This window comes from Halomonas sp. DP5Y7-2 (genome assembly GCF_019802025.1).
Classification (GTDB): Bacteria; Pseudomonadota; Gammaproteobacteria; order Pseudomonadales; family Halomonadaceae; genus Halomonas; species Halomonas litopenaei_A.
Map to the genome: position 1 here is coordinate 115,344 of NZ_JAHVHY010000011.1, position 42,142 is coordinate 157,485.

Annotated in this window: 24 protein-coding genes (1 of these 24 running past the window's edge); 11 read left to right on the forward strand and 13 right to left on the reverse strand. The window is 62.0% G+C overall.

What is annotated here, in order from left to right; genetic code table 11:
- On the forward strand, positions 1–925 hold the 3' portion of the coding sequence (locus KUW18_RS19190) for an AMP-binding protein (protein WP_222562153.1). It extends 785 nt beyond the left edge of the window; 925 of the gene's 1,710 nt are visible here — the last part of the coding sequence; its start codon lies beyond the left edge, outside the window; it ends in the stop codon at positions 923–925.
- A 173-nt stretch (positions 926–1,098) separates the two neighbouring features.
- On the opposite strand, the gene KUW18_RS19195 is transcribed toward KUW18_RS19190, so the two are convergent.
- Both KUW18_RS19195 and nagZ read right to left on the reverse strand, forming a co-directional pair.
- Positions 1,099–1,677, reverse strand: a complete 579-nt coding sequence (locus KUW18_RS19195; protein WP_206938164.1) for a hypoxanthine-guanine phosphoribosyltransferase — start codon at positions 1,675–1,677, stop codon at positions 1,099–1,101.
- A 22-nt stretch (positions 1,678–1,699) separates the two neighbouring features.
- Positions 1,700–2,713, reverse strand: a complete 1,014-nt coding sequence (gene nagZ / locus KUW18_RS19200; protein ID WP_206938162.1) for a beta-N-acetylhexosaminidase — start codon at positions 2,711–2,713, stop codon at positions 1,700–1,702.
- Positions 2,714–2,894: 181 nt separating this feature from the next.
- On the opposite strand from nagZ, the gene KUW18_RS19205 reads away from it, so the two are divergent.
- The 4 genes from KUW18_RS19205 to KUW18_RS19220 all read left to right on the forward strand — a co-directional run bounded on the left by KUW18_RS19205 (position 2,895) and on the right by KUW18_RS19220 (position 5,690).
- On the forward strand, positions 2,895–3,734 hold the full coding sequence (locus KUW18_RS19205; protein WP_222562154.1) for a prepilin peptidase: 840 nt from the start codon (positions 2,895–2,897) through the stop codon (positions 3,732–3,734).
- Between the two features lie 48 nt (positions 3,735–3,782).
- Positions 3,783–4,385, forward strand: coding sequence for a dephospho-CoA kinase (gene coaE / locus KUW18_RS19210; protein WP_222562155.1), 603 nt, complete (start codon positions 3,783–3,785; stop codon positions 4,383–4,385).
- A 179-nt stretch (positions 4,386–4,564) separates the two neighbouring features.
- A complete protein-coding gene (gene yacG / locus KUW18_RS19215) occupies positions 4,565–4,801 on the forward strand; it encodes a DNA gyrase inhibitor YacG (RefSeq protein WP_222163161.1) in 237 nt (78 codons plus the stop codon).
- A gap of 4 nt (positions 4,802–4,805) precedes the next feature.
- Positions 4,806–5,690 carry a DNA replication terminus site-binding protein gene (locus tag KUW18_RS19220; RefSeq protein ID WP_222562156.1) on the forward strand — a complete coding sequence of 295 codons (885 nt, stop codon included), beginning with the start codon at positions 4,806–4,808 and terminating at the stop codon, positions 5,688–5,690.
- 298 nt (positions 5,691–5,988) lie between these two features.
- Here KUW18_RS19220 and KUW18_RS19225 read toward each other — a convergent pair whose 3' ends face one another.
- Positions 5,989–6,285 carry a hypothetical protein gene (locus KUW18_RS19225; RefSeq protein ID WP_222484629.1) on the reverse strand — a complete coding sequence of 99 codons (297 nt, stop codon included), beginning with the start codon at positions 6,283–6,285 and terminating at the stop codon, positions 5,989–5,991.
- Positions 6,286–6,644: 359 nt separating this feature from the next.
- Here KUW18_RS19225 and KUW18_RS19230 point away from each other — a divergent pair, with 359 nt between their 5' ends.
- Entirely contained in the window at positions 6,645–7,451 is an 807-nt protein-coding gene (locus tag KUW18_RS19230; RefSeq protein WP_206938142.1) for a helix-turn-helix transcriptional regulator, read from the forward strand.
- An 837-nt stretch (positions 7,452–8,288) separates the two neighbouring features.
- Here KUW18_RS19230 and KUW18_RS19235 read toward each other — a convergent pair.
- From KUW18_RS19235 to KUW18_RS19270, 8 genes are all read right to left on the reverse strand, one after another.
- Entirely contained in the window at positions 8,289–8,666 is a 378-nt protein-coding gene (locus tag KUW18_RS19235) for a histone-like nucleoid-structuring protein, MvaT/MvaU family (RefSeq protein WP_222239353.1), read from the reverse strand.
- A 1,272-nt stretch (positions 8,667–9,938) separates the two neighbouring features.
- Positions 9,939–11,615 carry a 30S ribosomal protein S1 gene (gene rpsA, locus KUW18_RS19240; protein ID WP_206938138.1) on the reverse strand — a complete coding sequence of 559 codons (1,677 nt, stop codon included), beginning with the start codon at positions 11,613–11,615 and terminating at the stop codon, positions 9,939–9,941.
- Positions 11,616–11,800: 185 nt separating this feature from the next.
- A complete protein-coding gene (cmk, locus tag KUW18_RS19245) occupies positions 11,801–12,493 on the reverse strand; it encodes a (d)CMP kinase (RefSeq protein WP_206938136.1) in 693 nt (230 codons plus the stop codon).
- Positions 12,490–14,787: a bifunctional prephenate dehydrogenase/3-phosphoshikimate 1-carboxyvinyltransferase gene (locus tag KUW18_RS19250; protein WP_206938134.1), complete on the reverse strand. Its 2,298-nt coding sequence runs from the start codon at positions 14,785–14,787 to the stop codon at positions 12,490–12,492. Before KUW18_RS19250 ends, cmk begins: the two co-directional genes overlap by 4 nt.
- Positions 14,788–14,789: 2 nt before the next feature.
- On the reverse strand, positions 14,790–15,884 hold the full coding sequence (gene pheA, locus KUW18_RS19255; protein WP_222239352.1) for a prephenate dehydratase: 1,095 nt from the start codon (positions 15,882–15,884) through the stop codon (positions 14,790–14,792).
- A gap of 106 nt (positions 15,885–15,990) precedes the next feature.
- Complete coding sequence (serC, locus tag KUW18_RS19260; protein ID WP_222562168.1) at positions 15,991–17,094, reverse strand: 3-phosphoserine/phosphohydroxythreonine transaminase; 1,104 nt, start codon at positions 17,092–17,094, stop codon at positions 15,991–15,993.
- 100 nt (positions 17,095–17,194) lie between these two features.
- Positions 17,195–19,951, reverse strand: a complete 2,757-nt coding sequence (gene gyrA, locus KUW18_RS19265) for a DNA gyrase subunit A (protein ID WP_222562157.1) — start codon at positions 19,949–19,951, stop codon at positions 17,195–17,197.
- Positions 19,952–20,132: 181 nt separating this feature from the next.
- Entirely contained in the window at positions 20,133–20,555 is a 423-nt protein-coding gene (locus tag KUW18_RS19270; protein ID WP_206938128.1) for an acyl-CoA thioesterase, read from the reverse strand.
- 316 nt (positions 20,556–20,871) lie between these two features.
- On the opposite strand from KUW18_RS19270, the gene KUW18_RS19275 reads away from it, so the two are divergent.
- From KUW18_RS19275 to KUW18_RS19295, 5 genes are read left to right on the forward strand one after another with little or no spacing between them, the layout of a single operon-like run.
- The gene (locus KUW18_RS19275) at positions 20,872–21,822 is read left to right on the forward strand and encodes a recombination-associated protein RdgC (RefSeq protein ID WP_206938126.1); all 951 of its coding nucleotides are present in this window, start codon (positions 20,872–20,874) and stop codon (positions 21,820–21,822) included.
- Positions 21,819–22,988, forward strand: a complete 1,170-nt coding sequence (locus KUW18_RS19280) for a 1-acyl-sn-glycerol-3-phosphate acyltransferase (protein WP_222562158.1) — start codon at positions 21,819–21,821, stop codon at positions 22,986–22,988. Before KUW18_RS19275 ends, KUW18_RS19280 begins: the two co-directional genes overlap by 4 nt.
- Positions 22,985–24,154, forward strand: coding sequence for a cation diffusion facilitator family transporter (locus KUW18_RS19285; RefSeq protein ID WP_315900694.1), 1,170 nt, complete (start codon positions 22,985–22,987; stop codon positions 24,152–24,154). Before KUW18_RS19280 ends, KUW18_RS19285 begins: the two co-directional genes overlap by 4 nt.
- A 19-nt stretch (positions 24,155–24,173) precedes the next feature.
- Positions 24,174–24,887, forward strand: a complete 714-nt coding sequence (locus KUW18_RS19290; RefSeq protein WP_222562159.1) for a transglutaminase-like cysteine peptidase — start codon at positions 24,174–24,176, stop codon at positions 24,885–24,887.
- Between the two features lie 45 nt (positions 24,888–24,932).
- Positions 24,933–26,861: a LapD/MoxY N-terminal periplasmic domain-containing protein gene (locus tag KUW18_RS19295; protein WP_222163153.1), complete on the forward strand. Its 1,929-nt coding sequence runs from the start codon at positions 24,933–24,935 to the stop codon at positions 26,859–26,861.
- Between the two features lie 150 nt (positions 26,862–27,011).
- On the opposite strand, the gene KUW18_RS19300 is transcribed toward KUW18_RS19295, so the two are convergent.
- Together KUW18_RS19300 and KUW18_RS19305 are read right to left on the reverse strand one after the other, a co-directional pair.
- The gene (locus tag KUW18_RS19300) at positions 27,012–27,344 is read right to left on the reverse strand and encodes a tryptophan synthase subunit beta like protein (protein ID WP_206938103.1); all 333 of its coding nucleotides are present in this window, start codon (positions 27,342–27,344) and stop codon (positions 27,012–27,014) included.
- A 182-nt stretch (positions 27,345–27,526) separates the two neighbouring features.
- Positions 27,527–42,139, reverse strand: a complete 14,613-nt coding sequence (locus KUW18_RS19305) for a VCBS domain-containing protein (protein WP_315900695.1) — start codon at positions 42,137–42,139, stop codon at positions 27,527–27,529.
- Positions 42,140–42,142 lie beyond the last annotated feature (3 nt).

Below are 42,142 nucleotides of genomic sequence, written 5' to 3' on the forward strand. Positions count from 1 at the left end.
GCTGTACCACTGCTTCGGGATGGTCATGGGTAACCTGGGCTGCGTGACACATGGTGCCACCATGATCTACCCCGCCGACGGCTTTGACCCGGAGACCACTCTGGCGGCGGTGTCCGAGGAGAAGGCGACGACACTGTACGGCGTGCCCACCATGTTCATTGCGGAGCTTGAGCATCCCGACTTCAAGCGCTATGACCTGTCGTCACTGCGCACCGGCATCATGGCGGGTTCCATCTGCCCCATCGAAGTCATGCGCCGCGTCATCGATCAGATGAACATGCAGGACGTCACCATCTGCTATGGCATGACCGAAACCAGCCCCGTCAGCCTGCAGACCACCACTGACGCCCCGCTGGACAAGCGCGTGACCACCGTGGGCACCATTCATCCTCACCTTGAAGTCAAGCTGGTGCATCCTGACAGCGGGGCCGTCGTGCCCAGGGGTGAACCTGGCGAACTGTGTACGCGCGGCTACAGCGTGATGCTCGGCTACTGGAACAATGAAGAGGCAACAGCTTCGGCCATTGATGCGGCAGGCTGGATGCATACCGGCGACCTGGCGACCATGGATGACGAGGGCTATGTCTCGATCGTCGGACGCATCAAGGACATGATCATTCGTGGCGGCGAGAACATCTACCCGCGCGAAATCGAGGACTTTCTGTATACCCACCCCGCCATTTCGGACGTGCAGGTGATCGGCGTGCCGGATCGCAAGTACGGTGAAGAGGTCATGGCCTGGGTCAAGCTGAGCGAGGGCGAGCAGCTCGATGAAGACGCTCTCAAGGCATTCTGCAAAGGCAAGATTGCCCACTACAAGGTGCCCCGCTACGTAAAGTTCGTCGACGAGTTCCCGATGACCGTCACCGGCAAGATTCAGAAGTTCAAGATGCGCAAGGAAGCCACCGACGAACTAGGGTTATAAGTCCCCGGGCTCGTGGGCCACTCCCTGAAACTCAAGCACTGACACTCAAGCACTGAAACTCAAGCGCTGACACTCAATCGCTCAGCCCCACCCGCAAAAAAGGCGTCCCCATCAATGGGACGCCTTTTGCCTGGCCAGGCAGACGCGGCTGGCCTGGATATCTGCAGGCGGGACTACATGCCCTTGGGAGCAAAAATCCCCGGCGCGTTGCGCCAGTAACCCTTGAAGTCCATGCCGAAGCCGAACACGTAGCGGTCGGCCACTTCGAGACTGCAGTAATCTGCCTTGAGGCCCGGCACCGCCTTGCGATCGTGGCTTTTGTCCACCAGCACGGCCGTAGACACGCTCTTGGCCCCTGCCTCACGGCAATAGTCCAGGATGGCCGCCAGGGTCGCGCCCTCGTCGAGAATGTCATCGACAATCACCACATCACGGCCGGCCATGGGGATCTCTGGCGACACTCGCCAGAACAGCTCTCCGCCGCGGGTCTTGCCGCGATAACGCGTGGCGTGCAGGTAGTCCACCTCCAGCGGGAACCCGAGCCGGGGCAACAGATGTCCCGTGGTGATCAAGCCACCGTTCATCACGCAGTAAAACACCGGCAGCTTGTCACCCAGGTCCCGGGTGATCTCTTCCGCCATGCGGTCCAACGCACGCTCTACCTCATCATGACTGATCAGGCAGTCGGCGGTGTCCATTACCTCACGCATGTCATCACGTGAGGCGCTATGGGCAGGATCAAGTTTCGGCATATCAGTCAGCTCGTTTCATTCATCAATCGGAAGTCATCGCCGCCAGGCGCGCGTGGACACGGCGCCAGCGCGACAAGGCAGACAGGGCATCAAGGTCGGGGCGGGCTCGGGCATAGCGAAGACGCGAGGCCCTGCGCGGCGCCTGATCGACACAGGCATCAAGCACCGCCGTGGCAGCTGGACGGTCATTGCATACCAGCACCATGTCGCAACCGGCCTCCAGAGCAGCCTTGGCTCGCTCAGCGGGGCCACCGGCGACCTGCGCCCCTGCCATGGTCAAGTCATCGGAGAAGATGGTGCCCTTGAAGCCCAGAGTCTCCCTCAGCATTCCCAACCAGGAGGGCGAAAAGCCCGCCGGACGAGGGTCGAACGCCGGATAGACCACGTGAGCCGGCATCATGCCATCCAGCTTGCCGGCCAGGCGCTCGAAGGGCACCAGGTCGTGCTGACGCAGCTGATCGAGACTCCGCTCGTCCCGGGCGACCTCGTGATGGGTATCCGCCTTGACCCCACCATGCCCTGGAAAATGCTTGCCGACGGCCGCCATGCCCGCCTCGTGCAGCCCCTCGATAAAGGCACCACCGAGCCGCGCCACCACCTCGGGATCTGCATCGAAGCTGCGGTCACCAATCACCGACGAGAGGCCGACATCGACATCCAGCACCGGAGCAAAGCTGAGATCCAGCCCACAGGCCGCCATCTCCATGCCAAGCAACCAGCCTGCATCCTGGCAGAGGCGCAAGGTCACCTCGGGCGCGCTGCGGTATTCCTGACCCAGCCGGGACATGGGCGGCAAGCGCGTCACCCCTTCCTTGAGTCGCTGCACGCGACCACCCTCTTGGTCGATCCCCAGCAGAAGGCCGGGACGCAGCTCTCGGATCGACCGGCACAGCGCCCTGACTTGATCGGCATCATGGGTGTTGCGGCCAAACAGGATGACTCCGCCAAGGGCGGGATGCAGAAGCAGTTCGCGCTCTTCGGCCGACAGCTCGAGGCCATCGAGATCCAGCATCACAGGTCCGAATGTCTGGGTCATGTCGCTTACCTGGTCGGAAAAAAGGGAACGATTCTAGACCAATGGGCTACGTCGTGACACCCCGACAGCGCAATGCCAGGCACGACCACAGACAACCCATGGCAGCGACGATAGAATAGCACCCGCGGACCTCAGGGTCCGTTCTCTCGATTTGCCTGCTGCTGGAGCCGCACTGCTGCCTATGGATGTCATCACCACCATCATCGTCATCACCCTGGGACTTTGCCTGGGCAGCTTCCTGAACGTCGTCATCGTCCGCCTGCCCGTCATGCTGATGCAGCAGTGGCGCACCGAGGCACGTGCCGCTCTGGAGCTTGAGGATGACATCGAGGCTCCCATCTCGCTGGCCCGCCCCGGCTCATGCTGTCCCCGCTGCGGACACCCCATCGCATGGCACGACAATCTGCCCCTGGTGGGCTGGATCAAGCGCCGCGGTCGATGCGCTGAATGCAAGGGACGTATCAGCGTCCAGTATCCGCTGGTCGAACTGGCCAGCGCCATTCTGGCGCTGACCTGCCTTAAGCTGTTCGGACTGCAATGGAGCGCGCTATGGATCTTTGCGGCTTGCCTGACCCTGCTGGCACTGGCGGTCATTGATCTGCGCACCCAGTTACTGCCGGACGCACTGACCCTTCCGCTACTATGGGCAGGTTTGCTCTACCAGCTACTATTCAGCCCCGCGCATCTGGCAGACGCGGTCATCGCGGTGGTGGCAGGCTATGGCGTGCTGTGGGCCGTGGGTGCGATCTTCTACGCCATCACCCAGCGTGAAGGCATGGGGCGTGGCGACATCAAGCTGCTCGCCGCCCTCGGTGCCTGGCTGGGCTGGCAGCTGCTGCCCCTGGTCGTTCTTGTCGCCGCGGTAGTGGGCGTGATTTCGGGCTTGCTGGTACAGTGGCAAAGACCACATCTCAAAGGACAGGCGCTGCCCTTCGGGCCCTCCCTGGTCATCGCTGGCGGCCTGGCCTTACTGGCGGGCGAAGAAATGCTGTTGACGTACAAGGCCATGCTTGGCGCATGATGCGACCCATGAGGGTCGTCACAAAGGCAACAATGGAGTAATGGCGGCATGATCATTGGATTGACGGGCGGTATCGCCTCAGGAAAATCGACTGTCGCAAGACTGTTCGGCGAGCTTGGTGTCAGGTGGGTCGACGCCGATGACATTGCGCGTGAAGTGGTGGCCCCCGGTGAACCGGCCTTGAAGGCCATCGTCGATCGCTACGGTGACACCATCCTCAACCGTGAAGGTCGTCTCGACCGCAGCGCACTGCGTGACATCGTCTTCGCCAACGAAAAGGAACGTCGCTGGCTCGAAGCCACCACCCACCCACGGATCAGAGAACGGCTGACCACACGTCTGGCCCTACTGCAACAGCAGGACAGCCCCTACGTGCTGCTGGTTTCTCCGCTGTTGTTTGAGTCCGGTCAAGCCGACATGGTCCAGCGCAAGCTTGTGGTCGATGTGGCCGAGGACGTCCAGATGGAACGCGCCATGGCCCGCGACAAGATCGATGCTGACCAGGCCAAGGCTATCCTGGGTTCACAAATGCCGCGAGAAAAGCGCCTCTCTCTCGCCGATGACGTCCTCGTCAACGAAGGGGATCTCAGCGCACTAGTCGACGCGGTCAAAGCGCTGGATGAACGCTATCGTGCCATGGCGGTTAGCTGATACAACTGATGCTCAGCGAATAGCACTGGTGAATAGCACTGGCGAATAGCACTGGCGAATAGCACTGGCGAATAGCCATTCGCAGGTCCAGACTCACGCCCCAACCGCGTTCCGAGACACATGGCGAGCACCGCTAGAGACGGTGCCAAGCCCCACCACCTGACACAAGGAGACCCAACATGTCCCACACGGCATCCCAGGGGCCACTCAAGGTCGCTTGCCCCCAGTGCCGCAAAGAGGTGCTTTGGACCAGCGACAACGAGTTTCGGCCTTTTTGCAGCAAACGCTGCCGGCTGCTCGACCTGGGCGCCTGGGCCGACGGCAGCCATCGTATTGCGGGAGAGCCCGCGATGGACGAAACCAGTATTGACGAATGGGTTGCGCGGGCTGAACGCGACCTGTACCAGCAGGACTGAGCCAATGCCACGCGATGGGCACGACACGTCAGCCTCAGCGCCGTCCTATCAATGGCTCGCGGCACTCGATCAGGCCTTTGATCGCCTGGTAGACAGGGCGCATCAGGTCGCCGATGCCTGGGCGGCGTCCGGGCTCGGCGGATGGGCATTTGGCAGGGATAAGGTGGATCCTGAGTGGCTTCGCCAGTCCTTGCTCGACCTTTGGTATGTCGACGGCCAGGATGGCCGAGTCACCCAAAGCCACGTTGGACTGGTCTGCTGCGACGACGCCACCTACGCCGCTGCGCAACGATTGAATGAGGCCAAGAGAGATTTGTCCCACCAACTGGCAGAGATTCGTCAGCACTCGCCGCAGTTGATGGCAGAGATCAAGGCTCGGCTGCCCCAGCGACATCCCGACCTCAACCAGCATCTAGGCGGTGCGGGCCTTGCCCGTCTTCACCTCAAACAGGCATGGCGCCACGTCCCCGTGGCCGAGGCCTCCGTGGATCGCGTGCGGTTGGCATGGTACAGCAGCGGCAGGTCGATCAAGCGGATCAGTGTGGCCGATGCGGAACAGAAACTGCTGGCACTCGACAGCGAGGCAGCCCATATCCGCATACAACTGAAGCGTTTAGCGGGTATTCCGTCAAGCGAGATGCTGGCACAGGTGCAACGCCAGGCGCCGCTGATGCGCGCCAATCTCTTCTATCACGAGCCACTGACTGACGGCCGCATGCGGCGAGCCATGAATGTCGCCCTACCGCTTTTCCTGCCGCAGCAGCACCTTCCACGACACAACCTGCCTCCCCTTGCCCCGCCACTGGAGCGTCAGCGCGCTCGACGCAGCGACGAGCGCCTCGAAGACACACCTTTTCTGCCGAGTCTAAGAGCCTACCGCTACCGTTGATCGCACCAGCACTCCGTGCCGCCCTCAACTCGCCAGCGAAGCCGGCCTGGGCGCCAACAGCGCGATATACGCCGTGCCCGCAAGGAAAGAGGCTCTCCTAGCGACGTCAGTGCGACTTATGCGTGCGATATCACTGACATTCTTTTGCGGAATATCCAACGAGGAGTCGTCGCCCAAAACGACTGCAGAAACAGCACAGTCAAGCCATCATGTCACAAACTGTAATCACTCGCGTCACTACCGAGACGCAACAGGCGAAAGATGACCTGACCACTGCCGCCTCCGGCAGGCACCGCTATCAGGCCACGCGCCCCATGGATTGCAGCAGCGTGACGAGTTCGGTGACGGTTTCCGGACTCTGAGCGTATTCCTGAATCAACGCATGCAAGCGACGCTCGAAGTCTTCTTCACGCTGCCGGCGCTCCTCTTCCTCAACGCTGTCAATGGTGCGCACAGGCGGTCCGGTGGGAATCTCGGCGGCCTTGCTCGGGTTGTCCAGGCTGCGAAGCGCTTCCGCGAAGGCATCATCCAACTCACGAAAGCGGCGCAGTTTTTCGCGTTCGTCCATAGGCTTGGGGGAACTCTGAGATTTCATTTGTTACCAGTCGTTAACATCAACAGGGATAAGCCGAATCGAGCATGCTGGCAAACCAGCGTATCAAAAAAGGACCAAGAAATCGCGATTTCTTCCTCTATAACAGCATCTTAACTGCTCAAATGGCACAGGATTTTTGTGCACAAACAATCAAAACGGCACATTGCACTTGCCAACCAAAGTGGCTAGACTGCATAACTACGTAACAGGATGTATCTTAACGCAACAAACTTTCATCATTATATTTCGGGACAGATGGATGTCCCGGTAACAATGACCACGGGACAGACGCTCGGATTCGTCCTCCGAGGACCCAGCAAGGGGTCAGGTCCATCGCGATGGTTCAGGGAGGCATGACCATGTTCAACGAGATGATGCGCGCCGAAATCTGGCTCCAGGAGACCTTGGACAGCCAGCTCAGTATTGAAGACCTCGCCACCCGTATGGGGTACTCCTCATCTCAGGTGCGCAGGCGCTTCCGCCAGTCATTTGGCATCTCGCCCAGCGCCTATCGCGACATGCTGCGACTGGAAAAAGCCGCCAGGCTCCTGATCCACACGCCACACGGCGTCCATGATATCGCCAGGCGCTGCGGATATCGCAACCACTCGGCGTTTACTCGCGCCTTCCAGCGCCGCTATCGCGTCGCCCCCCGCGAATATCGTCAGAATCAGCGCCTGGAACTCTACCGCCAGCGCCACAACCTGCCTCACTTCTCGGTCAAGATGGCAGACCTGCCTCTGCGCCGCGCCGCGGTCACCCGTCTGTATCAGCCGCCGGAAATCATCGAGAACCTGGATAACTGGCAACGCAATGCAGAAGGCGCCTACGATCTGCCGGCACGCCTCACCAACGCAGCGCCAATCGCCATCCTGCATGACCATCCGCTGGCCAGTGAATCCCCGCGTATCGACCTTGGAGTCCATGTCGACGAGGAACATGCCCACCGCCTGGCGCTACCGCTGCCCTTCCGACTCGTCATGTTGCCGGCGCAGCGTCATGCCTGCATCACCCTTGAGGACAGTTCACACCTCACCAGTGCAATGCTGTTCATGGCCTGCAGAGGACTGTCTGAACACGGGGTCTACCTCAGCGGTGAGGCACCGCAACTGGTCAAAGGCAAGTATGGGCTGGAACTGAGATTGCCGCTACTCGAGGAAGACTGACCTTCCGCGAACCAACATTCATGCCTTCCCTTGAAGTGGCCACCTCGGTGGCCACTTTTTTCTGCAGTCATCATACCAGAATTTCACGCCGTCGCTGCCACCGTCAGCCACCACTGAGGGCTGTACACTGCCTTTACCACACGCGGCTACTCACAAGGGGCTACCCACAAGGGGCTACCCACAAGCAGACAGCGGGGAATACGAGGCGCTTGCAGCAATCTACGCCACTCTACAACCCGAGCCACTGCCCCAACAATAGCCTTGGCGCTAGCCAGGACGACTGCCCAGATAACGACCTTCAGGACATCCAAGGCGACTGTCCCCTCTGTATCAGTTGCACCCCTGACCTTTCCCCCAGGCAACGGACAGCAGGCATCGTGCTACGGCGATCAGGCTGACCTGCTGCACGGCCACGCCTATATGCTGTCAGCGCAATGTCACGCCATGACATATAGCGATACATCTAAGAACACAATGGACACAGCCTTGGCTGCCCTGGCGGGACGCCACAGAGGCCACATCTCGGGGAGAACCACCCTCTATACCACCCTCGTCATCAGACTCTACAAGAGCCCTGCGGGATGAGAGAGAGAACACCCGGGTGCCGGCGACAGCATCAACAAAGAGACGCTGGTGGGCTACGCACCCTGACGGTGGCGAGGCGATATCGAGTAAACGCCAAAAGGACACACCAAGCCTCGCCCTACCGGCGCTAAAACGACATCGCCCGAGCAGGATGACGGTGACATTTCACCGTTCCCTACCCGGGCGAGCGATCATGACGGGAGCTACGCTACATCAAATGCCGTATCACCGCTCCGTCACAAAGCGCTGGCGTTAGCCTTCAACACGAACCAGCCAGGATTCGACGGTATCGTTGCCGTGCTCTTCCTTCCAGGCTTTCAGTGTCTTGTGGTTACCACCACGAGTTTCCACCACTTCGCCGGTATTCGGGTTCTTGTAGATCTTCAGCTTGCGCTTGCGGCGACCACCAGCGGCGGGTGCAGCAGCCTTGCCAGCGGCAGCGGGCTTCGGCTGAAGGATAGCGATAACGTCAGAGGCACTCTTATCGAACTCTTTCATCAGTTCTTCGAGCTTTCCCTTGAACTCGAGCTCTGACTTGAGACGATCGTCATTCTGCAGTTGATCGAGTCGCTGCTGGAGCTGCTGCAGCTGCTGCTCCATCTGCATGTAGTCATTCAACAATGAAGACATTGGCGTAAACCTGTAGTAGTTGCTTTCGGATGCCGCGGTATTATCACTCTTGCATCTCTGTGTGACAACCATCTTTAACAACGCACACTAGGTCGAGACACCACAATGATAGATACACTACGGCAATGTAGGGGCAAGATCGGACAATAATTAACCTAACCCCCATCGCTAACGCTGTCCAGCCCCGCCTTCTGTCCCACTATCTGGCAAGCGGAATGGAATACTTGGCTTGAGCGAACATATGACAACGTGAACAAAAAAAGGAAATAGCCATTAAAGATTTTACTAATATAATTGAGGCATATTTGGCAACGGTGCGTGGAACAATATGTCGCCATATCGATACAGGCGCGACATTCAACACCCTTGTCTCACAAAGTAAACAGTATTAACTGTTTTCCTGACGTCATCGCCCTCGCCACACGACAACAGCAGCGCCCTACCGCAGTGGGCCTACTATGGGCTCCCTCCATATCTATGCATGCACAGACACACGGCACTGGAGCACCCAGCTGACAAAGGCTCTCTACGGCTCTGGATGATCTATTACCAGGCAGTCTCTACTGCTCAGAACGATCTATCGCCAGGCGCTCTCTATTGCGAGGCACCGTCTATTGCCAGCCGCTCGCTATTTTCGGGTACGCTCGGCATCTAGATGCCACGAAGAGCGCGCCTCCATGTTTCGGCGAACAAGATCTGGTGAAGCATGCACCAGCAAGGCGTGGCCGGTATCACAGAGATGGCTCTCTCATTCTCCCTGACAACCTCTTTCAGCATATTGTTGTGTGACCGCTATGCCCTGCCCTCTCGGTTTGCATGGGGGTTTGCATAGGGTTTTCGCGGAGGACACCCATTCAAAGGAGATAGCGCTTTTATAAAGCGCTATCTTTCCCTGAAGGGTCTTTTTTCATGACGGTCTTCTCGCCATGAAGGTTGTCTTGCTATGAAGGTTGTCTTGCTATGAGAGGCGTCTTTGCAGGAAGGGCGTCTCTCCCGGCCGAGGCGTCGCCAATCTGACATATATTTACAACTAGCAAGATCGGCTTGACGCCTTGGAACCCACGTCCAGTATCACTCCGTCTATTCGCTTCGCCGTGCCGGGGTTGCTAAGTACCCACCCAATGTCTCCGTCGGTGCACTTGGTATTGTGCCGTCACCTTATATGCGACGCCCCAAGCGAGCGTTGCACATAAAAATGATGAGACGAAAAAAAGCGCCTCCCGAAGGAGGCGCCTTGAACCTTGTCGTGCTCGACGTGAGTCGAGGGGCGACTTAGTCCTGACCCATCTGCTGCTTGATGAGGTCGCCGATGGTGGTCGGGCCACCGGTCTCGACTTCCTGCTCGCGCAGCTTGGTCATGTTGCGACGCGTGTCGTCCTGATCCTTGGCCTTGACGGACAGGGCGATCTGGCGGTTCTTGCGATCGACGCCGACGATGCGGGCCTCGACGCTGTCGCCTTCGTTCAGCACGTTGCGTGCATCTTCGACGCGGTCAGCGCTGATTTCAGAGGCTTTCAGCACGGCGATGACGTCGGTAGCCAGCTCGACGTGAGCTTCCTTGGCATCAACTTCAACAACGCGACCAGTGACCACAGTGCCCTTGTCGTTCACAGACAGGAACTCGGCAACCGGATCGGTATCGAGCTGCTTGATACCCAGGGAGATGCGCTCACGCTCCGGATCGATAGACAGAATGACGGCTTCCGCTTCGTCGCCCTTCTTGAAGGAGCGCACGGCTTCTTCGCCAGTCTCGGTCCAGGAGATGTCGGACAGGTGAACCAGGCCGTCGATGCCACCGTCCAGACCGATGAAGATACCGAAGTCGGTGATGGACTTGATGGTACCCGCAACGCGGTCGCCCTTGTTGAACTGGGCGTTGAAGGTTTCCCACGGGTTGGCAGTGCACTGCTTGATACCCAGGGAAATACGACGACGCTCTTCGTCGATGTCCAGCACCATGACGTCGACATCGTCACCGACCTGAACCACTTTGGACGGATGGATGTTCTTGTTGGTCCAGTCCATTTCAGAGACGTGAACCAGACCTTCGACACCCTCTTCCAGCTCGGCGAAGCAGCCGTAGTCGGTGAGGTTGGTGACGCGAGCGTGCACCTTGGTGCCTTCCGGGTAACGATCCTTGATGTTGACCCAGGGATCTTCGCCCAGCTGCTTGAGACCCAGAGAAACGCGGTTGCGCTCACGGTCAAACTTGAGCACCTTGACGCTGATCTCGTCGCCAACAGCAACGATTTCGCTCGGATGCTTGATACGCTTCCACGCCATGTCGGTGATGTGGAGCAGGCCGTCAACGCCGCCCAGATCAACGAAGGCACCGTAGTCGGTCAGGTTCTTGACGATACCGATGATCTGCTGACCTTCCTGCAGGGTCGCCAGCAGAGCTTCACGCTCGGCACTGTTCTCGGCTTCGAGCACGGCGCGGCGAGAAACGACAACGTTGTTGCGCTTCGGATCGAGCTTGATGACCTTGAAGTCCAGCTCTTTGTTTTCCAGGTGCGTGGTGTCGCGCACCGGACGAACGTCGACCAGGGAGCCCGGCAGGAAGGCACGGATGGAGTCGACGTCGACAGTGAAGCCGCCCTTGACCTTGCCGTTGATCACGCCCTTGACGATCTCTTCCTTCTCGAAGGCAGCTTCCAGCACCTTCCACGCTTCGGCGCGCTTGGCCTTCTCGCGGGACAGGCGGGTTTCACCGAAGCCGTCTTCCACGGCTTCGAGGGCCACGTGGACCTCGTCACCAACGGCAATGGTCAGCTCGCCGCTGTCGTCGCGGAATTGCGCGGCAGGGATCTGACCTTCGGACTTCAGGCCGGCATTGACGGTGACCCAGTCACCTTCGATGTCGACGACAGTAGCCGCGACGATCGCGCCCGGCTCCATGTTGATGTCCTGGAGAGACTGTTCAAACAGTTCAGCAAAGCTTTCGCTCATGATGTTCCTACGTGATCAACGTTGAGTGCGGCAGGGCCGCTTCTCCGCACCACCAGCAAGTGCGGGCCATATTCAAAAACCCCCGGGGATGTTGACACTGGTTAGACCTGAACGAGTTTTCCGTTTCATGCACTCGAGCACGTCGTGACATCTTGCCGGGGACGCCGCAAGGGAGTTCAGAAGTCTCAGCACAGACCCTTTCGGGACAAGAGCTGGGTCAGCCGATCCACCACTTCCGGTATGCTCAGGCTTGTCGTGTCCAGCTCGATGGCATCATCGGCCGGCACCAGCGGGGCGACACTGCGATTCGTATCGCGGTCGTCTCGCGCCTGAATCTCCTTCAAAAGACTCGATAGACTAGCATCGACGCCTGCCTCCCGCAACTGGAGATGGCGCCGTCGCGCCCTCTCCTCTGCGCTTGCGGTGAGGAAAATCTTCAGTGGCGCAGCGGTGAACACCACAGTGCCCATGTCGCGACCATCGGCCACCAGCCCAGGGGCCTTGCGGAAGTCCCGCTGACGCTTGAGCAGCGCCTGGCGCACCGCAGGCAGAGCGGCTACCAGAGAGGCACTGTTACCGACCTGCTCGGTGCGAATTTCCCGGGTCACATCCACGCCTTCCAGCTCAACGATGACCTCACCATCCGTCGCCCGAAACACCACATCGAGCTGACGCGCCAGCCGCTCCAGCTGACCCTCATCATCCAGCGCAATACCCCGCTGAAGGGCTGACAGGGCCGTCAGGCGATACAGACAGCCGCTGTCCAGCAGATGCCAGCCCAGCCGCTCGGCGATCAGGCGGCTGATCGTACCCTTGCCCGCCCCACCAGGACCATCAATGGTCAATACCGGGACGTCAGCGTGTTCGATCTGGCTCATGCCCCCTCCTCACGCGCCTCTTCACGCAGCTCATCGAGCTGAAGACCGACACCGCGGGCAAGCTCCACGAAGCCGGGGAATGACGTCGCCACGTTGGCGCAGTCGTTGACCTCGATCGGCGCACTGGCCCGCAGCGCCGCGATGGTGAACGCCATGGCGATGCGGTGATCTTCGTGACTCTCCACAGTGCCGCCAGCGTAATTGGCGCCGTCGCCGCCCTTGCCGACGATGTCGATGCCATCATCGTAGAGGGTATTCTCGATACCCAGCGCGCTCATGCCGTCGGCCATGGACTGCAGGCGGTCAGACTCCTTGACGCGCAGCTCCTCAGCCCCACGCAGGCGCGTGACGCCCTGGGCATTGGCGGCCGCGATGAACAGCGCAGGAAACTCGTCGATGGCCAGCGGCACCTGGTCCACCGGAATATCGATGCCGGTGAGAGGCCGATAGCGGATATGCAGATCAGCGACCGGCTCACCGCCCACCTCACGCTGATTGTCGAGGCGCAGGTCCGCCCCCATGGCCAGCAGGATGTTGATCACGCCAATCCGGGTCGGGTTGATACCGACATGTTCCAGCACAAGGTCAGAGCCCGGCGTGATGGCTGCCGCTACCAGAAAGAAGGTCGCCGAAGAGATATCGGACGGCACGTCGATGGGGCCCGCAGTCAGGTGACCGCCTCCCTGCAGCCAGCAGGTGTCGCCGTCTCGCTGCACGTCGTAGCCAAAGCCGTTGAGCATGCGCTCGGTATGATCACGGGTCGGCGCAGGCTCACGCACACGGGTTTCGCCTTCGGCAAACATCCCCGCCAAGAGCAGGCACGACTTGACCTGGGCGCTGGCCATGGGCATGTCGTAATGGATTCCCTTGAGCGCCTGACCACCCTTGATCTTGAGCGGCGGACGACCGCCCTCGGCGGTATCGATGACGGCCCCCATCTGACGCAGAGGGTCTGCCACACGCCCCATCGGACGACGTGTCAGCGAGGTATCGCCGGTCAACTCGGTATCAAATGCCTGGCCGGCCAAAAGACCCGCAAACAGGCGCATGGCGGTGCCGGCATTGCCCACGTAGAGAGGGCCCGCCGGCTTCTTCAGGCCGTGCATGCCGACGCCATGAATGGTGACTCGCCCATGATGAGGCCCTTCGATGGCCACGCCCATCTCGCGGAAAGCCTGCAAGGTGGCAAGGCTGTCCTCGCCCTCGAGGAAACCGGACACCTCGGTCACCCCTTCAGACAGGGCACCCAGCATGATGGAACGATGTGACACCGACTTGTCACCAGGCACGCGAATGCGACCGGTAACGCTACCACCGGGGGCTACCCGATAGCGCAGCATGGCTGTTTCTTGCATCTGATATTCCGCCTGATAACTGGTCTGGTTGAGCAAGGTATCAAAATAGTGGCGCGCGTGGCTGGCCCGATCGAAGGTCCCCAGCAGATGGTCCCCATCACCGCGCTCCACCGCCTCACGTAACTGTGCGAGTCCGGCCTCGAAGTCATCCAGCGCCTCAAGCACGGCGCCGCGATTGGCCTGAAAGACATCTCGCCACATCACAGGGTCGCTGCCGGCGATCCGGGTAAAATCGCGAAAGCCACCGGCGGCGTAGCGAAAGATCTCGAGGCGCTCGTCCTGGCGTGCCAGCGTGTCGACCAGGGAGAACGCCAGCAGGTGGGGCAGATGGCTGGTGCGAGCAAGCACCTGGTCGTGACGCGCGATGTCCATCTCCAGCACCTCGGCCCCGGTGAGCTGCCACAGGCTGCGAACCCGCATCAGCGCCTCGTGGTCGGTATCGGCCATGGGCGTCAGGATCACCTTATGGGCCTGATACAGATCCGGGTTGGCCGCCGCCACGCCGCTCTTCTCCGAACCCGCAATCGGGTGTCCCAGGACGAAGCGCGGCGGCAACTCGCCAAATGCCGCCACCGCGGCCTCGGCGATGGCGCCCTTGGTGCTGCCTACGTCGGTGATCACCAGGTCGTCCGCGGCCCGATGCCGCAGCGCCTGCAGCTCCGCCATAACCTTGCCCATGGCCATCACCGGCACCGCCAGGATCACCAGGGTCGCCCCGTCGATCACCGATTCGAGAGATGGGCCTCCCGCATCAATCAGGCCCATCTTTACGCCAAGCGCGACCTCCCGCTCGTCGCAATCACACGCCAACAGGGTACTGCCGTCAGCCTGACCGACGCCTGCCTGGCGCAGGGCGGCGGCCAGGGAGCCGCCAATCAATCCAAGACCTACGATGACGATACGCGATGAAGATGGCAAAGGTGAACCACTACTCCCCATGCCTACAGAACCCCCTGGGGGTAGGACCCCAGCACCTTCACCTCGGACACGCGCAGGCGCACTTCCTCCAGTAGCGCCGACACCCTCGGCTCTTCCACATGTCCGCTGAAATCGATGAAGAACACATAGTTCCAGGCGCCAGTGCGGGAGGGACGCGTCTCCAGGCGAGTCAGATCGATCTGGTGGCGATGGAAAGGTTCCAGCAGGTCGTGCAATGCCCCGGGCTGGTTGCGGGTCGCCACCACCAGCGATGTCTTGTCGACACCGGACATCGGCACATCCTGATTGCCGATGATCAAGAAGCGCGTGGAGTTATCCGGGCGATCCTCGATCTTCTCGGCGACGTGCGTCAGGCCGTAAAGCTTGGCGGCCATGTCTCCCGCAATGGCCGCACTATGCCACTCGCTCTTGACCAGGCGAGCGGCCTCGGCATTCGATGACACCGGCACGCGCTCGGCGTGAGGATAGTGGGCATCGAGCCACTTGCGACACTGGGCGAAGGACTGGGGATGGGAATAGATCCGAGAGACCTTGTCCTTCAGCGTGGTGTCCGCGACCAGCAGATGATGATGGATGCGCAGCACCACCTCACCGCTGATACGCAGACCGGAGTCGATGAACGAGTCCAGCGTGTGGTTGATCACCCCTTCGGTAGAGTTCTCCACCGGCACCACGCCATAGTTGACCGCGCCCGCTTCCACCTCGCGGAAGACTTCATCAATCGCCGCCATGGGCAGACTCACGGCGCTGTCGCCAAAGTGCTTGAGCGCCGCCTGCTGGGTAAAGGTCCCCTCGGGACCCAGGTAGGCCACCTTGATCGGCTGCTCCAGCGCCAGGCACGCGGACATGATCTCGCGAAACAGTCTGGCCATTTCCTCGCTGTCCAGCGGCCCTTGGTTCAGCTCCATGACCCGACGCAGGACCTGGGCTTCACGCTCAGGACGATAGAACACCGCCTGGGGGTCACTGGCGGTCTTGGTCTCGGCAACCTGGCGCGCGCACTCGGCACGCTCGCTGATCAGGCGCAGAATCTCGGTATCGATATGGTCGATGCGCTGACGCAGCGACGCGAGTCCCGATTCTTTCGAATCACTCATCATGTGTCTCCTTGTCACGCCCTGCCGCGGGTACGGGCATGTGGCATAGGACGGCTGATCCAACCTGGCGCGGGCCGCGACACATGTCGTGTCGCTGCCCTGCTGCCTAGCCGCGCCGCGTCTCGAAATCGCTCATGAAGGCCACCAGCGCATCGACTGCGGCTTCCGGCACGGCGTTGTACAGACTCGCACGCATGCCACCCACACTACGGTGCCCTTTCAGGTTGAGCAGGCCCGCCGCCTCCGCTTCGCGCAGGAAATCGCCCTCCAGGGCGCTGTCCGCCAGCACGAAGGGCACATTCATCTGAGACCGGTTGCGCTTGGCGATGGGGTTGGAATAGAAGTCACTGGCATCGATGGCGGCGTAAAGCTTGCCGGCCTTGCGCGCATTGATTTCAGCCATGACGTCTACCCCACCGATGTCCCGCTTGAGCCAGTCAAACACCAGCCCCGCCAGATACCAGCTGTAGGTGGCCGGGGTGTTGATCATCGAACCGGCCTCAGCCAGGGCACGATAGCTGAACAGGCTTGGCATGCTGTCCACCGCCCGGTCCAGCAGATCATCACGCACGATCACCAGCACCAGGCCAGCGGGCCCAATGTTCTTCTGGGCGCCTGCGTAGATGACGCCGTAGCGCGACACATCCAGAGGCCCCGACAGGATCGTGGACGACAGGTCGGCCACCAGCGGCACCTCGACCCCATCTGCGCGACGGGCGCTGGGCAGATAGTCCAGCGCCAGGCCACCGATGGTCTCGTTGGGGGTCACATGCAGGTAAGCGGCATCATCGGACAGCGCGATATCACTATCGCGAGGCGCCTCCACATGCCCATTTGACGCGCTGGAGGCGGCGATGTGGGCGCGACCGAACAGGTGTTGCGCCTCCTTGATGGCCTTCTTGCCCCAGATACCGGTCTCGAGGAAGTTGGCCTGACCGCCGTGGCCCAGCAGGTTGTAAGGTACCGCGGCAAACTGCTGGGTCGCTCCGCCCTGAGTAAACAGCACGCGGTAGTTGTCGGGGACGGCCAGCAGCTCGCGCAGGTCCGCCTCGGCCTGCTCAGCGATGGCAACGTACTCGCTGGAACGGTGACTCATTTCCATCACCGAGAGGCCGCGCCCCTGGTAGTCCAGCATCTCGCGCTGAGCGCGCTCAAGTACCGCGGTAGGCAGGGCGGCTGGGCCCGCACAGAAATTATAGTGGCGTGTCATGGTGTCCTGGCGATCGATCGTCATGGGGAGGCGCCCGCAGGCGCCGACCTGTCACAGGGCGGGGGGCGGCACCCGCTATGGGCGCCGCGTCATCCCGGGATCAGTCGTTATTGTGATCGGCAGCGCTGTCGTCAGAGGGGCCGTCCTCTCCAGAGCCTTCCTCTGAAGTGCTTCCCTCAGCAGCGCCCTCTTCTGCAGTGCTCTCGGGGGACGCAGACTCGTCATCGAGGTCTTCGGCGTCCTCGCCCTCGAGCTCTTGAATACGCACGGTCTTGACCAGGGATTCGGCATCGCCGAGACGAATCAGCGTCACCCCTTGCGTGTTACGTGAGCTGATCGAGACTTCCTCGACCCGAGTACGCACCAGCGTGCCGCGGTCGGTGATCAGCATCATCTCGTCGGAGGACAGCACCTGCATGGCGGCTACCATGGCGCCGTTACGTGCACTGGTCTGCATGGCGATAACGCCCTGACCACCGCGACCGCGCAGGGGGAACTCCTCGAGACGGGTGCGCTTGCCGTAACCGTTTTCACTGGCGGTCAAGATATAGATCTGACCATCATCACCCACGCTCTCGACGTCGCTGGCCTCACCGTGCTCTCCGCCTTCGGCGTCCGCATCGATTTCCAGGCTCTGGGGAATGATCAGGCTGATCACTTCCGCATCATCGAGCAGGCGCATGCCGCGCACCCCACGTGCAGTACGTCCCATGGCACGCACCTGGGACTCCTCGAAGCGGATCGCCTTGCCGTTGGACGACAGCAGCATGGCATGGTCACTGCCCGAGGTGATGGCGGCGCCGACCAGGCGATCGCCCTCCTCGAGGTCGATGGCAATCAAACCGACGCTGCGCGGGCGCGAGAACTGCTCCAGGCTGGTGCGCTTGACCGTACCGCGAGCCGTGGCGAAGAAGATGTAGCAGTTCGGATCGTAATCCTTGACCGGCATGATGGCGTTGATCGCCTCGCCCTCGTCCAGCGGCAGCAGATTGACCAACGGCTTGCCACGGGAGCCTCGGCTGGCGGCCGGCATTTCGTAGACCTTTAGCCAGTACACCTTGCCGCGGTTGGAGAACAGCAGCACCGTGTCATGGGTCGACGCCACCAGCAGGTGCTCGATGACGTCTTCGTCCTTCATGGCCGTGGCCGACTTGCCGCGTCCGCCGCGACGCTGGGCCTGGTAGTCGGACAACGGCTGGGTCTTGGCGTAGCCCGAACGAGACACGGTCACCACCATGTCTTCTTCGGCAATCAGGTCCTCGATCGACAGATCAAGGTGGCTGGCCTGGATGTCGGTGCGACGCTCATCGCCGAACTGGTCACGCACGGCGATCAGCTCTTCGCGAATCACCTCCAGCAGACGGTCCGCGGAGGCCAGAATGGCCATCAGCTCCGCAATCTTCTCGAGGATCGACAGGTACTCGTCCAGCAGCTTTTCCGTCTCGAGACCGGTCAGACGATGCAGACGCAGCTCGAGAATCGCCTGGGCCTGAGCCGGCGACAGGCGGTACTCGGTACCTACCGTGTTGAGACCAAAGCCTTCTTCCAGATCTTCGGGCTTGCACGACGTGGCGCCGGCGCGCTCTAGCATGCCGGTCACCTGGCCGGGCTGCCAGGATTTCGACAGCAGCTTTTCCTTGGCTTCGGCAGCGTTGGGCGAGGCCTTGATCAGCTCGATCACTTCATCGATGTTGGAGATGGCAACCGCCAGGCCTTCGAGGATGTGGCCGCGCTCTCGGGCCTTCTTCAGCTCGAACAGTGTCCGGCGGGTCACCACTTCACGCCGATGACGAATGAAGGCTTCCAGAACCTCCTTGAGGTTCATGGTCTTCGGCTCGCCGTCTTCCAGCGCCACCATGTTGATGCCGAAAACGTTCTGCAGCTGAGTCTGGGCGAACAGGTTGTTCACCACTACCTCGCCACTCTCGCCACGCTTGACCTCGATCACCACGCGCAAGCCGTCCTTGTCGGACTCGTCACGCAGCTCGGCGATACCGTCGATCTTCTTGTCCTTGACCAGCTCGGCGATCTTTTCGATCAGACGCGCCTTGTTCACCTGGTAAGGCAGTTCAGTGACGATGATGTGGTCACGACCACTCTTGTCGTCATGCTCGATGGTGTGCTTGGCACGGATATAGATGCGCCCGCGGCCGGTACGATAGGCCTCGAGAATACCGGCGCGGCCATTGATGATGCCGCCGGTAGGGAAATCGGGCCCCGGCACATGCTCCATCAGATCATCGACGCTCAGAGTGTAGTCGTCGACCAGCGCCAGACAGGCGTTGATGATCTCGTTCATGTTGTGGGGCGGGATGTTGGTCGCCATACCCACCGCGATACCGGACGAACCATTGACCAGCAGGTTGGGCACCTTGGTCGGCAGCACGTCGGGAATACGCTCGGTGCCGTCGTAGTTGTCGACCCAGTCGACGGTATCCTTCTCGAGGTCGGCCAGCAGCTCATGGGCCAGCTTGGCCATGCGAACCTCGGTGTAACGCATCGCGGCGGCATTGTCGCCATCGATGGAACCGAAGTTGCCCTGGCCATCGACGAGCACATGGCGCATGGAAAAGTCCTGCGCCATGCGCACGATGGTGTCGTACACCGCACTGTCGCCGTGGGGGTGGTATTTACCGATGACGTCACCCACCACACGGGCAGACTTCTTGTACGGCTTGTTCCAGTCGTTACCCAGCTCGTGCATCGCAAACAGCACACGCCGATGAACCGGCTTCAGGCCATCGCGCACGTCCGGCAGCGCTCGGCCGATGATCACGCTCATCGCGTAATCGAGGTACGACTGCTTCAGCTCGTCCTCGATATTGACTGGCAGAATCTCTCTGGCGATGTCACCCATGGGTCGTCAAGTCCTTTGCACAGCAACAGGTAGGCGCGTCACGCAGCCGTGACAAGGCGCACAAATACAGCCACGTAGCATACCACCCTTGGTGGCTATAGCGCAGCGTCTGTCATTGCTTCCAGGCACTTGTCATCATTTCTTCAGCGGCTCGCAGACGCCAATGGCGCAGCAGGCAGCGTCAGTCCACCACCACCAGCGCCGCCAAGGCATCACGCAGCTCTCCATCGATGGTCATTGCCTTGTTGCTGGCGACATCGAGCAGAACAAAGGTCAGCTCAGCGCGGACCACCGTGGCACCATCCCGCTGTCGCAGGATCTCATGGTGCATCTTGGCACTGCGCCCACCCAGCACCGACAGACGGGTGGCCACCTCGAGGCGATCCCCCGTCACCGCCGCTTCGCGGTAGTCGACGTTCAGATTCACCGCAACGAAGGCGATGTCACCGGTCGCCAGGCGCGACATCAACGCCGGATGACGGTCGAAATAGTCCCAGCGCCCCTCCTCCATGAACTCCAGGTAACGGGCGTGATTGACGTGGCCATAGCCGTCCAGGTGGTAGCCACGCACGGCCACCGTCACCTTGCCGATCTTGTCCTGCATGCTGCTCTCCTTGTCGATATTCCGCTCAAAGAGGGTGTCGATACCTCAACGTCGACAACAAGGCGCCGACACCCAACATTCAAACTACTGTTTGATACTGAGCGCTGTCGAGCCTGCTGGCAATACCGCCCCCAAAGAGGCAGAGGCGAAGCGGCGCTTCGCTGCTACGCTTGCCTTCGATACAGGCCTGACCGCTGCATCTTTTTCACCCTAGGCCGCCAGCGTTGGCGCAATCGCGACCGACCTGAGCGGGTCACTGGCACCCGAGAACACCATTCGCCATAATGTGCCTCCTTTTCGACCCGAGAATTGCTTCATGTGGTTCAAGCACTTGCACCTCTATCGTCTGCACGACGCCAGCACACTGGACAGCGAGCAGCTGGAAACAGCCCTCGCTGAACAGGCTTTTCGTCCGCTCGGCAGCAGCGAGGCTCGCCGCAGCGGCTGGACAGCCCCCGCCGGTCGTGGCAGTGATCGCTACCTGCACGAATTGCAAGGCCAGCGGCTGATGACCGCCCTGCGCCAGGAGCGCATTCTGCCGGCCTCGGTCGTGAAGGAAGAGGTCGAGGAGCGGGTCGAGGTCATCGAAGCCCAGGAGAGCCGCAAGCTGCGCCGCCAGGAAAAACAGGCGATCAAGGAGCAGGTCTACGAAGAGCTGCTGCCCCGCGCCTTCGTCCGCAGCCAGAAGACTGACCTGTGGTGGGACACCCGGCGCAACCTGATTGCGGTCAACAGCTCCAGCCGCAAGCGTGCAGAAGAGCTGTTGGACCTGTTGCGCGAAACCCTGGGAAGCCTAAAGGTGACGCCGCTGGCGGCCCAGACCCTGCCGATTCGCGCCATGACCACCTGGCTCAATGACGCCTCATCGCGTCCCGCCGATATGCTGTTGGGTGATCAGGTGGAGCTGAAGGCCAAGGGCGACGATGGCGTACTCAAGGCACGCCAGGTGGACCTGGACGGTGACGACATCCAGCAGCTGCTGGAAGGTGGGCGCCAGGCCAGCAAGCTGGCACTGGCCATGGAGGGACGTCTGCGCTTCGTGCTGCATGACGACCTGGCCGTCAAGTCGCTGGCCTTTGATGATGCCTTGATTGATGAAGCCAACCAGGCCGATGACGGTGACGATGCCGTTCTGCGGATGGAAACCGACTTTATTTTGATGGCACAAACGCTGGGTGACAGCGTGGATCGCCTGATCGACTGGCTGGGCGGTGAAGCCCAGAGCAACTCCGTTACGGCTACTGACCTGACTGCGACGACAACATGACTTCGAATGCTGAGGCCGGGCAGGATCCCTGGCATGACATACGCCCTTATCAGGATGACGAGGTGGCGGCGACGCTTGCACGCCTGTCAGAAGACCCTGAGCTGTTGACCGCGTTGACGCGTTATCGCCTGCCGCGCCTCTCGCGGCTGATGCCTCGCGTCTCCCGTGCCCTGGCCAGCTGGGCGATCAAGCGTGAAACCCGCGATGTGACCAGCGTCGCGCAATTCCAGCAGCGCATCGCCAGCTACATGCAGCGCATGCTGCGCACCTCCACCGACGACTTCCGAGTGGATGGCCTCGACGCGCTGGATGCCGACACGGCCTATCTGTTCATCGGTAACCATCGCGACATCTCGCTGGATCCGGCCTTCGTCAACTATGCCCTGTACCTGGCCAACCGCAATACGGTGCGCATCGCCATCGGTGACAACCTGCTCAAGAAGCCTTATGTCACCGACCTGATGCGCCTGAACAAGAGCTTCATCGTGCCTCGCAGCGCCCGCGGCAAGCGCGCCATGCTGCAGGCCTACCTTCAGCTCTCGAGCTACATTCGCCACTCGATTCAGGACAACAACCACTCGATCTGGATGGCCCAGCGCGAGGGCCGCGCCAAGGACGGTATCGACCGTACCGATCCGGCCATTATCAAGATGATGACCATGGCCCATCGTGCCGACAATCGTCACGCCCCCCTGGGCGAAGGCGTCGAGGCGCTGCGCCTGGTCCCGGTGGCCATCAGCTACGAATACGACCCTTGCGATATCCAGAAGGCCAGAGAACTGAAAGCCGTCAGCGAGGATGGCGGCTACAACAAGAGCGAATTCGAGGATATCAGCTCGATCGTGGCGGGCATCACTGGTCACAAAGGCCGCGTTCACCTGCGCTTCGGGACGCCCATCGACCGCAGCTTCGACACCCCCGAGGCCGTGGCAGCCGAGATCGATCGCCAGGTGCTGGGCGACTACCATTTGTTTCCCAGTCATTACCTGGCGCTCGAGGCCCTGGGCACGCACCCGGACCTGCTCGACTTCTCTGAGGTCACCGACGCCGACCGGGAGCGCTTTGCACAGCGATTGGCGCAGGTGCCCGACGACCTCAAACCCTGGTGGCTGGCACAGTACGCCAATCCGGTCATCAACTGCGCGGGGCGAGAGATCGCGCCGTGAGCACCCCCTCCTCGCCGGCAACCCGTCGTTTTTACTGGACGGCTCAGGGCGTCACCCTGATTGGCGCCGGCGTGGACCTGGTGGTCGGCGTCATGAAGCTGATCACCGGGATGATCGTCGGCTCTGCTGCGCTGATTGCCGACGGCATCCACTCCTTCTCCGATATCGTGACCGATGTCTTCGTGCTGGCCGCCACCCACTACGGGCGGCAGGCGCCGGACCGTGATCACCCCTATGGCCACGGCCGCATCGAGACACTGGCGACGCTATGGCTGGGCGGCGTGCTGATCTTCGTCGCCGGTGCGATTGCCGCCTCCAGCGTCGAGCGTCTGCTCGACGACCAGCTCGCCACCGCACCAGGGGCGACGGCCATTGGTATCGCGGTGGTATCGCTGCTCGCCAAGGAAGCAATCTTCCACTATTCGCTGCACGCGGCACGGCGGCTGGACTCGGCACTGCTCGAGGCCAACGCCTGGCACTCGCGCACCGATGCCCTCTCCACCCTGGTCGTGCTGGTCGGCCTGATTGGCGGACAGTTCGGTGTGGGCTGGATGGATGCCGCAGCCGCCATCGTGGTGGGCCTGATGGTCGGCTGGGTGGGGGGACGACTGATGTGGCAATCCTCCCGGGAATTGATCGATACTGCACTTCCGGCCGAAGATGAACGGCAGCTGCGTCGGCTGGCCGAATCTGTGCCAGGGGTCACGAGCGTCCACGACCTGCGCACTCGCCGACTGGGCAGCGACGTGGTGCTCGACCTGCACATTGTCGTGGCGCCCAGGGTCACGGTGTCGGAGGCCCATGAGATCGGTAACGCCGTCAGCCGTGAGCTGCGCCAGTCCTCGCGCCGATTGAAGGACGTGACCTTCCATATTGACCCAGAGGACGATGAAGGCCTGATTGCGCACAGTTTGCGACCAGGCCTGCCGCTGCGGGCAGAGATCGAGCAAATCCTTGATCAAAGATGGGCAAAACATCCCGCCTGGCGCCGACGTCTCGCGCTGAACCTGCACTATTTGGATGACCGGGTAGATATTTCGTTGTACGTTGACTCTCAGATCCATCATGACGACCTTGATGAGTTAGCTCACGAATTATGCCGAGACCTAGCCCCTCTCCCCTGGGTGGGACAGCTGACGCTGTGGCAAGGCCCAGGAAAGGCCTGACCACGACCCGGACCCTGTCATGACCTCACCCGCGTCGACCGACGCCTCTGTATCCCGCCGCAGCGTGCTGCGCTGGCTGGGACTGGGCACTGCGAGCCTGCTCGGCGGCGGCCTGCTGTCGACAACTGAGCCGGCGGGTGCCGCTCTGGACCACGCCAGAATGCGCTCGGCCATGAGCGCAGAATTTGGCGCTCAAGGGGTGCAGGTGCTGGAGGAGTGGCTAAGCCTGATCAACCGACTCAGGGGTGCCGATATCGCGACTCAGCTGCGCGAGGTCAACGACTTCTTCAATCGCAAGGTTCGCTGGCTCGAGGACCGCACCATCTGGCGCCAGAGTGACTACTGGGCCACCCCGCTCGAGTCTCTCGGACGCGGCGCCGGCGACTGCGAAGACTATTCCATTGCCAAGTACGTCACGCTCAAGGAGCTGGGCATCCCGGTCAGCAAACTGCGCATGATCTACGTACGTGCCAGGCTAGGACGTAGCCAGATTACCCAGGCCCATATGGTCCTGGGGTACTACGAGACACCAAGCGCCGAGCCGCTTATCCTCGACAACATTGCCGCCAGCGTTTCTCGTGCCAGCCTGCGAACCGACCTGGACCCGTTATTCAGCTTCAATAGTAGTGGCCTGTGGGCAGGAGGCTCCACGCAGTCGCGTGCAGACCCTCTGGCCCGACTTTCGCGCTGGCGTAATGCGATTGATCGCATGCGCCGACAAGGGATTCAATAGCCCAATGCCCTATCTTCCGCTTCACGCTTATCTAGAGACGCCGCCATGTCGTTGATCAAACAACTCTGGCTCGCCATCATCGTCATCCTGCTGATCGCTCTGGGCGGCAGCCTGCTGGTGGCCGTGACCGGCAGTCGTGCCTATATCGAACAAGAGCTCGAGATCAAGAATACCGACAATGCCAATGTGCTGGCGCAAGCCATAAGCAATGCTCCCAATCAGGATCTGGTGGGCATTGAACTGATGATCTCGGCGCAGTTCGACACCGGTTACTACCGCAAGCTGCAGCTAGTCGACGGCGAAGGACGACCGATCATTCAGCGCGTCTCGGAAGTGGCGGAAGACCATAGCGTTCCCGGCTGGTTCCGCCAGCTGATCTCCTTCGATGTGCCCAGCGGCACCGCCGCGGTGCAGGACGGCTGGACCCTGCTCGGCACCCTGGAGGTGGACAGCACCCACGCCTTCGCCTATCAATCGCTGTGGCAAAGCACGCTGCGCATGGCCGGCTGGTTCGTCGCCGCCGGTGCACTGAGTCTACTGATCGCCTATATGCTGGTGCGTCACATCAGCCGACCGCTCAAGACCGTCACGCGTCAGGCTCACGACATTGGCGAGCGCCGCTTCACCATTGCTCCGCTACCGCGCACGCTGGAACTGCGCGAGGTGTCGGAAGCGATGAACCGTCTGTCGGAAAGCGTGCGTGAGATGCTGGAGCGTGAAAGTGAGCAGATCGACCGACTGAGGCGGCAACTGCTGCACGATGCCATCACCGGCGCCCTGACCCGCGACGCCTTTATCGACCGGCTCAGCTACAGCCTGGAGCAGGACGGCGAGTCCAGCTACGGCATCATTGCACTGATTCGTGCCACCGACCTGGCCGCGCTCAACGAACGCCGCGGCCACCTGCACACCAACGCCGTGCTCAGCGACCTGTGCCAGCGCCTGACGGCCATCGCCGATGCCCATGGTGAAGGTTATGTGGGCCGCCTCAATGGCAGCGACTTTGCCCTGCTGCTGTGCGGCAACGTCGATGAAGCCTGGGCACGCGAGCGCCTGAGCGACAACCTTTCCGCTCTGGCCGAACAGAATTCACCGGTGCTGCGTCTGCCCGCTGCTCTTGGCACCTATCATCATGGTCAAAGCCGCACCACGCTGATGTCGGCATTGGACGGCGCCTTGTCCATGGCCGAAACACGCCCCGGCCAGGCCATTGAAACCTGCCGCCACGCCGAGCAGGCCGCTCTTTACCATAGCCGCGCCGAATGGCGTTCCGCCCTGGTCGAGGCCATGGAGCACGGCGTCCTGCTGGGCCAGTACCCGGTACTGGACCGCCAGGGCAGCCTGCTTCACCACGAAGCGCCGGCACGCCTCAATATCAAGGGCGAGTGGCGCCAGGCGGGCACCTTCATGCCCTGGATCGCACGTCTGCGCCTGCATGACAGCCTCGATATCCGGGTCATCGATACTGCGCTTGAGACCATTCACCACCACCGTCAACCGCTCGGCATCAACCTATCCCACGCTGCCATCACTCAACCCAACGTGGTCATTGCCCTGCAGCAGCGACTGAGTGCGCGCCCAGACTCGGCCCCCTTCCTATGGATCGAGGTGCCAGAATCCATTGCCCGGGCCGACCTGGAGAGCTTCCGCTACCTGTGCCAGTCGCTGGCGCCCTTCGGCTGCCACCTGGGCATGGAGCATGTCGGTGCCGCCTTCCGCCAGCTCGGTGACCTGCGCGATCTTGGCCTGTCCTACATCAAGATCGATGCCACCCTGTGTCGAGGTGTCTCCCACCGTCCAGAGCAGCAGACCATCCTCAGGGGCATGGCAACGCTGTGTCATTCGCTGGCGATCAAGGCGATTGCTGAAGGTATCGATGAAGACGAGGACATCGAGACCCTGTTCGAGCTAGGCCTCGACGGCGTGACCGGTCCCGCCGTCTCGGCCCGTGCGGATGCGGCGTCAGGGCGATAGACGGCTCGTCGCAGTGCCATCGAAGGCCTGACTACACGCAGGCCTTGCTCTGACAAACGGACAGCACAAAGCCACCAGAGCGCACAACACCACTAGGCTGCAACAACAAGGCCACCTGAAAAGGTGGCCTTGTTGTTGCGTACGGCGCTGTTAAATCAGAGGGTCGTCATCGCCGCCCACCAGGTCCACGTCGTTGTAGCGACGACGCAGTGACTGGCGATCCATGATCTTGCGACGCGCCGCCTCAGGGAGATCGGTAAAGCTGATCACCCCCTTGTCCATCAGCAGGTCCAGCACATCCTCAAGTACCCGCACAAACGCCAGATCAGACGCGTGAAACTGCGACTGCTCATGGCGCGGGCTGCCGTCAGACAGGAATGCCAGCAACTCCTGGTCATCTGGTGCCATGAACTCGTCGCAGATAGCCGTTGGCTCTCGGCTCACGCAGACAAGCTTACCTTCCCCGTCACGCTGGACGTACATGCCGCTTTCTCCCTGTTCTTCGTTGATCGAGCATATATCAACTTTCTCTTGTGCCCCAGCACCTGACCTCACTCTGCAGGGGCGCTGCTCGATTCTCGTTAGGGCCCCACGGATGGGGCCCCCTCGACCTGCAACTACTGACGACTGTTGACTACCCCGTCGTCTCCCGCCCACTGGCGTGATCAGACGTCCAGCTGTCCCTGGTTCAGCAGCTGGGTCAAGAAGTCCTCGCCCGACTGCCCTGACATGCTCGCCCCTTCCAGGGTAATCAACTGATCGGCATTGGCATTATCGCCAGCCAGCCCACCGTCGCTCTTGATGTACAGCACCACGTCATCACCGTCCTGCTCAGCGTGGATGAAGTCGTTCAGCGACTGCTGATCATCACTTGCATCGAAGCCTTGCAACAGATCGCTCAGATCCAGCACATCGGCCTCCGGATCGGTGCCAGGCGCCGTGCCCGCCGCCGCAACATGGAAGTCCGCGATCACGTCATCGGCGGCGGCGCCTGCCTCGCCCTGGTCACCCAGGACCCAGGCGAAGGTGTCGGCACCGAGTCCACCCAGCAGCAGGTCGTCACCCGCACCACCCAGCAGCAGGTCATCGCCATCCTCACCGTGCAGGGTGTCATTGCCGCCCCCGCCGATCAGCACGTCGTCACCGTCACCGCCTGTCAGGGTGTCGGCGCCACCATCCTTGCGGCCGCTATCGAGCAACGCCTCATAGTTGCTGCGAATGTAATCCATGATCTGATCCTGATCAGGATCGCTACCGCCGTTTTCGGACCATTTCAGGAACTCGAACAGACCCGAGAAGCCCAGACCATCATGTTCACCGGCAGCAAACACCTTGCCGCTACCATCGGTCCACTCCAGGTGGTCGGTGTTGACGGTGTCACCAAAGATGATGTCGGCACGGTCCGTGCCATCGAGCGTGTCATCGCCAAGGGCCGCCAGCTTGTCGAAGGAAGACCCGCCGTTGAGTACCGCTTCCAGTTCTTCTGCCGTGTTGACGATGGAGGCCTCGCCCACCGGAGCTGTCGGGTACTCATAATCCCTGATGGTGATGTCATCGAGCCGGATCCAATCCTGCGCGCCACTGCCGTTATAGACATCCAGAACGATACGATAGACACCGCTTTCCAGAACCCCTGTCTCGAACGTCGACCAGGAAGTGCTTTGGCCACCTCGGCCGGAATGGACTGTATTCCAGCCACCTTGACCGTCCGACTGCTGCACGAAGTATTGGAAGTTGTCTGAACCGCCGTAGGCATCCGTCTGATAGCGGAATTGAAGGGTAGAATAGCCGTGCTCTGGCGCTTCAAGGGTGAAGGCCCTGCTCGTCGCTACCGCTCGTCCCGAGTTACCCCCGGAGAAGACATCCGTCAGGGTCAGGTAGCCTCCACCAACGGTCAACACACCGGAGCTGTCACCGGACTTCGTCCAGCCCGTCTGGGTATCCAACGGGCTATCGCTACCAGAGAAGTCCACCAAGCCGCGGCTTCCGGTGAAGGAGGCCGAGGAGTAAGGAATCACCTGGCTGACGCCCGTCACATCGGTGTTATCAAAGAAGCGCAGCACGTCCTCGTTGATCCCCGAACCGATACCGATGGCCTCGACGCGACTGATGGCGGACAGGCCCTCGAAGGCTTCCAGCGCGTTGTTGACCTCGTTGAAGCCGGTATCCCTACCATTACCTCCGGTACCACCGCTATCGGTGACGTAAAAGGTCGGCAAACCATCGGTCAGGAAGTACGTCAGGTTGTCGTAGCCGTTCGCCGCAGACTGCTCCTCGAGCCATCCCTTGGAGGCATCGAAGGCCGCCTCGTAGTTGGTACCACCTCCCGAGTTGCGCGAGCCGTCGACACTATTGATGTAGTCGACGATGCGGTCGACTTCGCTGTCTGACGAGCCAAGGTCCAGGGTCTGGGTAAACCGCGCCCCGGTATCAAAGTCGACCACCTGCAGATTGATGATGCCGTCAAAGTCCGCCAGCTGCTCCACCAGGTTGGCCAGCGCCTGCTTGGCCAGTTCCATGCGCGACAGGCCCTGCGTGCCCGAGCCAGCGCTCATGCTGCCGGAGCTGTCGAGGATCAGCGATACGTTGTAGTTCTGGGCCGGATTGATGACGGTGAACTTGCCTCCGCCGTCGCCGATCATGACGTCGCTGCCACCGCCACCGGTCACGCTGTTGTCGGAGTTATCACCGACAAACAGCTGATCCGGAGCGCTGACTTCCAGGGTCAGACTGCCGCTGGCGGTATCTCCATCCCCGTCGATACCCGACAACCCAAGCTCGATATCGAAGGCATTGCTTGCCTCACCCAGGCGATAGTCCATGTCTCCCAGCACGAACGGGACCGCGCCACCGCCGGTGACTTCGATGCACTCCATGCCGCCTTCCGGGCTCAGCACGAATGACCAGCCATCCTGCATGCCATCCAGCACCAGTCGGCCCGCACCGTCGACAGTGATGCCAACCTGGCTGGTCACATCGGTGCCCGTGTGGTCGACGATACGAACATCGTCCGCGGTCAGACGGAAGTCACTGCTCGCCCCTTGGGCCGGTGAGCCACCGCCCGCACCGTCTGCCACATAGTCGATGGCAGCAACGGTCACCACGGCCTTCGCATTATCCCCATCGACGTGGATGGTCTGGCGCACTTCAGCTACGCGCTCATGCCCTTGCCAGCTCGGCTCTCCCACTCCTGAGAATGCCAGGCTGTCCAGGAAGCTGATGCGAATAGCCTCATTGAGTTCGATCCCCGTACTGAGGCCGCCGGCCACACCAATTCCGCCCTCAAGCGGCACGATGCCGACGCCATTGGGCGTCGAGTACAGGACATCGTTGTCAGTTTCTAGGTCCTGATAGTTGGCGCCGTGGTAGCGCACGACACCCGAGAGATCCAGATCCGACACTTCCGCACGCTCGGTGCGCCCGTTGCTGACGTCGCCATCGCTGACCTCGAGACGGTAGCTGTCGCCCGCAGCGTCCAGCACCACGCTGAAGCCGACGGTGCCATCCGCCGTCACAGCGTCAAGCTGAGAACCGTCAGCGGACATGCGATAGGTCAACGCTTCACCTTCAAAGTACAGCGGCTGACCATCGGTGTCCGTGGCGACCTGGCCATCCATGCCAGCAAACACCACATTGGATACGCCATCTGCCCCTGCGGCGTCGGCAAAGTCGATGCTGCCACCGCCGCCATCCCTCAGGGTAGCGGTCTGCGCCGTGAACGCCTCAGGGCTGTCGTCATTGATCAGCACCTGGAGCGCCCCATCGGCAGAGCTGCCGTCACCGTCGGTGACGCTGTAGCCGATCTTGAACGCCAGGACATCCTCGCTCTCACTGTCAGGATGATCCAGCGGCTGATGCAGGGTCACTTCGTAGGCACCGCTGGCGACGTCCGTCAGCGCCACGCTCAGCACCAGGGCCCCGGAGGCATCACGGCCTGTGAGCGTACGTCCATCGTTGCTCAGGCCATAGCTGACCGGCTCCCCGCCAGAGGATACGTTCGGCAGTCCCGACAGGCTCCAGGCAAAGGCGTTCTGGCTGGCAGCACCATCCGCGCCGAAGGAATATCCCAATGTACCGCTGACCACGGTGGCCTCACCCGCCAGGTCACCGACGCCGCCAGCGATACCGCCCGGCAATCCGTCTTCATCGAGCAGCGCCTTGTCGATAGCCCCCTCAGGTCGAGAATCCGCTGCCACATTGACGGTCAAGGTGGCCTCGCTGGTATCTCCATCGGCGTCGACGATGGTGTAGCGAATGACGACGGTTCCCTCGACCCCAGGTCCTGGCGTGAAGGTCAGTTCTCCGGTGCTACTGTTCACCGTCACCCGACCGGCAGACTCATGTCCAGGCGCCAGTGCAGCCGACTGCAGTACAGCACCATCGGCTCCGCCAATGTCATTGGCCAGCACATCAACGGTGACCGCGGTGTCCTCTGCCGTGGCGGCCGTGTCATCCACCGCCTGCGGCACGTCATCCACAATATTGATGCTGATGCTGGCACTGGCGGTATTGCCGTGGGCATCGGTCACGCTGTAGGTGAAGGTCTCCTGGGCGGTCAGCGTGTTGCCGCCATTGTCCGCCTGGCTCCCGGTCACAGCGCTGGTCAACGTATAGGTAAAGGAACCATCGCTGCTGATCACCAGTACGCCATGATCCCCCTCGATCCGCGCTTCGGTGTAGCTCAGGTCATCTCCTTGGGCATCGGTTGCACTCAGCTGCCCGGACACGCTGTGACTACCGCTACCGGCATCGCTACCAGCGGCAAGACCGGCCTCGCTGACCGTTGCTGTTGCTTGATTGGCGGTCGGGGAACCGTCCGTCACCACAAACTTGACGTTGGTCTGACTCGTGTCGCCGTCGGCGTCACGAATCACGTAGGTCACCACTTCTTCATAGCTGGCGTTGGCTTCCGCGGTGTAGGTATAGCTACCGTCGGCATTCCACGTCAGCTGGCCACGCAGCCCGCTGGTATCGATCGACACCACCTCGGCACCATCTGCGCCCTGCACGTCGTTGGCCAGCAAGCCATTGTCGGCCGTGGTCGTCAGCGATGTGCCTGACTGCAGCGCGGCCGGTGTGTCATTGACGGCCTGCGGTACGTCATCAATCACATCTACGGTGATGGTGCCGGTTGCCGAGTTGCCCTGGCTGTCGGTGACGGTGTAGGTGAAGCTCTCTGCATCGTCCACCGGGTTGTCGGAGGACGTCACTGGCTTGGTCAAGGTGTAGGTGAATGAGCCATCGGCACGGATCACGATGTCTCCGTACTCCCCTTTGATGGTCTCCGCCTTGAAGGTCAGCGTGTCGCTCTGGGGATCCGTCGCGACCAGCTGCCCGGTGACCGTCGCCGAGCCATTCCCCGCCTGGGAGCCGCCGTCAAGGCCTGCTTCGTTGACCTGCACGTTGCTGGGCTGAGTGCTCGGCACGCCATTCTCAACCTGGATGGTCAGCGTAGCTTCGCTGGTATCACCATCGGCGTCCGTAATGGTGTAGCGCACCACTTCGGTGTAGCTGCCGGACTCCGTCGCGGTGTAGACGAAGCTGCCGTCGGCGTTCCACTCGAGGCTACCTTGCAGCGAGGAAAGGTCTACCGCCGTCACTCTGGAGCCATCCGCTCCCTGATCATCATTGGACAGCAGTCCTTCGGTGGCGTCTTTCGACACAACCTGCGAGGACTGCACACCGTCGACGCGATCATCGGCAGCAACAGGCGCGGTATCCAGGATCTGGATATCTAGGCTATCGCTGGCGGTATCGCCTTCATTGTCGGTCACCACGATCGCGAAGCTGTCGACGATATTGTCGTTGGCCGCGTTGTGCTCGGCCGGGCCCCCGGTCTCGGTGTAGCTGTAGCTGAACTCGCCCGTCGCGGCATCGAAGCCGGTGATGGTCAGGCTGCCCTGTCCACCGTTGTTGGGGATGCTCACCGGAGTGGTGAAGTCCGCTCCGACCAGCTCCACACCGCCGATGGTCACGCTGGCCACACCCGCACTGCCGCCCACGGTGAAGGTGCCGGTGACGGTATCGCCGCTGTCCTCTTCCACGCTGTTGTCGGCGCCGGTCACGTTCCCGTCGCTGTCGGTCACGGTAATGGTAGGCAGGTCATCTTCCTGGCCGTTGATGGTCAGGGTCAGAGTGGTGCTGCTGGCGTCGCTGTCGGCGTCGGTCAGGGTGTAGGTAAACACCTCGGTGACCGACTCGCTGCCGTCCAGCCCCTGTACCGCCGGGTTGGTGTTATCCAGCGCGTAGCTGTAGCTGCCATCGGGCGCGATGGTCAGGGTGCCGTACTCGCCCTGGATCACCAGCTGACCATCCGCATTGGTGGTGGCGGTGTTGCCGCTGGCGTTGTCGCTAGTCACCGCGGTGACCGTGGTGGCATCGGCTCCCAGGGTGTCGGCACCGGCATCATCTGCAGCGCCGTCAATGACGTTGCCAGAGACGGAGGCGGTGTCTTCGGTAATGGCGTTAACGTCGGCCACGGCCTGCGGTGCGGTATCCAGGATCTGGATATCCAGGCTGTCGCTGGCGGTGTCACCTTCGTTGTCGGTCACCACGATCGCGAAGCTGTCGACGATATTGTCGTTAGCCGCGTTGTGCTCGGCCGGGCCGCCGGTCTCGGTGTAGCTGTAGCTGAACTCGCCCGTCGCGGCATCGAAGCCGGTGATAGTCAGGGTTCCCTGGGTGCCCGTGGTGATGACCACAGGGTTCGCCTGGGTGGCGCCGGTGACATCAATGCCAGCCACCGTCACACCCGCAATGCCTGCACTGCCGCCCACGGTGAAGGTGCCGGTGACGGTCTCACCGCTATCCTCTTCCACGCTGTTGTCGGCGCTGGTCACGCTCCCGTCGCTGTCGGTCACGGTGATGGTGGGCAGGTCATCTTCCTGGCCGTTGATGGTCAGGGTCAGAGTGGTGCTGCTGGCGTCACTGTCCGCATCGGTCAGGGTGTAGGTAAATACCTCGGTCACCGACTCGCTGCCGTCCAGCCCCTGTACCGCCGGGTTGGTGTTATCCAGCGCGTAGCTGTAGCTGCCATCGGGCGCGATGGTCAGGGTGCCGTACTCGCCCTGGATCACCAGTTCACCATCCGCATTGGTGGTGGCGGTGTTGCCGCTGGCGTTATCGCTGGTCACCGCGGTGACCGTGGTGGCATCGGCTCCCAGGGTGTCGGCACCGGCATCATCTGCAGCACCGTCAATCACGTTGCCAGAGACGGACGCCGTGTCTTCGGTGATGGCGTTAACGTCGGCTACGGCCTGTGGTGCGGTATCCAGGATCTGGATATCCAGGCTGTCGCTGGCGGTATCACCTTCGTTGTCGGTCACCACAATCGCGAAGCTGTCGACGATATTGTCGTTGGCCGCGTTGTGCTCTGCCGGACCCCCGGTCTCGGTGTAGCTGTAGCTAAACTCGCCTGTCGCGACATCGAAGCCGGTGATGGTCAGGGTGCCCTGGGTGCCCGTGGTGATGACCACAGGGTTCGCCTGGGTGGCACCAGTGACATCAATGCCAGCCACCGTCACGCCCGCAATGCCCGCACTGCCGCCCACGGTGAAGGTGCCGGTGACGGTCTCACCGCTATCCTCTTCCACGCTGTTGTCGGCGCCGGTCACGTTCCCGTCGCTGTCGGTCACGGTAATGGTGGGCAGGTCATCTTCCTGGCCGTTGATGGTCAGGGTCAGAGTGGTGCTGCTGGCGTCGCTATCCGCGTCGGTCAGGGTGTAGGTGAACACCTCGGTGACCGACTCGCTGCCGTCCAGCCCCTGGACCGCCGGGTTGGTGTTATCCAACGCGTAGCTGTAGCTGCCATCGGGTGCGATGGTCAGGGTGCCGTACTCGCCCTGAATCACCAGCTCACCATCCGCATTGGTGGTGGCGGTGTTGCCACTGGCGTTGTCGCTGGTCACCGCGGTGACCGTGGTGGCATCGGCTCCCAGGGTGTCGGCACCAGTGCCGCCAGACACCACGTTGCCAGACACAGACGCGGTGTCTTCGGTGATGACGTTCACGTCGGCCACGGCCTGCGGTGCGGTATCCAGGATCTGGATATCCAGGCTGTCGCTGGCGGTGTCACCTTCGTTGTCGGTCACCACGATCGCGAAGCTGTCGACGATATTGTCGTTGGCCGCGTTGTGCTCTGCCGGGCCCCCGGTCTCGGTGTAGCTGTAGCTGAACTCGCCCGTCGCGGCATCGAAACCGGTGATGGTCAGGGTTCCCTGGGTGCCCGTGGTGATGACCACAGGATTCGCCTGGGTGGCGCCAGTGACATCAACGCCTGCCACCGTCACACCCGCAATGCCTGCACCGCCGCCCACGGTGAAGGTACCGGTGACGGTCTCTCCGCTGGCCTCCTCCACGCTGTTGTCGGCACCGGTGACGTTCCCGTCGCTGTCGGTCACGGTAATGGTAGGCAGGTCATCTTCCTGGCCGTTGATGGTCAGGGTCAGAGTGGTGCTGCTGACGTCGCTGTCCGCGTCGGTCAGGGTGTAGGTAAACACCTCGGTGACCGACTCGCTGCCGTCCAGCCCCTGGACGGCCGGGTTGGTGTTGTCCAGCGCGTAGCTGTAGCTGCCATCGGGCGCGATGGTCAGGGTGCCGTACTCGCCCTGAATCACCAGTTCACCAGCCGCATTGGTGGTGGCGGTGTTGCCGCTGGCGTTGTCGCTGGTCACCGCGGTGACCGTGGTGGCATCGGCTCCCAGGGTATCGGCACCGGCATCATCTGCAGCGCCGTCAATGACGTTGCCAGCAACGGACGCGGTGTCTTCGGTAATGGCGTTCACGTCGGCCACGGCCTGCGGTGCGGTATCCAGGATCTGGATATCCAGGCTGTCGCTGGCGGTGTCGCCTTCGTTGTCGGTCACCACGATCGCGAAGCTGTCGACGATATTGTCGTTGGCCGCGTTGTGTTCTGCCGGGCCGCCGGTCTCGGTGTAGCTGTAGCTGAACTCGCCCGTCGCGGCATCGAAGCCGGTGATGGTCAGGCTGCCCTGGCCACCGGTGTTGGGGATGCTCACCGGAGTGGTGAAGTCCGCTCCCACCAGCTCCACACCGCCGATGGTCACGCTGGCCACACCCGCACTGCCGCCCACGGTAAAGGTGCCGGTCACGGTATCGCCGCTGTCCTCCTCCACGCTGTTGTCGGCGCCGGTCACGTTACCGTCGCTGTCGGTCACGGTGATGGTGGGCAGGTCATCTTCCTGGCCGTTGATGGTCAGGGTCAGGGTCGTGCTGCTGGCATCGCTGTCGGCGTCGGTCAGGGTGTAGGTGAACACCTCGGTGACCGACTCGCTGCCGTCCAGCCCCTGGACGGCCGGGTTGGTGTTATCCAGCGCGTAGCTGTAGCTGCCATTGGGCGCGATGGTCAGGGTGCCGTACTCGCCCTGGATCACCAGCTCACCATCCGCATTGGTGGCGGCGGTGTTGCCGGTGGCGTTGTCGCTGGTCACCGCGGTGACCGTGGTGGCATCGGCGCCCAGGGTGTCGGCACCGGCATCATCTGCAGCGCCGTCAATGACGTTGCCCGACACGGAGGCGGTGTCTTCGGTGATGGCGTTCACGTCGGCCACAGCCTGCGGCGCGGTATCCAGGATCTGGATATCCAGGCTGTCGCTGGCGGTATCGCCTTCGTTGTCGGTCACCACAATCGCGAAGCTGTCGACGATATTGTCGTTGGCCGCGTTGTGCTCGGCCGGCCCCCCGGTCTCGGTGTAGCTGTAGCTGAACTCACCCGTCGCGGCGTTAAAGCCGGTGATGGTCAGGGTTCCCTGGGTGCCCGTGGTGATGACCACAGGGTTCGCCTGGGTGGCACCGGTGACATCAATACCTGCCACCGTCACACCCGCAATACCTGCACTGCCGCCCACGGTGAAGGTGCCGGTGACGGTCTCGCCGCTGGCCTCTTCCACACTGTTGTCGGCGCCGGTCACGTTCCCGTCGCTGTCGGTCACGGTGATGGTGGGCAGGTCATCTTCCTGGCCGTTGATGGTCAGGGTCAGGGTGGTGCTGCTGGCGTCGCTGTCGGCGTCGGTCAGCGTGTAGGTAAACACCTCGGTGACCGACTCGCTGCCGTCCAGCCCCTGAACCGCCGGGTTGGTGTTGTCCAGCGCGTAGCTATAGCTGCCATCGGCTGCGATGGTCAGGGTGCCGTACTCGCCCTGGATCACCAGCTCACCAGCCGCATTGGTGGTGGCGGTGTTGCCGGTGGCGTTGTCGCTGGTCACCGCGGTGACCGTGGTGGCATCGGCGCCCAGGGTGTCGGCACCGGCAGCATCTGCAGCACCGTCAATGACGTTGCCAGAGACGGACGCGGTGTCTTCGGTGATGGCGTTAACGTCGGCTACGGCCTGCGGCGCGGTATCCAGGATCTGGATATCCAGGCTATCGCTGGCGGTGTCGCCTTCGTTGTCGGTCACCACGATCGCGAAGCTGTCGACGATATTGTCGTTAGCCGCGTTGTGCTCTGCAGGGCCTCCGGTCTCGGTGTAGCTGTAGCTGAACTCGCCCGTCGCGGCATCGAAGCCGGTGATGCTCAGGCTGCCCTGGCCACCGGTGTTGGGGATGCTCACCGGAGTGGTGAAGTCCGCTCCCACCAGCTCCACACCGCCGATGGTCACGCTGGCCACACCCGCACTGCCGCCCACGGTGAAGGTGCCGGTGACGGTCTCGCCGCTGTCCTCTTCCACGCTGTTGTCGGCACCGGTCACGTTCCCGTCGCTGTCGGTCACGGTGATGGTGGGCAGGTCATCTTCCTGGCCGTTGATGGTCAGGGTCAGGGTCGTGCTGCTGGCGTCGCTGTCGGCGTCGGTCAGGGTGTAGGTGAACACCTCGGTCACCGACTCGCTGCCGTCCAGCCCCTGAACCGCCGGGTTGGTGTTGTCCAGCGCGTAGCTATAGCTGCCATCGGCTGCGATGGTCAGGGTGCCGTACTCGCCCTGAATCACCAGCTGACCATCCGCATTGGTGGTGGCGGTGTTACCGCTGGCGTTGTCGCTGGTCACCGCGGTGACCGTGGTGGCATCGGCTCCCAGGGTGTCGGCACCGGCATCATCTGCAGCACCGTCAATCACGTTGCCAGAGACGGAGGCGGTGTCTTCGGTAATGGCGTTAACGTCGGCTACGGCCTGCGGTGCAGAATCAACGACGTCGACGGTCACCTGGGCCGTGGCACTATCACCGTCAGCCTCGGTCGCAACAACTCCGATGCCGCTAATAGAAAGCGAGTTCGCCAGCGCATCGGCCACCTCATGCGGGAGGGCCTCGCTGAGTTCAGCGGTAACCCGCACGATGCCGTCCTCACCCGCTTCCACTGACGCTGGAGCAGCAAGGGACAGGGTCACCGCGACAGCAGTGCTACGACCCAAGCGGCCTTCGAGCTGGCCATTCGCATTCGCTGTCCATACCAGCGTCTGCCCTGGCTCCAGCCCAGCGGTGGTAATGCCTGACACGCTGCCGTCTGTTGCAATATTGGCAAACCTGAAACTGGTCAGGTTGTCGCTGCCTGCAGTGAAGGTCAGCACGCCAGAGTCCTGCTCTGCGCCGCCGATCGTACCCACTTCGTCCAGCGTAAGATCCAGGCTCTCGGTTGCCGGATCATCGTCCCCACTGGTGACGGTGACCGTCGGGCCAGTACCGTCGGTGACGTTGACGGTGTGGCTGTCGCTGGCGGTATCACCATCGCTATCGACGGTCTCGATAGTGAAGTTGATCGACGGGCTCTCAGCCTGGTCGAGGTTGTTGTTGGCCTCGAAGGTCCAGTTGCCATCGCGGCCAACGGTCAACACGCCTTCGGCGGTATTGAAGGTCACGACGTCGGTGTCGGCGTCGCCCAGTGTCAGCGTCTCGCTGCCCACGCTTACGGTCACGGTGGCGCCATCGGCACCGGCATCGGTGGTCCAGCTGCCTTTGACGCTCTGGCCTTCCACCACTGTCGCGGTACCCGGCTCAGTGGAGTCGCCAATCTGCAGCGTCGGCTGATCGTCCGCCACCGTCACGCCCACATTGGCAGACGTACTGGTGCCGTCGGTGTCGGTGCCGACCACGGTGATGCCGCTGATGGTCAGTGCATCAACGCCATCGGCGTGGACCAGGCTGTCGGCCAGAGTGGCCGTCACGGTCACTACCGCGGACTGGCCAGCCGTGACCGAGCCGTTATTGTTCAGCGTCAGAGTGATGGCCGGCTCGCCACCAGCTTCGGTACGCCCTTCCAGCTGACCGGCGGAGTTCAGCGTCCAGGTCAGGGTGCCATTAAGGCCATCCACATCAATATTATCTGTGCTGCCAAAACCGATGGAGGCAATGGCATCGCTGCCCGCCGTAAAGGTCAGGCTAGCTACGTCCGTTGAGGAAGCGTCGCCTTCGGTGTCGGCATCATCCAGGGACACGGCGGCGTTGGTGCTCGCCGGATCGCTGTCGGTGACGGTGACCGTCGGGCCAGTACCGTCGGTGATGGTGACGGTGTGGCTGTCGGAGGCGGTATCACCATCGCTATCGACGGTCTCGATGGTGAAGTTGACCGACGGGCTCTCGGCCTGATCGAGGTTGTTGTTGGCCTCGAAGGTCCAGCTGCCATCGCGACCAACGGTCAACACGCCTTCGGGGGTATTGAAGGTCACGACGTCGGTGTCGGCGTCGCCCAGTGTCAGCGTCTCGCTGCCCACGCTTACGGTCACGGTGGCGCCATCGGCACCGGCATCGGTGGTCCAGCTGCCATTGACGCTCTGGCCTTCCACGACTGTTTCGGGAGCATCGGTAATGGCGATTTCGGGCTGACCGTCCGCCACGCTGACCGAGACGCTTGCCTCGGTGCTGGTGCCGTCGGTATCGGTACCGACCACGGTGATGCCGCTGATGGTTAGTGCATCGACGCCATCAGCGTGGGCCAGGCTGTCGGCCAGAGTGGCCGTCACGGTCACTACCGCGGACTGGCCAGCCGTGACCGAGCCGTTATTGTTCAGCGTCAGAGTGATGGCCGGCTCGCCACCAGCTTCGGTACGCCCTTCCAGCTGACCGGCGGAGTTCAGCGTCCAGGTCAGGGTGCCATTAAGGCCATCCACATCAATATTATCTGTGCTGCCAAAACCGATGGAGGCAATGGCATCGCTGCCCGCCGTAAAGGTCAGGCTAGCTACGTCCGTTGAGGAAGCGTCGCCTTCGGTGTCGGCATCATCCAGGGACACGGCGGCGTTGGTGCTCGCCGGATCGCTGTCGGTGACGGTGACCGTCGGGCCAGTACCGTCGGTGATGGTGACGGTGTGGCTGTCGGAGGCGGTATCACCATCGCTATCGACGGTCTCGATGGTGAAGTTGACCGACGGGCTCTCGGCCTGATCGAGGTTGTTGTTGGCCTCGAAGGTCCAGCTGCCATCGCGGCCAACGGTCAGAGTGCCTTCGGTCAGGTCGAAGGACACCGTGGCATCCGCTGCGCTACCCAGAACCAGGGAGTCACCTCCCACGGTCACGGTAACGGTGGCACCATCGGCACCGGCATCGGTGGTCCAGCTGCCATTGACGCTCTGGCCTTCCACCACTGTTGCGGTACCCGGTTCAGTAGAGTCGCCGATCTGCAGCGACGGGCCATCATCGGTGATAGCAATACTGATACTGGCCTGACCACGGGTACCGTTATCGTCCGTCACCACCAGCCCCACCGTTTCAGTGAAGCCGCTACCGGTGGCGCCGTCCTGGCTATCGTTGTCGACGCGGGTATCCAGGGTGTAGCTGTAGCTTACCGTACCGCTGGCAGCATCTCCGTCGAAGCCGGTCAGGGACAGGCTGCCATAGGCCGTGTCGACCACCACCGGATTGGTCGTAGACAGACCTTGCAGCTGGTTCAGCGTCAGTGACTGATCCCCTACCTGGACGCTAGCCACACCATCCACGCTGGTGAAGGTGAAGCTGCCGCCGCGGGTCAGCGCAGTGCTGTCTGCCGCACTGCCATCCGCCAGGTTGGCTTCACTGACCTGGACGTCGCCACCATCGGCCGCCAAGCCGCTCAGGCTCACGCCATCATCGGCGGCGGTGACCGTGATGGTCAGTGTCGCCGGGGAGGTGTCGCCGTCGGCATCGGTCAGGGTGTAGGCAAAGGTCTCGGTCAGCGTTTCGTCGCCGCTAAGCGCCTGCACACGGGCATCGCTGTTATTGAGCGTATAGCTCCAGCTGCCATCGCTGTTCAGGGTCAAGGTGCCAAACTCGCCTGTGGCGCTGGGGCTATCCAGAGCGACCGTCGCAGGCTGCGCTGTGGAACTGTCGGCACCGGTCGTGTCATTGGCCAGCACATTGCCAGAGATGGCCTGTGCAGTGTCCTCGGCCACGCTAGCACTGTCATCGCTCGCCGACGGCGCATCATCAGCAATGGCAATACGAAGACTGCCGCTGGACGCGCTACCGTTATCATCCGTCACCACCAGCCCCACCGTTTCGGTGAAGCCGCTATCGGTGGCGCCGTCCTGGCTATCGTTGTCGACGCGGGCATCCAGGGTGTAGCTGTAGCTCACCGTGCCGCCGGCAGCATCTCCGTCGAAGCCGGTCAGGGACAGGCTGCCATAGGCCGTATCGACCACCACCGGGTTGGTCGTGGACAGACCTTGCAGCTGATTCAGCGTCAGTGACTGATCCCCTACCTGAACGCTGGCCACACCATCCACGCTGGTGAAGATGAAGCTGCCGCCGCGGGTCAGCGCAGTGCTATCTGCCGCACTGCCATCCGCCAGGTTGGCTTCACTGACCTGGACGTCGCCACCTTCGGTGGCCAAGCCGCCCAGGCTCACACCATCATCGGTGGCGGTGACCGTAATGGTCAGCGTCGCCGGAGAGGTGTCGCCGTCGGCATCGGTCAGGGTGTAGGCAAAGGTCTCGGTCAGCGTTTCGTCGCCGCTAAGCGCCTGCACACGGGCATCGCTGTTGTTGAGCGTATAGCTCCAGCTGCCATCGCTGTTCAGGGTCAGGGTGCCAAACTCGCCTGTGGAGTTGGGGCTATCCAGGGCGACCGTCGCGGGCTGCGCTGTGGAGCTGTCGGCACCGGTCGTGTCATTGGCCAGCACATTGCCAGAGATGGCCTGTGCAGTGTCCTCGGCCACGCTGGCACTGTCATTCACCGCCACCGGGACGTCGTCCTGTACCTGGATGGTCAGGTCGGTGGAGGCTTCGTCGCCGTCGCTGTCAGTCGCCGTAATCGCGAACTGATCCGCCAGGTCATCGCTGCCGGTGCCCTGGCTGGTGTGATCCTGGGTGCTGCCGTCGAGGGTGTAGCTCCAGCTGTAGTCGCCATCTGCTCCCACGCT

Excerpts from the sequence above, each read along its gene's own strand:
- KUW18_RS19195 (WP_206938164.1), bottom strand. The coding sequence starts at position 1,677 with ATGCCGAAACTTGATCCTGCCCATAGCGCCTCACGTGATGACATGCGT.
- nagZ (WP_206938162.1), bottom strand. The coding sequence starts at position 2,713 with ATGACCCAGACATTCGGACCTGTGATGCTGGATCTCGATGGCCTCGAG.
- KUW18_RS19205 (WP_222562154.1), top strand. The coding sequence starts at position 2,895 with ATGGATGTCATCACCACCATCATCGTCATCACCCTGGGACTTTGCCTG.
- coaE (WP_222562155.1), top strand. The coding sequence starts at position 3,783 with ATGATCATTGGATTGACGGGCGGTATCGCCTCAGGAAAATCGACTGTC.
- yacG (WP_222163161.1), top strand. The coding sequence starts at position 4,565 with ATGTCCCACACGGCATCCCAGGGGCCACTCAAGGTCGCTTGCCCCCAG.
- KUW18_RS19220 (WP_222562156.1), top strand. The coding sequence starts at position 4,806 with ATGCCACGCGATGGGCACGACACGTCAGCCTCAGCGCCGTCCTATCAA.
- KUW18_RS19225 (WP_222484629.1), bottom strand. The coding sequence starts at position 6,285 with ATGAAATCTCAGAGTTCCCCCAAGCCTATGGACGAACGCGAAAAACTG.
- KUW18_RS19230 (WP_206938142.1), top strand. The coding sequence starts at position 6,645 with ATGTTCAACGAGATGATGCGCGCCGAAATCTGGCTCCAGGAGACCTTG.
- KUW18_RS19235 (WP_222239353.1), bottom strand. The coding sequence starts at position 8,666 with ATGTCTTCATTGTTGAATGACTACATGCAGATGGAGCAGCAGCTGCAG.
- rpsA (WP_206938138.1), bottom strand. The coding sequence starts at position 11,615 with ATGAGCGAAAGCTTTGCTGAACTGTTTGAACAGTCTCTCCAGGACATC.
- cmk (WP_206938136.1), bottom strand. The coding sequence starts at position 12,493 with ATGAGCCAGATCGAACACGCTGACGTCCCGGTATTGACCATTGATGGT.
- KUW18_RS19250 (WP_206938134.1), bottom strand. The coding sequence starts at position 14,787 with ATGGGGAGTAGTGGTTCACCTTTGCCATCTTCATCGCGTATCGTCATC.
- pheA (WP_222239352.1), bottom strand. The coding sequence starts at position 15,884 with ATGAGTGATTCGAAAGAATCGGGACTCGCGTCGCTGCGTCAGCGCATC.
- serC (WP_222562168.1), bottom strand. The coding sequence starts at position 17,094 with ATGACACGCCACTATAATTTCTGTGCGGGCCCAGCCGCCCTGCCTACC.
- gyrA (WP_222562157.1), bottom strand. The coding sequence starts at position 19,951 with ATGGGTGACATCGCCAGAGAGATTCTGCCAGTCAATATCGAGGACGAG.
- KUW18_RS19270 (WP_206938128.1), bottom strand. The coding sequence starts at position 20,555 with ATGCAGGACAAGATCGGCAAGGTGACGGTGGCCGTGCGTGGCTACCAC.
- KUW18_RS19275 (WP_206938126.1), top strand. The coding sequence starts at position 20,872 with ATGTGGTTCAAGCACTTGCACCTCTATCGTCTGCACGACGCCAGCACA.
- KUW18_RS19280 (WP_222562158.1), top strand. The coding sequence starts at position 21,819 with ATGACTTCGAATGCTGAGGCCGGGCAGGATCCCTGGCATGACATACGC.
- KUW18_RS19290 (WP_222562159.1), top strand. The coding sequence starts at position 24,174 with ATGACCTCACCCGCGTCGACCGACGCCTCTGTATCCCGCCGCAGCGTG.
- KUW18_RS19295 (WP_222163153.1), top strand. The coding sequence starts at position 24,933 with ATGTCGTTGATCAAACAACTCTGGCTCGCCATCATCGTCATCCTGCTG.
- KUW18_RS19300 (WP_206938103.1), bottom strand. The coding sequence starts at position 27,344 with ATGTACGTCCAGCGTGACGGGGAAGGTAAGCTTGTCTGCGTGAGCCGA.